Below are 56,106 nucleotides of genomic sequence, written 5' to 3'. Positions count from 1 at the left end.
TGACCACCCAGGTGAGGTCCGTGGTGCTGAACTGAAGAGCGTTCTGGATATGCGGCAGCGCGATATTCACAATCGTCACGTCGAGTACCACCATGAGTTGGCAGGCCGCGATGACGGTGAGCGCGATACCGGGCCGGCCCTGTCGGCGGGCCGCCCCCGGCTTCTGGTCGTGGATCAACGGAGAGGTTGTCACTATGGGTCCCCCAGCAAGTGTGTCAGTGAACGCTCGCGTTCACTGTTGCGCCAACGGTAGGAGTCCTTGACAGTGAACGCAAGCGTTCACTTAAAGCGGGTCGTCCGGTGTGTCCCCCTCAGTCACCGCCCGGCGCGTGATTCATCCCCGAATGCCCATTTCCGCTGCTCGTTGGAGAGTTCAGATGGTTACTTCGAGCTGGGAGGCCCCTGGCGCACAGACGGCCCCGCAGGCCCAGACGGCCGCTTCCCGTCGCCGCGGCGCCGTGCTGGAGCGCGCGATCCTCGACGCCGCCCTGAAGGAGCTCAGCACGGTCGGCTGGAACGGCCTGACGATGGAGGGCGTCGCCGCTGCCGCCCAGACCGGCAAGGCGGCTGTCTACCGGCGCTGGCCGTCCAAGGAGGACCTGGTCGCCGACGCCCTGTGGGCAGGGCTGCCGCAGTTCGACGGGGTACCGGATCTGGGCAGCGTGCGCGAGGATCTGCTGGACCTGTGCAGGCGGGCGCGGGACGCGATGTTCTCCCCCTCCGGGTTCGCGGTGCGCTCGGTGATTTTCGAATGTGACAGCACACAGGCCGAACGCTTCCATGCCGTCATCTTCAAGGGGGTGGTGGAGCCGGTCATCGGGATGCTGCGTGAGGTGATCGAGCGCGGAATCGAGCGCGGAGAGGTGCGGGCCGACGCCACGAACGGCTATGTCTTCGACGCCATCCCGGCGATGATGATGTACCGGTCGAAGATGTGCGGCAGCGAACTGGCGGACATCGATCTGGAGGAGATGATCGACCAGCTGATGGTTCCGCTGCTCGGGCGCGGCGGCTCCTGACGCGGGCGCCGGCCGGGCGCCGTCGCCACTCGGGGACCAGGGTGTCGCGCGCCGTCGAGGGCGGCGTACGCTAGGGGCGCCATGCCGTACGAACCACCTACACACACCGTCGAGCGCTCACTGCGTGCCACGACCGGGGCGAAGATCATCGCGGGTGTCGACGAGGTGGGGCGCGGTGCCTGGGCCGGCCCTGTCACCGTCTGCGCGGCGATCACCGGACTGCGCCGGCCCCCACAGGGTCTCACCGACTCCAAGCTCCTCACCGTCAAGCGGCGCACCGCGCTCGCCGAGACGCTGCGGACCTGGGTGACGTCACACGCCCTGGGCCACGCGTCGCCCGAGGAGATCGACGAACTGGGGATGACGGCCGCTCTGCGGCTGGCGGCGGTGCGTGCGCTGGAGGCGCTGCCGGTCCGGCCCGACGCGGTGATTCTCGACGGCAAGCACGACTACCTCGGGTCCCCCTGGCAGGTTCGTACGGTCATCAAGGGTGACCAGTCGTGCGTGGCGGTCGCGGCGGCCTCGGTGATCGCCAAGGTCCAGCGCGACAAAATGATGGCCGAACTGGGCGTCGACCATGCAGACTTCGCTTTCGCGGACAACGCCGGGTACCCGTCGCCCGTGCACAGGGCCGCGCTGGAGGTCCGGGGGCCCACCCCGTACCACCGGTTGTCGTGGGCGTATCTTGATGCGCTGCCCCAGTGGCGGCATCTCAAGAAGGTCCGCAGCTGGACCGACGCGCGTGTTCCGGAGATCGAAGGCCAGCTCGGCTTCGATTTCTGACGGGCCGGTCGCGCTGATGTGCCACCCGGTGGCGCGAGCCGCACCAATGTTTGATAAAAATCAGCCTATGCCTCTCCCTCCCGAGGAGCCTCAGATTCACGAGAGTGCCCAGGGTCCCCGCGCCACGCCGGCCAGCGGCCGCACCGCGCCGACCCCCCGCCCCGTACCCGGTCCCCGCCCCGCGGCTTCGTCGCGTCCCGGTCGTCCCGGCCCGCCGCGGCCCGCGCCGCCGACGCCGCGTGCGTCGCGCGATGCGGCTGCCGCGCCCAAGCCCGCCCCGGCGTCCGTGCCCGCTCCGGCGGGCCGGCCCGAACCCGCTGCGGCCACCCCGCAGATCCAGTTGATCCCGGCCTCGGCCGAGGGGGCGCTCGACGCCGCCGAGGAGGCCGTGGACCTGCTGCTCGACTCGGGCCGGGCCCCCGGTGAGCTCCTGGTGGTCACCACCGGCGAGCCCCACCCGTGGGCCACCCACGAACTGTCCTTCGGTGAAGCCTCCTACTGGGCCCAGCACGACGCCGGTGACGACGTCTTCTACGCGGACGCCCGTGTGGCGGCCCGTGCCGGTGCGCGGCCCGTGGTCGTGGTCGCCGTCAACGGCGGTCCGGAGTCCGCGGCCGCCTCCGCGCTGTCGGCGGCCCATGCCCGGGCCGGCGCCCTGCTGATCGTCTGCGGAGACCCGCAGCGGATCAACTCGGTGCTGGGCGCGGCGGTCTGAGCCGGCGCCACGGCGCCTTGGCGGACGCCGGGGAGTGATGTGAACGCCGCGACCGCGGCGCCCGCACGGCGGGCGTCCCGGTCGTGCCCGTGATGGAGCGTGAATACGCGCAGGCCTCCGCTGTCACCGCGCCCCGGCCATGACCGGGGCCGGTGACGCGGTCCGAGGCCGGGTCCGGCGCCGCTCCAGGACACGCCGTACCGTCTTTCGCGCCCTCGGACCGACGGCCGCCTGGCCCAACGGCCGTGTGGCCCAACGGCCGTGTGGGCCCGGGGATCCGCGTGCGGTCGAGGGCCTGCCTGACGCCATGCGGACGTGCCGCACGGTTTCGTGCTCCTCCTGAGCCCTAACAGCCGCATTGGGCCCGGGTCCTGCGGATCCGGGTGGGACCCGTTCCGGACGGGAACGGGTCTTCGCCCGCTGGCGCTGTCCGCGGGCCGGAGCCTCGAGCCCCCGCGGAACGTCAGCGTGCCGCCGCGCGGCGCAGCACGTCCGACGCTGCGCCGCCGGTGCGCGGAATCCGGGGCGGTGCCTCGGACAGGGCGAACGGCTCCGGCGCCGATCCGGCGCTGGGGTGGCGGCCACCACGCCCTTCCCCGAGAACCTGCCAGCCGTCACGGGTAAGCGTGATGTACGCCCCGCAGCGCAGCCCGTGCAGCGTGCAGGCGTCCCGCAGGCCCCACATCCACGCGCCGTCCTCCTCCGTCCAACGGGCGTCGCCGTCACGGCAGTAGAGCAGCACGGCGGTGCGCACCGGTGTGCGGCGCCGCAGATCGTGCGGGATGACCCGGCGCAGTTGGGCCAACAGCACGTTGCGCAGCATCCAGCCGTCCGCGGCGGAGGTGCGGGGGGTGAACGAGGCACTCGCCCGAAGCCGTTCGTCCGGGTCGAGTACGGCGACGACCGCGGTCGCCGGACCGGGACGGTGCCGGGCGTGCAGACCGCTGACGACCTCGCGCGGACTGCGCAGCAGCGGGATTCCCGCGGCGGTCCACTCCGCGGGCTCGAGTACACGGGTGGCGGAAGCGGCGGACGTCGACAGCGATGCCGCCGAGGACGGAGCGAATCCGAAGGTCACGGTCCTCCCTTCGGCTACACCCGCACTGCGGGCGGGGTCGGATGCGGGGAGCGCGCACGCAACAGAGCCCTACCTGATCGGCGGGCGAGCCGTGCGGGTGCGTACGTCAATTCTTCCTGGCGAACTGGGATGCGGCAACGAGCAATCGGAGCAGCGGACCGGTATCGGACGTTCCACGGCTAATATCCCCACCCGGGGGGCGGGGCGAACCATCAGCCCTGTACGGCCAGCACCAGCGGCAGTACGCCCTGTGCACCATTGCGCCGCAGCAGGCGTGCCGTGACCGCGAGGGTCCAGCCCGTCTCCATGTAGTCGTCGACGAGGAGAACCGGTCCCTGTGCCCGCGCGAGCGCGGCCGCGAGGTCGGGCGGCACGGTGAGCGCCCCGTCGAGGGCCTTGAGACGCTGGGCACTGTTGCTCCGCGGAGCGGGACGGGCCTCCGCCGTGTAAGCCACCGATCCCAGCAGCGGCAGCCGGCCGATGTCCGCGATGCGCTCCCCCAGGGAGCGGATCAGCCGGGGCCGGGTGCGGGAGGCGAGGGTCACCACCCCCACCGGCCTGGGCTGAGCGTCCGCCGCCCCCGAGGCCCACCCGCCGGGGCCCTTGGCCCAGTCTGCCAGCACACCCACCACGGCCCGCGCGACATCGGCCGGTACCGGTCCGTCCGGCGCCTGGGGCGCGAGCATCGGCCGCAGCCGGTTGCCCCAGCCGATGTCCGACAGCCGTCCCAGAGCTCTCCCCTGAGCTGCCTGTTCACCGGCTGGAATCCGGCCCTTGAGCTCCATGCCGATCGCCGGGAGGCCGGTGGGCCACATCCGCCGGGGCTCCACCTCGACGCCCGCCCGGTCCAGATCCACCCGGGCCGCCTCGAGGGCGACCGCCGAGGCCTCCACGGTGTAGCGCGCGCCGGCGCAGTTGTCGCAGCGGCCGCAGGGTTTGGCACCCTCGTCGTCCAACTGGCGTTGCAGGAACTCCATCCGGCAGTCCGTGGTCGACGCGTACTCGCGCATCGCCTGCTGCTCGGCCTTGCGCTGGCGCGCCACCCACGCGTACCGCTCGCCGTCGTACGTCCACGGCTGCCCGGTGGCGATCCAGCCGCCCTTGACCCGCTTCACCGCCCCGTCCACGTCGAGCACCTTGAGCATGGTCTCCAGCCGGGAGCGGCGCAGCTCCACCAGTGGCTCGAGGGCCGGCAGCGACATGGGCCGCTCCGCGCGAGAGAGAACGTCGAGTGTGCGGCGCACCAGTTCTTCCGAGGGGAAGGCGAGCGACGCGAAGTACTCCCAGATCGCCTCGTCCTCCTTCCCGGGGAGGAGCAGCACCTCGGCGTGCCGGACGCCGCGGCCGGCGCGGCCCACCTGCTGGTAGTAGGAGATCGGAGAGGACGGTGAGCCGAGATGGACGACGAAGCCCAGGTCGGGCTTGTCGAAGCCCATCCCGAGAGCGGAGGTGGAGACCAGCGCCTTCACCTTGTTGGCCAGCAGGTCCTCCTCGGCCTGCTGCCGGTCCGCGTTCTCCGTCCGGCCGGTGTACGAGGCGACGGTGTGACCGCGGTGCCGGAGGAAGGCGGTGACCTCCTCGGCGGCGGCCACGGTCAGTGTGTAGATGATCCCCGAGCCCGGAAGCTCGTCCAGACGGTCGGCGAGCCAGGCCATCCGGTGCGCGGCGTCCGGCAGGGCCAGCACGCTCAGGCTCAGACTTTCCCGGTTCAGCGGCCCCCGCAGCACCAGCGCGTCCGAGGAGCCGCCCGTGCCGAGCTGCTCCGCGACGTCGGCGGTGACACGCGCGTTGGCGGTGGCGGTGGTGGCCAGCACGGGCACGCCGTCGGGGAGGTCGGTCAGCATGGTGCGCAGCCGGCGGTAGTCCGGGCGGAAGTCATGGCCCCAGTCGGAGATGCAGTGCGCCTCGTCGACCACGAGGAGCCCGGTCGCGGCGGAGAGCCGGGGCAGGACCTGGTCACGGAAGTCCGGGTTGTTCAGCCGTTCGGGACTCACCAGCAGCACATCCACATCACCCGAGGCGATTTCCTCCTGGACGGAGTCCCACTCCTCGGTGTTGGAGGAGTTGATGGTCCGGGCGCGGATGCCGGCTCTGGCCGCTGCCTCCACCTGGTTGCGCATGAGCGCCAGGAGGGGGGAGACGATCACGGTGGGGCCGCTGCCCCGGGCCCGCAGCAGTGACGTGGCCACGAAGTAGACGGCGGACTTGCCCCAGCCGGTGCGCTGGACGACCAGGGCCCGGCGCTTGTCGGCGACCAGCGCCTCGATCGCCCGCCACTGGTCCTCGCGAAGCCGGGCCTCGCCCGAGCCGTCCCCGACGAGACGGGCGAGGACCGCGTCGGCGGCCGTCCGGAGATCCGTGTTGTTCGTGTGCTCCATGGGTTCCATACAACAGGACGGCGCCGACATCCGGCCGGGGCGCTGTGGATCCGCGCGGGACACACCGTTCCTGCCGTGTGGGTGGCATGTTCCTGATGCAACTTATCCACAGGCGAACCGGAACCTCGCGATCCGCGAGATCGTCTTGGCATGACGAACCCCAACGAGACCACCGGAACTCCGGAAAACAGTGATATTCCGGGGCGTGGTGAGAGTGAGTCCACCGGCCTTCCGCCGCGTTCCCGGTCCGCGGGCCGCGCCGGACCCGCCGGCATCCGGGCGGGCGGCCGCGAGGAGGAAGGCGGGGAGGAGAAAGGCGGGGAGGAGAAAGGCGGGGAGGACCGCACCCCGCCCCCGGGCGGCATCGGCCGCACCGCCTACGACAGCCATGCCGACGCACAGCAGGTCACCCTGCGCACCCCCGCCGAGCTCGCCGACGCCCTGCCCTACCTCCTCGGCTATCGCCCCGAGGACAGCATCGTGCTGGTCTCCCTGTACGACAGGGAGGGTCGCGGCCGGTTCGGCGGCCGGGCCCGGCTCGGCATCCCCGGCAACGCGGACGACTGGCCCTCTGCCGCCCGTCAGCTGACGCACGGCCTGGTGACGGGCAGTGAGCGCCGGGGCACCCGGCCCGAGCAGATGGTCGTCTTCCTCTGCAGCGAGCCGGGCCGGGGCGAAACCGGCCGGCAGGTCAAGGAGCGGCTGGAGCCGCTCGCCCGCACCCTGCGCCTGGAGTGCGGTGCCCTGGACATCCCGGTCGTCGAGGCACTGTGCGTCTCCGGCGGCCGCTTCTGGTCGTACTGCTGTGACGACGAGCACTGCTGTCCGGCCGAGGGGACACCGCTCGGCCTGCCCGGCACCTCGGTGCTGGCCGCCGCCGCGACCTACGCCGGGCTCCAGGTCCGCGGCACCCTGAGCGAACTGCGCACCAGGTTCCTGCCCTGGGAGAACCCCACGGCCCTCGAACAGGTGAGGGCCCTGGACGCCGCCGGCATGGCGCTGGTACCCAGGATCCTCGACGCGGCGAGCCGCCACGAGGTGGCCACGGAGACACTGAACCTGGCCGAAAGGGTCATGGGGCGCCTCGCCGGCGCCCCTCCCGCGTCCGGCATGCTCCCGGCGGACCTGCGGGACGACGACCTGCTCGGCCACGACGAGGCCGCGACGCTGATCCTCGGCCTTCAGGACCGAACGACCCGCGATCGCGCGGCGGAGTGGATGGAGGGAGCCGAGGCGAGTGCCGCCCTGCGTCTGTGGCGCGCGCTGGCACGCCGCTGCGTCGGACCGTACGGCGAACACGCCGCGGCGCCGCTCACCCTCGCCGGGTGGGTCGCCTGGTCCACCGGTGACGAACTGGAGGCCCGGGAGGCATTCGCCATGGCCCTGGGGGCCGACCCCGACTACCTCTTCGCCCGTCTGCTGCACCAGGCGTGCAACGAGGGCCTCGACCCGGAGTCGGTCCGCCGCTGTCTGCGCACCGAACGCGAGGACCGCGGGCCCACGGACCCGGTCGAGCTGCCCATGGAGAGGGGACCGGGCGAGCTGCCCATGGAGACGGAACCGGGTGACCTGCCCATGGGGACGGATCCGGACGATGTGTCCACGGGCACGGAACCGAGCGAGCCGGAGGCCCGCCGGCTCCCGTCGGCCCGCCTGGATCCGGGCCGGCCGGCAGACGGGATGGACCACCACCGGGTGCGGGCGCCCGCCACGGGGACCGGGGGCCGTGTTCCGGACGCACCAGCCCCGCCCCGCAGGCACCGCGCACGCGTGTCCGGTCAGAGCGGTGCTGTACGCCGGAGGGTGTGCGCGGAGGGCAGCGGGCCGCCGTCCGGGCGGCTGCCGCGTCCACGGACGCCGGCGGGAAGCGTGTACCCCCGAGCAGGCGCGGCGGACGGCGCGCGCCCGGGCGGCGGGGACCGGCGAGGAAGCCGGCCCGGTGGTGCCCCTCCAGGTCCGGGTGGTCCGGGCGCCGCAGGGCGGAGCGGTGGTCCGCGAGGAGGTGCGAAGACCGCTTCCCAGGCCGGTGACGAGGAGGAATGAGCCGGGGTGACCGTTCCCGGAGGGGAGGAGCGCCGGGTGGGGGACGGGACGCGTGGCCGCGGGCGTGACCAGGACCCGGCCGGCGCCGTTCACCTGAGTGGCGGTACGCCCGGAAGGAGCGTGACGCCACACCGCACCCGCCCGGCCGGACCCTCCTCGGGTCAGGCCCCGCCCGAAGCACAACCGAGCGCAGAGAAGGCCGTCCTCCCATGTACCAGCCGGCTCCGCCCGCCACCGTCCCCGGCGACGCCGGGGCCCTGGCGGAAGCCCTCCGTGCTCCGCACCCCACCCCGGCGCCTCCGACGCCGCCCCGGCAGCGGGAGGGTACTCCGGCCCTCCACCGGCCCGCTGAACTGCCGCCCGCGCACACGGCCCTGATCTGCGTAGCCCTGCCCGGCCTCGCGATCTCCGGCGAACGGGGGCAGCAGACCGGCAGCGGGCTGGAGGGGTTCTACCACGCGGGACGGCGGCTGCTGTCCCGGTGCCAGGTCCGGGTGGCCGGGCGGGAGCCGCTCCCAGTGACGGCCCGGATGGTCGCCGCCGACCGTGCCCGGTTCGTGGGGACACTGCGGGTTTCCCCGCGGGGGAGCGCCCCGGACCCGGATGTGATCGTCGAGCGGACCCGCCGGGCGGACGGCACCGAACGGATAACGCTGCACAGCGCGGCCACACATCCGCTGCGCCTGCCGGTCGAGGTGGCCCTCGCCACGGACCTCGCCACACTCGGGGCGATAGCGGCGGGCCGCGCCGGGCCCGAACTGCCCGCCGCCGTCCACGCCTGGGGCCTGCGCTGGTCCTGTGCCCGGGCGGGCGCCTGCGTGACGGCCGAACCGCAACCCGCCGAGGTCCTCGCCTCGGGCGGACTGCTGCGGTGGGACATCCACCTGCCCCCGGGCGGCAGCGCGAGCCTCGAACTGCGGGTACGGCCGGACGGGGCAGTACCCCCGCGTTCCGCCGGGCGCGCCGCCACCAACCCTCTCGCCCCGGCATGTGCGGCGGGAGACGACCCCAGGGTTCCTGCTCTGCTGCGGGCAAGTATCGACGACCTCCGTGCCCTCCTGCTGCGCGACGCGGGGAACCCGGCCGACCTGCACGTCGCGGCAGGCGTCCCCTGGCGCTGCGGGCTCGCGCCGGCCGAGGCTCTCGCGGCCGCCCGGATGGCGCTCCCCCTCGGCACCGGTCTCGCCGCGGGCACCCTGCGGACCCTCGCCCGTTCGCAACTCGCCGGGCCCGGACCGAGATCCGGCATGGTCCCCGGCCTCCGCCGGGACGCCGGACCGCATCTGCCTCCCGGCTGCTCGGGGACGGAGGCCACACTGCTCTTCCCTGTGCTGCTGGCCGAGGCCCGCCGGTGGGGGCTGCCCGAACGGGAGAGCGAGGAACTGCTGCCGGCCGCCGAACGCTGTCTGGACTGGCTGCGCCGTGCGGTGGGCGACGGCGTCCACCTGCCGGATCCGGGGCCCGGCGGGACGGTCCGCTGCGAGATCCAGGCCCACGCCCACCGGGCGGCGCTGCTCGGAGCCGACCTGCTCGACGCCTACGGCAGACCGGGCGGCGACGGGCTGCGCCAGTGGGCCGGCGCGCTGCGCGGGGCGTTCCGCGACGACTTCTGGCTCGACGGGCCCGGGGGTGAGCGGCCGGCGGCGGCCCTTGCCGCGGACGGCCGCCAGGTCCCGCACCTGGGCGCGCCGGTGGCGCACCTCCTCGACACCGGACTGCTGGGCGGCGGCCGGCTCGCGGAAGGGCTCCTGGACCCGGCGAGAACCGAGCGGCTCGCCCGCCTGCTGGGCGGTCCCGGCCTGGACTCGGGCTGGGGCCTGCGCGGACTGGGCGTGATGGAGGCCGGACACAACCCGTTCGGTCATCGCACAGGCGCGGTGCGGGTCCATGAGACGGCGACCGCCGTGGCCGGCCTCGCGAACGCCGGTTACGACAGGGAGGCGGCATCGCTGCTGCAGGGGGTTCTCGGCGCGGCCGAGGCGTTCGGGTACCGGCTGCCCGAGATGTACGCGGGGGAGCAGCGGACCGAGGGGAGCACTCCGCTTCCCCACCCGGCCGCCTGCCGTCCGGCGGCCACCTCGGCGGCCGCCGCGGTTCTGCTGCTGACCACCCTGGCCGGCATCCGCCCCGACGTCCCGGGAGGGACGGTCACGCTGAGACCGGTGCGCAGCGCTCCGCTGGGCGAGATCGTCCTCACGGGGCTGCGTGTCGCGGGCGCCCCCTTCGCCGTGCGGGTCGGGCGGCTCGGTATCGCCGTGGTCGAAGAAGCCGCGGAAGGGCTGCAGTTGGGGGTGTGACCTGCCCGGACGCGGCAGCGCGGGGCGGACGGCATGCCTGCGGGCGCCGGGGCCCCCCCCCCCCCCCCCCCCCCCCCCCCCCCCCCCCCCCCCCCCCCGGCTGTCCCGTTCCTGCCGGAAGGGGCTCAGAGGAACGAGTTGATCTCGATCGTCTCGGTACGGCCCGGACCCACGCCGATCGCGGAGATCGGGGCGTCGGACATCTCCTCCAGGGCCTTGACGTAGGCCTGGGCGTTCTTCGGCAGGTCGGAGAAGGACTTCGCCTTGCTGATGTCCTCGCTCCAGCCGGGGAGCATCTCGTAGACCGGCTTCGCGTGGTGGAAGTCGGTCTGCGAGTAGGGCAGCTCCTCGACGCGCTTGCCGTCGATCTCGTACGCCACGCAGACCGGGATCTGTTCCCAGCCGGTGAGGACGTCGAGCTTGGTGAGGAAGAAGTCGGTGAGGCCGTTGACGCGGGTGGCGTAGCGGGCGATCACCGCGTCGAACCAGCCGCAGCGGCGGTCGCGGCCGGTGGTGACACCGCGCTCACCGCCGATACGGCGCAGGGCCTCACCGTCCTCGTCGAACAGCTCGGTCGGGAACGGGCCGGCGCCGACGCGGGTCGTGTACGCCTTCAGGATGCCGATGACCCGGCTGATCTTCGTCGGACCCACGCCCGCGCCCGTGCAGGCGCCGCCCGCGGTCGGGTTGGACGAGGTGACGAAGGGGTACGTGCCGTGGTCGATGTCGAGCAGGGTGCCCTGGCCGCCCTCGAAGAGGACCACCTTGTCCTGCTCCAGCGCCTGGTTCAGCACCAGCACCGTGTCGGAGACGTACGGGGCGAGCTTGTCCGCGTAGCCCAGCAGTTCCCCGACCACCTGCTCCACGGCGATCGCGCGCCGGTTGTAGAGCTTGGTGAGCATCTGGTTCTTGGCGTCGAGGGCCGCTTCGACCTTCTGGGTCAGGATCGACTCGTCGTACAGGTCCTGGACGCGGATACCGACGCGGTTGATCTTGTCGGCGTAGGTCGGGCCGATGCCCCGGCCGGTGGTGCCGATCTTGCGCTTGCCGAGGAAGCGCTCGGTCACCTTGTCCACCGTCACGTTGTACGGCGTGATGATGTGAGCGTTTCCGCTGATCAGGAGCTTCGACGTGTCGACGCCGCGCTCGTTCAGACCGCTCAGCTCGGAGAGCAGGACCGACGGGTCCACGACGACGCCGTTGCCGATGACCGGCGTGCAGTCTGGGGACAGGATTCCGGAAGGGAGCAGGTGGAGGGCGTACTTCTGGTCGCCCACGACTACCGTGTGGCCGGCGTTGTTGCCACCCTGGTAGCGGACCACATAGTCGACGGAGCCACCGAGCAGGTCCGTCGCCTTTCCCTTGCCTTCGTCACCCCACTGAGCACCGAGCAGCACAAGTGCGGGCACGCGCGTACACCCCTTCCGGGCGGGGCATGTCCAAGGTCAGGGGCGCACACGGAGGTTCACCGCCGCGTGCACCGCGCGACCACCGTTGGCCGCCAACCGTCGGACCGGATGCCCCGGAATAGACGAAGCCCCTGGCGCAACAGCGCAAGGGGCTCTTGCACAAAGATGCTACCCGAGGAAGCGAGGCAAGGCCGAGGTGGCGACTTCCAGGACCTTCTCCGCGACGTCCGATCAGCTCCTGGTAGTCGTCGATCCGGTCGCCCGGCGGGCGGACGGCGAGTCCGTCCGGATCGCCAAGGACGTGATCGGCGCCGGCGCCGCGGGCACGAAGGTGTGCCTGCCGGACGGTCCGGAGGAGTTCGCGCGGGCGCTGTCCCGGCGCGGATCGCGGCGGCCGGTGGTGGTCGGTGACGACCGGGCCCTGGTGCGGGCGGTGGAGCTGCTGTACCGGCAGCGGGAGCTGGCCGCGTGCACGCTGTCCCTGGTGCCGGTGGGGGGCGCCGTCGGCCTCGCCCGGTCGCTGGGGGTGCCCACGGGGGCGGTGGCCGCGGCGCGGGCCGTGCTGGAGGGGGCGGAGCGGCGGATGGACCTGCTGGCCGACGACAGCGACGGCGTGGTGCTCGGCTCGCTGCGGATCCCACCGGCCGGGGGTGTGACCCGGGTGCGGGAGACCGACGGCGGGGCGGGCGCTCCGTGGCTTCGGACGTGCCGGTCGCTGGTACGGACACTGGTGCCGGCCGCCAGGCCGTCCGGGATCGTCTCCGTGCCCGAGGCGGGGCCGGCACGGCTGCGGGTGGAGGTCGACGGGGAGATGCTCGTCGACCTGGGACAGCCGGTGGAGGGCGTCTCGGTCGAGCCCGGTGTCGCGGGAAGGGCGCGTATCGAGGTGCGTCCGGTGTCGGTGGGGGCCGAGAAGTCCCCGCTGCTGGCGGAGGGCCGGGCGGTGACCGTGTCGGGCGCGCACTTCCGGTACCGGGCGGACGGGGTGGTGTCGGGGCCGGTACGGACGCGGACGTGGGAGGTGCGGGAGGGGGCGTGGGGGCTCGTGCTGCCGGCGGGGTAGGAGCGCGCCGGCTCAGGGGTCCTCCCGCCCGAACCGCTCCTCCCGCTGCGCCCGCCAGCGTTCCATCATCGCCTCGAGCTCCTTCTCCACGAACTCGAAGAAGGCCAGCGTCTCCGCCAGCCGCCGGCCCGCCGGGGTGTCCGCGCCCAGGCTGGTGATGCCCTCCCGGAGGGCGCCCTCCCAGCGCCTGATGACGGCCTCGCGGTTGGTGAGGGCCTCGTACCACTGGTCGCCGTGCACCCGGTACCGCTCCCGGCGGGAGCCGGGCTCGCGCTCACGGGAGACCATGTGCTGCCGCGCCAGGTAGCGCACCGCGCCGGACACCGCGGCCGGTGAGATCCTGAGCCGCTCACCCAGTTCGGCAGAGGTCATGACGCCCTTGTCGGACGCGAGCAGGGCCCCGAAGACGCGGGCGGGCATCCTGGGCAGTCCGGCTTCCACCAGCTGCGCCGCGAACTGCTCCACGAACCGTGAGACCGCCTCCGGGTCCCGGGCCGCCCCGCTCGGTTCCGCCATGCTGCGACCGTCTCCCCTGCTCGGACTGCTCGGACTGCTCGGCCATCCCGGATCAGTCTAACGAGCGTTTATACGCTTCCTTAACTTCACAATCTTGTGAAGGGAGCGTACGTTCCGACACATGACCAAGGCCATCACCGTGTCCGGACTGCGCAAGTCGTTCGGCCGGACCCACGCACTGGACGGACTCGACCTGAGTGTCGAGGCCGGGGAGGTCCACGGCTTCCTCGGGCCCAACGGCTCCGGCAAGTCGACCACCATCCGCGTGCTGCTCGGACTGCTGCGCGCCGACTCCGGGACCGCCCGGGTGCTCGGCCGGGACCCGTGGACGGACTCCGTGGAGCTCCACCGGCACCTCGCCTACGTACCCGGCGACGTGGAGCTCTGGCCGGGCCTCACCGGCGGCGAGGCCATCGACCTGCTGGCGCGGCTGCGCGGCGGGCTGGACAGGAAGCGGCGCGCCGAACTCGTCGAGCGCTTCGACCTGGACCCGACCAAGAAGGGCCGCGCCTACTCCAAGGGCAACCGGCAGAAGGTCGCCATCGTCGCCGCCCTCGCCTCCGACGCCGAGCTGCTGCTCCTCGACGAACCGACCTCGGGACTGGACCCGCTCATGGAGGTCGTCTTCCAGGACGTCATCGGTGAGGCCAAGGCCGCCGGCAAGACCGTCCTGCTCTCCAGCCACATCCTGGCCCAGGTGGAGAAGCTCGCCGACCGCGTGAGCATCATCCGGCTGGGACGCGCCGTCCAGTCCGGCACCCTCGGCGAACTGCGCCATCTGACCCGCACCACCATCGAGGCGGAGACCGAGCAGCCGGCCACCGGTCTGGCCGGCCTGCCCGGCGTCCACGACCTGGTGACCGTCGACGAGGCCACCGGCCGGGTCCGCTTCACCGTCGACGGCGCACAGGTCGGCGCCGCGGTCCGCGCGCTCACCGACTCCGGCGTCCGCAGCCTGGTCAGCCATCCGCCCACGCTGGAGGAACTGATGCTGCGCCACTACGGCGACGAGCTCACCGCCAACGGGCACGGCGCCGGTCAGGGCGCCGGACAGGGCGCCGGACAGGGCACGGACGGAGCGCCGCGATGACCTCCGTGACCGCCGCTCCCGACACCCGGGCACCCGCCGCGCCGGTCGCGGGCGGCAACGCGCTGGCCGGCACCCGGACCCTGATCCGCTTCGCGCTGCGCCGGGACCGGATCCGGCTCCCGGTCTGGATCCTGGCCCTGTTCCTGAGCACCCTGATGACGGCGAACAGCTTCCGCACCCTCTACAGCGACCCGCAGGACCGGGCGAACGCCGTCGAGAGCGTGGACAGCCCGGCGGGCCTGGCCCTGTCCGGCCCCCGCCACTACCTCGTCGACGACGGCTTCGGCTCCATCCTGAGCCACCAGATGATCGGCTTCACGGCCGTCCTCGTCGGCCTCATGAGCGTGCTGGTCATCACCCGGCACACCCGCGCGGAGGAGGAGACCGGCCGCGCCGAGCTGGTGCGCTCGACCGTCGTCGGCCGGCACGCCCAGCTCGCCGCCGCCCTCTCCGTCGCGGTCCTGGCCAACCTCGCCCTCGCCCTGCTGCTGGCCCTCGGCCTGACCGGCCTGGGCATGGAGGGCATCGACACGGCCGGCTCACTGGTCTACGGCTTCGCCCACGCCGCCGCCGGCCTCGTCTTCGCCGCCGTCGCCGCGATCACCGTCCAGGTCACCGCGCACACCCGCGGGGCGTCCGGCATGGCGCTCGCGGTCATCGGCGTCGCCTACGTACTGCGCGCCGCCGGCGACAGCGGCACGAGCGACACCCTGTCCTGGCTCTCCCCGATCGGCTGGGTGCAGCGCAGCTACCCCTACGTCGACAACCGCTGGTGGCCACTGCTGCTGTGCCTGCTGTTCGCGGTGGCGTGCGCGGCGGCGGGGTTCCGGCTGTCCACCCTGCGCGACGTGGGCGCGGGCCTGCGCCCGGAGAAGCTGGGCAGCCCGACGGCCTCCGCCGCGCTCACCACACCGGTCGGCTTCGCCCTGCGCCTGCACCGCGGCATGCTGACCGGCTTCGGCGCCGGCCTGTTCCTGATGGGCGCGATGTACGGGTCGATCCTCGGGGACGCCGAGGAGATGCTGGCGGGCATCGACGAGATCGAGGAGGCCCTGGAACGCCTCGGCGGGGCGAGCGTCGTCGAGTCCTTCGCCTCGATGGTCATGGTCGTCCTGACGGTCGTGGCGGCGGTGTACGTCGTGATGGCGGCCCTGCGGCCCCGTTCCGAGGAGACGGCGGGCCGCGCCGAAGCGCTGCTCGCCACCGGCCTCTCGCGCTCCCGCTGGGTCGGCGGCCACCTGGCCGTGGCCCTGGGCGGCGGCACGGTCGTGCTGCTGCTGGCGGGGCTCGGCTTCGGCATCGCCGGCGCGGCCTCGACCGGTGACGCCGGGCTGGTACCGGACCTGACGGGTGCGGCCCTCGCCTACGCACCGGCCCTGTGGGTCACCGTCGGGGTGACCGTGGTCCTCTTCGGCTGGTTCCCCGGGGCGAGCCAGGCGGCCTGGCTGGTGCCCGTGTACGCCTTCGTGGTCGGCTACCTCGGCCAGATCCTCCAGTTCCCGGACTGGATGAACAACATCTCCCCCTTCGGCCACATCCCCCGGCTTCCCGCCGCGGACATGAACTGGACCCCGCTGTTCCTGCTCACCCTCGTCGCCGCGGCCCTGGTGTGGCTGGGCCTGACGGGCTTTGGACGGCGGGACCTCGAGACGAAGTAGGCCGCGGCCGGTCGTGCTTCTCCTCCCCGACGAAACGCGCCCGGCAACACGGGCCATCAGTCCATGTACGGCTTGAGCCCCTCGGTATCGAATGCGATACCGACGGGGTCGGGAAGCACGACCCTCTTGCCCACCTGGCGCTTCTGGACGTTCCGGTAGCCGACCACCGGGTCCGGGTCACTGTGTACGAGGACCGAGCGACGGTCGCGGTCGATCAGCAGGTAGACGGGGATCCCGGATTCGGCGTACGCCTGGGGCTTCTCCACACGGTCGCGCTCGTGCGTGTCCGAGTCGAAGGAGGTGACCTCCACCGTCATCAGCACGCCTTTGGTGTCTGCCCAGTCCCCCTGCCCCGCGAAGTGGGCGACAGGGGCGAGCACCGCGTCCGGCAGAGCACGGCCCTTGCGGTAGGACTCCACCTTCAGCCCCTGCACGGGACTGAGATCGAGTTCGGGCCTGGCCTGCATGCACTGACGGACCAGCCACATAATGATCGCGCCGTGATTGCCGTTGGTCACTTTCCTGAGCCCGATCCGTCCGTTGATGAACTCGAACCTGACGGTCTCGTCCTCACGCTCGGCAAATTCGGCAATCCGCTCGAACATGTCCACCGACAACTGAGATGACGCGCGCTCTGCCATAACCGTCATGGTGCCTCCCTCCGCAGGCAGACACCAGCTTGACGAGCCATCCACGTCCCTCACCCGAGATCGACCGGTGATCATCCGTACGGGTGATCACCCCACCTCCACGGCCAGCCCTTCCAGGCCCCTGATCACGAAGTTCGGTTTCCGCTTCGGTTCCGCCGCGAGCCGCAGTGCCGGGGCCTGCTCCAGCAGGGCCGTCATGGAGGCGGCGAGTTCGATACGGGCCAGGGGGGCGCCGATGCAGTAGTGGAGGCCGGCGCTGAAGGAGATGTGCGGGTTGTCGGCGCGGGCCAGGTCCAGCCGGGACGGGTCGGTGAAGACCGCCGGATCGTGGTTGGCGGAGCCGAAGAGCAGCGCGATCTCCGCACCCCTGGGGATCACCTGCCCGTCGATCTCGATCTCGTCCAGGACCCAGCGCTCGAACAGCTGGAGCGGGGTGTCGTAACGCAGCAGCTCCTCCACGGCCGAGGGGACGAGGGAGTGGTCGGCGCGCAGGGCGGCCAGCTGGCCGGGGTGGCGGAACAGCGCCCACCAGCCGTTGACCGTGGAGTTCACGGTCGCCTCGTGGCCTGCGTTCAGCAGCAGCACGCAGGTGGAGATCATCTCCTGCTCGGTGAGCCGGTCGTCCTCGTCGTGGGCGGCGATCAGGCCCGAGATCAGGTCGTCGCCGGGGTTCTTGCGGCGCTCGGCGATGATCGCGCGCAGGTAGTCCGAGAACTCGGCCGACGCGCGGACCGCCCTCGCCGCCGCGTCCCCGGACGGCTTCAGCTCGTACATTCCGCAGATGTCCGCCGACCAGGGGCGCAAAGGGGCCCGGTCCGCCTCGGGGATGCCCAGCATCTCGGCGATCACCGCGACCGGGAGGGGTTCGGCGACGTCCGTGAGCAGATCGCCGCCGCCCGCCTCGACCAGCGCGGCCACCAGGTCCCTGGCGAGCTTGTGGACGTAGGGCCCCAGGCGCTCCACCGTGCGCGGGGTGAACGCCTTCGACACCAGGCGCCGGATGCGGGTGTGGTCCGGCGGTTCGAGGTCGAGCATGCCGTGGTCGTTGAGGGTGTGGAACGGCTCGTGCTCCGGCGGGGGCGGTGTGCGGCCGAACTCCTCGTGGGTGAAGCGGTGCAGATACGTCCGGCCCAGGCGCCGGTCGCGCAGCAGGGCCGAGACGTCCGCGTGGTGAGGCACCAGCCACTGGTTCGTCGGCTCGAAGTACCGGACCCTGCCCCGTTCGCGCAGCTCGGCGTAGGCGGGGTAGGGGTCGGTGACGAACGCCGGGTCCCACGGGTCGAAGGCGAGGTCGTCAAGGGCTGCCATGAGCGGACGGTAGCCCGGAAACCGGCCGCTGACCAGGGGGTCAGCCCGGCGTGACCAGCCGTGCCTCGTACGCGAACACCGCCGCCTGGGTGCGGTCGCGCAGACCCAGTTTCACCAGGATGCGGCTCACGTGTGTCTTGATCGTCGACTCGGCGACCACCAGCCGCTCGGCGATCTCCGAGTTGGACAGGCCCTGGGCGATCAGCACCAGCACCTCCGTCTCGCGCTCGGTCAGGTCCCCGTACGCCGCCTGCGCGGACGGCATCAGCCGCGGCGCCTCGGACAGCTTGGAGAACTCGGTGATCAGCCGCCTGGTCACCGTGGGGGCCAGCAGCGCCTCACCGGACGCGACGACCCGTACCCCGTCGGCGAGCTGACGGGCGGAGGCGTCCTTGAGGAGGAAGCCGGAGGCGCCCGCGCGCAGCGCCTGGTAGACGTACTCGTCGAGGTCGAAGGTGGTCAGCACGAGCACCTTCGCCGCGCCGTCCGAGGCGACGATCTCCCGGGTCGCCTCGATTCCGTTCATCTCCGGCATGCGGATGTCCATCAGGACGACATCGGGGGCGAGCTCACGGACCCGCTCGACCGCCTCCCGGCCGTTGACCGCCTCACCGACGACCTCGATGTCGGGCATCGCGCCCAGCAGGACCGAGAAGCCCTCGCGCACCATCATCTGATCGTCCGCGATCAGAACCCGGATGGTCATGCGTCACCTTCGTTCACCGTGGCGACCGGCAGGAACACGGCGACCTCGTAGCCGCCGTCCTCCGCCGGGCCGGCCGTCATCTCGCCGTTCAGCATCGTGACCCGCTCGCGCATGCCGGTGAGGCCGTGACCGGCGCCCGTCGGAGAGGGCGGGCGCAGCCCTCCTTCGGCGGCGGTGGCCGGGTGACGGACGGGCTTCACCAGGTTCGGTGCGGGAGCCGGGCCGTTGACGACGCGCACGCCCAGCCCCCCGAGTACGTACCCGATCTCGACCCGGGCGCTCGCGCCGGGCGCGTGCCGCAGGCTGTTGCTCAGCGCCTCCTGCACGATCCGGTACGCCGACAGCTCCACCCCCTGCGGCAGCTCCCGCACCGCGCCGGTCACCACCTTCTCCACCTCGAGGCCGGCGCCGCGCACGTTGACGAGCAGGGCCTCCAGGGCGGCGAGGGTGGGCTGCGGGGCGTCCGGGGCCTCATAGTCCTCCGCGCGGACCACGCCGAGGATCCGGCGCAGCTCGGTGAGGGCGGCGACCGCGTTCTCCCGGATGGTGGCGAAGGCGCGCTCCAGCTCCGGCGGCGGGTTCTCCACCCGGTACGGCGCGGCCTCGGCCTGGATGGCGACCACCGACATGTGGTGGGCCACCACATCGTGCAGCTCACGGGCGATGGTGGTGCGCTCCTCCAGCGCCGTGCGCCGGGACCGCTCGTGCGCGGTGACCGTCTGCTGGGCGGTCACCTCCTGCTGGGCCGTGTGACGGACGTGCCACAGACAGACCACGAGCAGGGCGAAGGCGGACGTCACCATCATGGGTGCGCCGTTGGTGTAGTAGTACGAACCGCCGAAGAAGACGTCGGAGAAGAAGGCGTACCCGGCGGTCAGGACCCACATCCAGGCGGCGGTGCGCGGCCGGGTGCGCAGGGCCACGATCACCACCACCGCCAGGTGGCAGATGAACGCGCCGGGCATCCACGGCCAGTCGCTGCCGCTGCCGCCCAGGACCGCGGCCACCGGGGTCACGGCGAGGGACAGCCAGAACGCGCCGACCGGCCGGACCAGCGTGGCGAGCACGGGCAGCGCGCACAGGATGCCGACCAGCAGGGCCGGTACATCCCCGCCGGGCAGGCCGCTCGACAGGGCGCCGGCCGTCATGGCGAGCAGCGCCACCGCTCCGACGACCGCGTGCGGGAGGTGCTGCGCGGCGGAGCGCAGCCGTGCGGGCAGCCGTCGGACGAACGGGCCGTCCGTGCGCCGGGGCGGCAGCGGCCGGTAGGCGAAGGCGTCGTGGAACAGGTCCTGGCGCAGTCCCCGCAGGGAGTTCTGGGCCAGCCGGTACTCCGGGCTGCGGGCCCCGGTTCCGTCCCCGTCGCCGCGCGGGGCGCCCGGGTGCTGCTGGTGCGTCGTCTCGGTCACGCTCACACGGTAGGCCGACCGGGTGGTCGCGGTCGTCCCCGCTGAGACGGGTTCCCGGCCGTCCGTCTCAGGTACTACGCGGGTCACGGCGGGTTACGCGTCAGTACGCCGAGACCGGCACCCGGGGCCGGGGGCCGGGGGCAGCACCGGGGCGTCGGGACCCGGGGGCCAGTGCCCCAGGGCCGACACCCGACATCGGCCACCCGGGGGCGGCACCCCGAGGATCGACACCCGGACGTCGCCACCCGGACGTCGGCACCCGGAGGGTCAGTACCCGGAGGGTCAGTACCCCGAGGGGCGGACCGCCCGGACTCCTAAGCGAACACCGCCGCCTGGGTGCGGTCCCGCGGGCCGAGCCTCACCAGGCGAGCTGGGCGATCTCCTCCGCCACCACCGCGCACGCGCCCGCCGCCGGGTCGATCAGCGGGAAGTGCCCGACGTCCTCCAGCAGCGTCACCCCCACCAGCTCCCCCGCCTTCGCCGCCGCCTCCGCATACGACTCGGCGACCGCCTGCGGGACATCGGTGTCGGCGCGGCCCTGCACCAGGGTGGTGGCAATCCCGGTGGGCAACAGCAGCACCGGGTCGGCGTAGGGGCGGCGCTCGGTGAACCCGTCGTCCCCGCCGAGGAGCTGCCGCACCGCGTCCCCGCACACGCCGAGCTTGTCGGCGACCGCGAGATCGGCGATCGGCGCGAGCGCCACGATGCCACGCAGCGGCGGGGGCCCGTCGGTGCGCCATACGGCGTCGGCCGGAAGCAGATGCCGGGCGGCGGCCCACAGCGCCAGATGGCCCCCGGCCGAGTGCCCGGTGAGGACGACCCGCCGGGCGTCCGCCTGCGGCAGATGGCGCCGCACCAGCGCCGGCAGCGCGTCCAGCGCGGCGGCGACATCGTCGAACGTGTCGGGCCACCGTCCGGCGACCGGGTCCCCGCCGCCCTGCTCCGCCGCACCGCGCCGGTATTCGACACTGGCCACGGCAAAGCCCCGCCCGGCCAGGAAGGCCGCGAACGGACTGATGTGCCGCCGGTCGTAGGGCGCCCGCCAGGCACCGCCGTGCAGGACCACGACGACGGGCGCGGGCCCCGGCCCGCCCGTCCCGCGCGGCGCGTAGAAGTCGATCAGCTGATCCGGGCCGTCGCCGTAGGCCGCCGTGGCGTCGGGGTCCACGGGCCGGTGGGACAGGGCCGACTCCTCCTCGGCTGCGGCCCGTGCGGCTGCGACGTCGTCCGTCATGCTCAACCTCTCAGCGATACACCGTAGTTCGACGGACCGGGCGAGAACACGGCCGTTTGGCCGGGACGGTATCAGCACGCCCACGTGCCCCGACATGCGGATGTCACGCTCGGTCAGCGGGATCGGGGGCGGCTCCCCGAGGTGCCGCCCCGACCGCGGCCTACGCCGGCGTCTCCGCCAGCGTCTCCGCCAGCACCCGCGCCGCCCGCTCCACCTCCGCGAAGCCGACGTACAGCGGCGTGAACCCGAAGCGCAGCACGTCCGGTTGCCGGAAGTCGCCGACCACGCCCCGCTCGATCAGCCGCCGCATCACCTCACCGGCGTCCGGGCAGCGCAGCGCGATCTGGCTGCCCCGCTCCGCGTGCGCACGCGGTGTCACGCACTCGACCCGGCCCTCGGGGACGTACTCCCCGACGCACTCCAGGAAGAAGTCCGTCAGCGCCAGCGACTTGGCACGGACCGCGTCGACGCTCACCCCGTCCCAGACTCCCAGCGCCGCCTCCAGGGCGAGCATGGAGAGGATGTCCGGCGTGCCGACCCGCCCGCGCACCGCGCCCTCCGCCGGCGCGTAGTCCGCGCGCATGCCGAAGGGCTCCGCGTGGGAGTTCCAGCCGGGCAGCGGCGAGTCGAAACGGTCCTGCAGACCGGCGCGCACATACAGGAACGCCGGCGAACCCGGCCCGCCGTTCAGGTACTTGTAGGTACAGCCGACCGCCAGATCCACGCCGTGCTCGTCCAGCCCCACCGGCAGCGCGCCCGCGCTGTGGCACAGGTCCCACACCACCAGCGCCCCCGCCGCGTGCACCGCCGCCGTCAGTGACGGCAGGTCGTGCAGCCGGCCGGTGCGGTAGTCGACGTGGTTGAGCAGCACGGCGGCCGTACGCTCCCCCAGCGCGCCCGGGACGTCGGACGGGGCCACCGGACGGAGCGTGCAGCCGGTCATCCGGGCGGCCGACGCGGCGAGGTAGCCGTCGGTGGGGAAGGTGGTCGCGTCGACCACGATCTCGTCCCGCTCCCGCCCGGGACCCCCGCGGTCCGTCAGCCGTGCCAGCCGCACCGCGCCCACCAGCGCCTTGAACACATTGACGCTCGTCGAGTCGCCGACCACGATCTGTCCGGCCGCCGCGCCGACCAGCGGCGCGATCCGGTCGCCGATCCGCTCCGGCGCCGTCCACCAGCCGCCTTCGGTCCAGGACCGGATACGCAGTTCGCCCCACTGCCGGCGCACCACGTCCTCGACCTGTCCGGGGACGGCCGCCGGCAGCGCGCCCAGCGAGTTGCCGTCCAGGTAGACGACGTCGTCGAGCACGAACTCGGCGCGCTTGCCCGCCAGTTCGTCGGAGGCGTCGAGCTTCTGCGCTTTCTCCGCCTTCGCTGCCTTCGCTGCCTTCGCTGCCTTCTCCGCCGGCTCAGACATAGGACCGTGCCGTCCACAGCTCGGGGAACACGTTGTTCCGCGCCCGCTTCTCCAGCCAGGCCACCCCGGCGGAGCCGCCCGTGCCGGTCTTCGAGCCCATCGCGCGGCGGGTGGCGACCAGATGGTCGTTGCGCCAGCGCCACACCAGCTCGGCGACATCGGTCAGCGCCTCACCGAGGCGGGCCACCTCGCCGCGCTCGTCACCGGAGTAGACGGCCGTCCAGACCGCCTCCACCTGCGCCGACGGCTCGTACTTCTTCGACACGTCGCGCCGCAGCACGTCCTGCGGGACGGGGTGCCCGCGCCGCGCGAGGAACCGCAGCACCTCGTCGTACAGGCTCGGCTCGTGCAGCGCCTTCTCCAGTTCGGCGTGCACCCGCGGCGCGCCCCGGTGCGGGACCAGCATGGACGCGGACTTGTCGCCGAGCAGGAACTCCATGCGCCGGTACATCGCCGACTGGAAGCCGGAGCCCTCGCCGAGGGCGCCGCGGTAGGAGTTGAACTGCGCCGGGGTGAGCCCGCTCAGCGGCGTCCAGGAGGCGTTCAGCGCCTCCAGCTCCCGCACGGACCGCTTCAGCGCGTCGGTCGCGGTCGGCACGTCGTCCTCGCGCAGCGCCTTCGCCGCGGTCTCCCACTCGTGGACGATGACGGTGAACCACAGCTCCATCACCTGGGTGGTGACCAGGAAGACCATCTCTCCGGGATCGTCGGAGAGGGTGTGCTGGAGGTGGGCGAGGACATCGGCCTTGACGTAGTCCTCGTAGGGGGTCGTTCCCTGGAAGTCGAGATGCGGGGTCTCCGGCTCATGAGCCTGGTGGGACATCGCTGTCTCCTGTACGTGTACTCCGGGTAGCGGTCCGCCCCTGCCGTTACCGGCACGGGGGCCCCGGTCCCCACGGTGCATCCTGCGCAATCGTCCCCCGAAACCGCAAGGCCCGCCTGCTCACAGGCGGGCCACGGTGGTGTGACGGCTCAGCCCAGGACCTGCGCCGCCGTCGGCGAGGAGTCCTTCAGGAACTGCGAGCAGCGCTCGTACTCCTCCTGCTCGCCGATCGTCCGCGCGGCACGGGCGAGGGCGTGCAGGGCGCGCAGGAAGCCGCGGTTGGGCTCGTGCTCCCACGGCACGGGCCCGTGGCCCTTCCAGCCGCTGCGGCGCAGCGCGTCGAGCCCGCGGTGGTAGCCCGTACGGGCGTACGCGTACGACTCGACGACGCTGCTGCGCTCGAACGCCTCGTCGGCCAGCCGGGCCCAGGCCAGCGAGGAGGTGGGGTGCTGGGCGGCGACGTCGGCGGGCGAGGTGCCCGAGGCGAGCAGTTCGCGCGGGCCGGGGTCGTCGGGAAGGTGGGTCGGGGGCGGGCCCCCGAGGAGGTTCTCGTGAATCGACATGGGTCCAGTCTCGTACATCAGCGTGCCTCGCCGTCGCGCCGCTCCCCCGCCTCCAGCGGAGGCACCGCCACACTGCCGTGCGTGCGGCACTCCGGCCGGGGGCAGTCCGGGGTGGGACGGCGTACGGTCCAGAAGGCGAGGGCGGAGCCCGCCACCAGGACTCCCGCGCACAGCACCATCGCCCGCCGGAACGCGTCGTCGAAGGCGTCGGGGAGCCGGTACGCGTCCGGGCCCATCCCGGCGAGCAGCGGCAGCGCCGCCACCGCGACCAGGCCGGCCGCGCGGGCGGCTGCGTTGTTGATGCCGCTGGCCAGGCCCGCCCGCTCGGTCTCCACGGAGGCGAGGACGGTCGCGGTCAGCGGGGCGACCAGGGTGACCATGCCGAGGCCGAGCACCAGCAGCGCGGGCAGCACCTCGGCCGGGTACGAGGCGCCCGGCCCGACCCGCAGCATCAGCAGCATCCCGGCCGCGCACAGCAGCGGTCCGACGGTGAGGGGGATGCGCGGGCCGATCCGGTCGCCCAGCTCCCCCGAACGGGCGGAGAGCAGCAGCATCAGCGCGGTCGTGGGTAGCAGCGCCGTGCCGGCGGCGAGGGCGGACCAGCCGACGACGACCTGGAGCTGGAGCGCGGCGAGGAAGAAGAAGCCGCCGAAGGCCGCGTACACGCACAGGGTGACGATGTTGACCGCCGAGAACTGGCGGGAGGCGAAGATGTCCAGCGGCATCATCGGGGCCGAACGGCGCTTCTCGACGAGGACGAAGGCGACCGCGGCGGCCAGACCCGCGACGGCCGAGAAGGCCACCAGCACGGACCCCGACTCGGCCTCGATCAGCGCGTACGTCACCAGCGCGAGGGCGATCGCGCCGAGCGCCGCGCCGAGGACGTCGAACCGGCCCTCGGCCTTCCGGCCGGACGACTCCGGCACATGGCGTACGGCGACGGGCGCGCACAGCAGGGCGAGCGGCACGTTGAGGAGGAACACCCAGCGCCAGCCGGGACCGTCGACCAGCCAGCCGCCGACGAACGGGCCGACCGCCGCGCCGATCCCGCCGAACCCGGACCACAGCCCGACCGCGCGGCCCCGGTCGTCGGGGTGGAAGGATGCCTGGATGAGGGCGAGCGAGCCGGGGACGAGCAGCGCCCCGCCGACGCCCTGGAGCGCGCGGGCCACGACGAGCAGAGCGGCGTTCGGGGCGAGCCCGCACAGCAGTGAGGCCGCGGCGAACCACAGCACGCCCACCACGAACACCCTGCGCCGGCCGAACCGGTCGCCCAGCGCCCCGCCGAGCAGGATCAGCCCGGCCAGCGTGACCATGTACGCGTTGACGGTCCACTGCAGCGCGGCGAGGTCGGCGTCGAGGTCGCGGCCGATGCGCGGGAGGGCCACGCTGACCACGGTGGAGTCGAGCAGGGCCATGCTGGAACCGAGCACCGTGGTGAGGAGGATCCACTTGCCCTGCGGTGTGGCCAGCCGGACGTCGGGCATGCGGCGAGCATACGGAAGAACCCGGCACCGCGAGCGGTACCGGGTTTCCGTGGTGCGGGCGTGGTGCGGGCGGATTACTTGATCCGGGTGCCCGTCGAACGCAGGTTCTGGCAGGCCTGAAGGACGCGGGCCGACATGGACGCCTCGGCCAGCTTGCCCCAGGTGCGCGGGTCGTAGATCTTCTTGTTGCCGACCTCGCCGTCGACCTTCAGGACGCCGTCGTAGTTGCGGAACATGTGGTCGGCGACCGGGCGCGTGAAGGCGTACTGGGTGTCGGTGTCGATGTTCATCTTCACGACGCCGTTCTCCAGCGCGGTGAGGATCTCCTCCGGGGTGGAGCCGGAGCCGCCGTGGAAGACGAAGTCGAACGGCTGGGCGCCGGCCGGCTTGCCGTACTTGGCGGCGACGCCCGCGTTGAGCTCCTTCAGCAGCTCGGGGCGGAGGACGACGTTGCCCGGCTTGTACACGCCGTGCACATTGCCGAAGGACGCGGCGAGCAGGTAGCGGCCCTTGTCACCGAGGCCGAGGGCCTCCGCGGTGCGCAGCGCGTCGTCGACCGTGGTGTAGAGGGAGTCGTTGATCTCGTGCGTGACGCCGTCCTCCTCACCGCCGGTCGGGGTGATCTCGACCTCGAGGACGATCTTCGCGGCGCGGGCGCGCTCGAGGAGCTCCCGGGCGATGGACAGGTTGTCCGCGAGGGTCTCCGCGGAGCCGTCCCACATGTGGGACTGGAACAGCGGGTTGCGGCCGGCCTTGACGCGCTCCTCGGACACCGCGAGCAGCGGGCGTACGTACCCGTCGAGCTTGTCCTTCGGGCAGTGGTCGGTGTGCAGGGCGATGTTGACGTCGTACTTCTCGGCGACGATGTGCGCGAACTCGGCCAGGGCGACCGCGCCGGTCACCATGTCCTTGCTGTGCTGGCCGCCCAGGAACTCGGCGCCGCCCGTGGAGATCTGGACGATGCCGTCGCTCTCCGCCTCGGCGAAGCCGCGCAGTGCCGCGTGCAGGGTCTGCGACGACGTGACGTTGATGGCCGGGTAGGCGAACTTCTCCGCCTTCGCCCGGTCCAGCATCTCGTTGTAGACCTCGGGAGTTGCGATGGGCATCTGTCCGCTCCTTAAGCGTGCGGTATGGCGTACTGCGTACTGTCGGCCCTGACCTGGAACCTTGGAAGCGACGTCATTGTCGCGCCCATCCTTCCAGACTCGGCCGGAAGGTCCATCCCGCCGTCCGCCCACTGGTCGGCGGACGGCCGTCAGTCGAGGCCCAGCTCGTCCTTGGCGTAGGCGAAGAGGTACGGGACCCCGGCGCCCTCCCGGATCTTCTCGGCGGCACCGGTCGCCCGGTCCACGATGGTCGCGACGCCCACGACCTCCGCGCCGGCCTCGCGCACGGCCTCGACGGCGGTCAGCGGGGAGCCGCCGGTGGTGGAGGTGTCCTCGACGACGAGCACCCGGCGCCCCGCGATGTCCGGGCCCTCGACGCGCCGCTGCAGCCCGTGCGCCTTGGCGGCCTTGCGCACGACGAACGCGTCCAGCTTCCGGCCCCGCGCGGCGGCGGCGTGCAGCATGGCGGCCGCGACCGGGTCGGCGCCCATGGTCAGCCCGCCCACCGCGTCGAACTCCAGCTCCGCGGTCAGGTCCAGCAGCACCTGCCCGACCAGCGGGGCGGCCTCGCCGTCGAGCGTGATGCGGCGCAGGTCGACGTAGTAGTCGGCCTCCAGACCGGAGGAGAGGGTCACCTTGCCGTGCACCACGGCCTTGTCCTTGATCTGCTGCAGCAGCGCGCCGCGTGTGTCCGTCATGCCGGTCAGCTTAGAGGCGGGTCCACGTCCAGGTCGTCGAGGCCTCCAGCGGCTCCAGGGGGGTGACCAGGCGCGGGTGGGTGTTCAGCCCGTCGGGCGGCCCGGTCTGCGGCTCCACGCAGACCGCCTCGCGCTGCTCGTCGTACACGACGACCCACTGCTCCGGACTGGTCACCTCCAGCCGCAGCTGCCCCGGCCAGGTGAGGGTGACGTCCACGCCCGCGGGCATGCCGAAGCAGTCGTCCCAGGGCCCCGGCCGCGGATCGATCCGCCGCCCGGTCGGCAGATGGTCCTCCCCGCGCTCCTCCTGCCAGGCGGGCTCGAAGCCGATCCGCACGTCCTCGCCGCCGAGGCTGCGGCGGAACCAGGGGTGCCAGCCGATCTGCGCCGGGAAGGACGACTCGTACGTCTCCACGCCCATCGTCAGGGTCAGGGACCCCTCGCCGAGCGTGATCTGCTGCGTCACCCGGCCCGCGTACGGCCACGGTTCCGCGAGGTCGTACGTGAGGACGGCCTCCTCGGCACCGGTACGGGCGGTGCGCCAGGCGGCGTCGCGGGCGGTGCCGTGGATCGCGTGCGGCGGGGCGTTGAGCGGCATCTGCCGCACGACGGCGCCGTCGCGGAACCGTCCCTCACGGATCCGTCCACACCAGGGCACCATCGGGAAACACCCGAACCGCTCTCCCTGCCGCAGCAGCTCCACGCCCCCGACCCGCAGCCCACCGACCCGCCCGCCGTTCCCCGGCAGCACGTCCACTTCCGCGTCGCCCGCGGTCAGCGTGATGTGTTCGTTACTCACACGACGACCCTACTGGGACGATCAAGGGGGCACGCCGGTGCCGGTGCCCGGTCCGCCAACGGTGCCGGTGCGCGGACCCACCGGTGCCGCTGCGCGATCCCACCGTGCCGGCAGACGGAGGCGGTGTGCCGCCGTCGTCGTCCCCCGCCCGCCCGGCTGGGCTCAGCGGCGCCGGCGCAGGGCCCGGACCGCCACGACGGCCGAGGCGACCGCCAGGGCCGCCGCCGGGGCGGCCCAGCGCAGCGAGGTGGCGGTGGAGACGGTCTGCGGGGCGGGGACGGGGGCGTAGCGGCCGCGGGGCGGGGCGTGGTCCACCTCCTCGGCGCTGCGGCCGATCATCGTCCGCCGGGCGTGGGCCGCCTCCGCGACGGAGTCGTCGCCGTCCTCGCCGTCCTCGAGGGCGTCGAGTGAGGGCGGCGGGATCTCCGTGTCGAAGACGGAGGCGCTGTCCGCGTCCGGGGCGGGCTCGTCCGGTCCGGGCGGGGGAGGCGGGGTGTCGTCCGCGTCCGGGGTGGTCTCGAAGTCGGTGGTGGCCTGTGGCTCGAAGTCCCCCGTGGACAGGAGTTCCGGGGACTCGGGCTCGGCGTCGGCGGCGGGTTCCGGGGCCGCCGGGGGTGGGACCGGCGGTTCCGCCGCCGCCGCGCCCAGGTTCTCCGCGAAACGGGTCAGCAGCCTGGCCACCGCCGCCGCCACCGCCTCCCGGGGGAACTCCGTGACACGCCCGTCGGCCGTGGCCGTGCCGGTGATGGTGAGGGTCGTGCCGGAGGAGTCGGCGGGTGCCAGGCGCAGCCGGAGCGCGGGCTTCACCGTGCCGCTGCCCCGGGTCTCCGACGCCTCGCCCTCGACGGTGTACGTACCGTCGTCCCGCGCGGACACCCGTACGGCCCCCCGGTAGGTGACGGAGTGGCTGCCGACGCGGACCTTCAGACGGCCGGCGACGGGATCCGCGCCCGCGTCGTGCTGGAGCCCGGGCACCGCCCGGGCGACCCGCGCGGGGTCGTCCAGCACCTTCCTGAGCCGCTCCTCGCCGACCGGAACGAACACCTCGTGCTCCATGAGTGCGGAGCCTACCCAGCCGACGCGGGGCTGCACCCCCGTCGGCGGGAAGTCACGGCGCGTCGGTACGGAACGCGGTAGGGGCTCAGCCGGTGTACCGCGGGTGGATCAGCGTGGACGCCGGCAGACCTCGTACCCGGGTCTCCTCGGCGGCACGGGCGTCCGCCGCGAGGGAGGCGTCGGTGAGCGTGCGGGGGCGCGGCCCGGACGGGTCCAGGCTCGGCTGGTCCGGCGGGGGGCGGGTTGCCGCGAGCACGAACCCCCAGTCGCGGTGCGTGCGGGCGGCGCCCGGGGGACTGCGGTCGGGCCCGGCGGCGTATCCGGCCTGCCGGCCGCGCACGCGGTACGCGGTGGTGTGGAAGCCCGCCGCGCGGACCGTGGAGTCCACCGTCCAGAAGTCGCGGGTCCGGTGCTCCACCGCGCCCCCGTGCACCACGAGCCGCCCGCCGGGCGCCAGTACGCGCCGGGCCAGCCCGTAGAACTCCTGCGAGTACAGCTTGGTGCTCGCGGTGATCCCGGGGTGCGGCAGGTCCGAGACCACCACGTCGTACGCCGCCGGGGGCGCCCCCCGCAGCCAGTCGAAAGCGTCCGCGGTGGTCACGCGCACGCGGGGGTCGTCGAGGGCACCCGCGTTCAGCGCGGACAGCGCCGGGTCCCGGCGGGCCAGCCGCACCACACCCGCGTCGAGTTCGACGACGTCGACCCGGCGCGCACCGGTGTGGCGCAGCACCTCGCGCACGGCCAGTCCGTCGCCTCCGCCGAGGACGAGCACCCGCGCGTGCGGCCCGTTCATCGCGGGGTGCACCAGCGCCTCGTGGTAGCGGAGCTCGTCCCGGCCGCTGACCCGCAGCCGCCCGTCGAGGAACAGGTTCAGCGGCCGCCCGTCCCGCCCGCCGGTGAGCAGTACCTCCTGGACGTCGGTGTGCAGGGCCACCCGTACGTCCGGGCCGTACATGGCGTGCCGGGCCGCCCGTTCGAAGTCGTCGACCAGGACGGCGGCGGAGCCGAGGACCACCAGCACGCACACGTTGCCCGCCACCAGCAGCCGGCGGGCCCGGCGCGTGAGGTCCCGACGGAACAGCCCGAGCACCAGCGCCCCGCCGACGACCGCGTTCACCGCCCCGGTGATCAGCGCACCGGTCAACTGGCCGAGCAGCGGCAGGAGAAGAAAGGGGAAGGCGAGCCCACCCACCAGGGCGCCGACATAGTCCGCGGCGGACAGATCGGCCACCGCGCCGCCCGCGTCCTGCCGGCGGATCCGCTGGATCAGCTCCATCAGCAGCGGCACCTCCGCCCCGATCAGCAGGCCGGTGGCCAGGGAGAAGGCGACCAGCAGGGTGCGCGGGCCGTGCGCCCAGACGCCGCCCCAGTCACCCGTCCAGGCGAAGACGGCGTACAGGGCCATCGCGCTGCATCCGCCGACCAGCGCGAGGACCGCCTCGACGGCACCGAAGCCGGCCGCCGCGTGCCGCCGCAGCCGCTTCGCGGCGAGGGAGCCGATGCCCATCGCGAAGACCATCACGGACAGCACGACGGAGGTCTGGGCGACCGAGTCACCCATCAAGTACGTGGCGAGCGCGACCAGTTCCAGCTCGTACACCAGTCCGCAGGCCGCACAGACGAACACGCCCGCGAGGACCAGGAACCGCCCGGTGTCCTGCCGCACCGGCAGCCGCAGCGGGCTCTCCGCCTCACCTCCGGGCCGGTCCCAGGGCTGCGTGTCGCCGGGTGGCGCGGGGGCGTGCGGTTCGATCACCCCAGCGACGTTACGTCACCGTCCCATCGCGCAACGTCACCCACACGCGTGAATTTTGTTTAGGCCCGGCCCGCGACCGAAGGGGCCATCGCCCGCACCCCGACCCTGGTCCGCGTGGCAACGAGCTGACCGTCCTGCGGGTAGGCGTGCCAGGTCCGCCAGTGGATCCGGCCCCCGCACCGCTGGGCGAGCATCGCCGTGAACGCGTGCGGATCGCCCGGGAACACTCCGGCGAGACCCTGCGGGTGGTCGGCGACCAGCGCCAGCAGCTCCTGCGCCCGGCCCGCGAAGGAACCCGGAGCCAGCACCTCCACCCGGGCGGCGAACTCGTACTCCCAGTCACCCACCCGCTTGGCCACCCCCAGCGGAAGCGGCGTACTGCTGCCCGGAATGCACGCCACCGTCTCCGAACAGAGGCCCTGCTCCTCCTCCACCAGCACCTGATGGGACGCGCCCAGCAGGCGCAACTGGAGTTTCGCCCCGGTCAGTTCGAGGTCCAGCGTGGCCAGCGCCGGGAGCGGCTCGCGCCCCAGGGCCCAGGCGAGGTCGGCCGCGCGGGTGTCGGAATAGGCGGTGTTCAGGGTCGTGAGCATGGATCGGCTCCGCTAGCACACAAGGAGAGGGAGGAAGGGTTTCGCGCGCCCCGGGCGTACCGGGGAACTCGGCCCGTCAGCCCGGTCGCCCGGCCGGAAGAAAGGTCCGCGGGCAGTCCGAGGGCTGCGCTGGTGATTTATAGGGAATCATGAACTGTGGTGCCACCACAGCGTTTTTACCCAACTTCGTGAGCTTTCCATCCCTTGGGGGGCTCCTCAGTTCACCTGTTCAACCTCTGAGTACGCCTCCGGGTGCCGGCGTACGCCATCGCGCGGCCGGCGCACCGCGGCCGACCGGAGCCGGAGTCCCCCGCCCCCGTGCACACCACGGCGGGGCCCGCCCCAGATGCGGACCCCGCCGGCGCGGACGCGCCTTCCCCCGAAGCGGAGGCGAGCTGCCCCGTGTCAGCCCCCTCCGCCGCCGCATCCGCCGCCGCCCCCGCAGGACGACCCGCCTCCGCAGGACGAGCCCCCGCCGGAGGACGAACCACAGCCGGCGCCCCCACTGCCCCCGCCGCTCCCGCCGCTCCCGTTGTCGGCCCACCAACTGCCCTTGTTCCTGCCCCGGCGGCCGCCGGCCGGCCGGGCGGCCCTGCGCCTGCCGACGACACCGGAACTGACGAACAGCAGGACGATCACCGCCAGGATGATGCCGAAGGTCATGGCGTCACCCTCCTCTCGAGTCCCCCGTGATCCCCCGAAGCAGCCCCCCGTGGGCGCCTCGCTCACGTGCGTGACCGGGAGATGCCCCCGCCCACGCGGCCCAAAGCAGAGTTGAGGAAGTCCAGAGGTTGGGCTCAGGATGGCGGCCATGACCTCCAGCGCGCGCCCCCTCCTGAACCGCCGCCTCGCCGAGTTCGGCACGACGGTCTTCGCCGAGATGTCCGCCCTGGCGCTGCGGACCGGAGCGATCAACCTGGGCCAGGGTTTCCCCGACACCGACGGCCCCGAGGAGGTCAGGGAGGCCGCCGTACGGGCCCTGCGCGACGGCCGCGGCAACCAGTACCCGCCGGGCCCCGGCATCCCCGAACTGCGCACCGCCGTCGCCGCGCACCAACTGCGCCGCTACGGCCTCTCCTACGACCCGGACACCGAGGTCCTGGTCACCGCGGGTGCCACCGAGGCCATCGCGGCCGCCCTGCTCGCCCTGGTGGAACCCGGCGACGAGGTGATCGCCCTCGAGCCGTACTACGACTCCTACGCGGCCTGCATCGCCATGGCCGGCGGCACCCGTGTCCCCGTCACCCTCCGCCCCCGCGAGGGCCGTTTCCACCTGGACCTCGACGAGCTGCGCGACGCCGTCACGGACCGCACCCGCCTGCTCCTGCTCAACACCCCGCACAACCCGACCGGCACCGTCCTCACCCGCGGGGAACTGACCGCCATCGCCGAACTGGCCGTCGAACGCGACCTCCTGGTGGTCACCGACGAGGTCTACGAGCACCTGGTCTTCGACGACGCCGAACACATCCCCCTGGCCACCCTCCCCGGCATGCGGGACCGCACGGTCACCATCTCCAGCGCGGGCAAGACCTTCTCCTTCACCGGCTGGAAGGTCGGCTGGATCACCGCCGCCCCGCCCCTGGTGACGGCGGTCCGCTCGGCCAAGCAGTACCTGACCTACGTCTCCGCCGGCCCCTTCCAGTACGCGGTCGCCGAGGCCCTCGCCCTGCCCGGGTCGTACTTCACCGGCTTCCGGGACGACCTGTGGGCCAAGCGCGACCTCCTCGCGTCCGGCCTGGAGGAAGCGGGCCTCACGGTCTACCGCCCCATGGGCACCTACTTCATCACCGCCGACATCCGCCCCCTGGGCGAGACCGACGGCATCGCCTTCTGCCGCGCCCTGCCCGAACGCGCGGGCGTCGTCGCCGTCCCCACGGCCGTCTTCTACGACCACCGCGAGATGGGCGCCCCCTTCGTCCGATTCGCCTTCTGCAAGAAGACGTCCGTGCTGGAGGAGGCAGTCGCCCGCTTCAAGCGGCTCGCACCCTGACGGGTGGCGGGACGCTGACCCGTTCTCCCTTCTTCGGACTCACCCACCCACCTCGACCGGGCCGAGAGCGTCGCCGTCGAGCGGGCGCAGCGCGTCCCTCAGCTGGTCGGGGTCCGCGTTGATACGGGCGGTTGCCCGCCACGAGACGATCGCTCGATGCACAGCCTCCCTGGCGTCCAGGTCTGCGGCGTCGGACAGCGCGTCCAGGAACTCGCCGGTGAACTCCTGACCTCTTCATCGTCCAGGTGACGCACCCACGGGAACACCTCGGGCGCTTGGGCCACGATCCTCTTCACGGCCAGGTGCGTTCGATTCGATCGCGCCGTACCGCGTAAGCCGCAGGGCCGCCCCTGGCCACGGCCCGGTGAATGGCCTCGCGGTGTGTGTCGAACCGCCCGACCATCTCGGCGCTGGGCAGTTGCTGGTTGTCGAGGTAGAAAAGCACCGCTCCCCTTTCAAGCACCGGCTGGATCTCGCGATCACGGCTCTTGATGCGTCCGTCCTTCGAGATCGGCACCCATGACTGGCCGAGGCCGTGAGCGATCCAATCCTCGTCAGCGATGTCCTGTGCGTCGTTGGGAAAGACATCCCCGATGCGGTGAACGGTCCAACCGCACGCCCTCAGCCCTTCCGCGACGCGGCGCCCGAGGTTGCGGTCGAGGAAGAACTCAGGCGGCAAGGCGCACCACTGCCCGGCACAACGCGTCCACCTGCTCAGGTGTCATGTCGAAGTCGTAGGCGATGTCCTCGACACTTTCCCCGGCCTCCCAGAGGTCGGTGATGGCCTTGACTGCGACGCGATTGGCGGCCACGACGGGTCTCCCCTGCCCGAACCTCGGATCGATCACGACGGGGACGGACTCCGGGTACTGCCTGAGCCGCAGGCTGGAGGGAAAGTCGTCGTCGGGCTCCCAGTTCAGGTAGCGGAGGTAGTCGGAGACCACCTCGTGAATGGGCGCCTGACCGTCCCGGGCCCTGCGAAGGTCCCCCAGCCCGTGCTCGACGAAGATGTCCACGCCGTCTGTCGCGATCCGCTTCGATACAAGGCCGTAGGGCGTGTCGAAGGCGGCCCGTACTGCGGCGGCCGCTTCTCTGATCTCGCTCATCCGCAGCCCCAGGGTACGGAGGGAGCGGAGAACGTGCGCCTCGGCCACCGCGATGAACGGCACCGAGGGCTGCCCCTTGCGCGGAAGTGGATCCACCTGGTGGACCAGCGGCGCCCCAGCGGCCCTGCCCTTCAACCACGAGGCGAGCGTCGTCTGCGGGATCTCCAGGTAGGAGGCTGTTTCCGTTGGAGTCAGAAGTCCGTCCCTGAACCGGTCGGTCATGCCCCACCTCCACCGTCTGTCGGGTCCTCTCCCGGGTTTCGCATAGTCCCACATCAAGTTTCCCGTCCGGTGGCCGATCGCGCACCGGCCCGTCGGCTCAGGCGGCGGCATGGAGACGGCTCTCCGACCGACAGCCTCGGCACCGTCCGGGTTCCGGGGCGCGGAAGGCACGCTCGCAGCCGTCACAGGTCTGGAAGGGGAGGACGGCGGGGCGTTCGTCGCGGTGCGGGGGTGAGAGGGGCGGGGCGGGCAGTGGCGTCTCGCGCAGGCGGTAGGCGAGGATGCCCGCCGGGCGGGTCAGGAAACGGTCGGGGAGGCCTTCGGTCAGCAGCTTGACGATCTGCACCGTCCCCAGGCCCGCCGTGAGCCACTGGGAGACGGCCGGTGCCAGCCGTGCGGCTTCCCGTACGGACAGCAGCAGCCGGGGATCGACCCGGTGGAGCGCGGCGAGCACGGCGACGGCGCGGGGATCGGCATCGGCGAGCGTCGGAGACGGCTCCGGTTCCGCCGTGGCCGGTGCCGTGGTCGGCCGCTGGTCGGGCTCCCGCGGGGGCGGCGGCCCGGATGGCCCCTCCGGGTCCGGGTCCGGGTCGGGCTCCGGACGCGGAACACGGCCGCCCGGTACGCCGTAGAAGTACGTACGGGTGCGGATCCGGCCGGTGGGCAGCCGGACCCGGCGGCGTTCCAGGTAACCGGCGGCTTCCAGCTCCCGCAGGGCCCGGGAGATCAGGATCTCGCCCTCGGTGAAGTGCGCGCACAGGGCGGTGATGCTCACGGGCGCGCCGTCGGGCAGGGAGGCGATGTAGACGGCGACGCCGATGGTGACCGCGCTGCCGCGCCGCTGGGCGAGGGCGTTGGAGATCACCGTGAAGTCGGCGGTGAGGCGGGTGCGTACGTGGATCACGCCGGACGCCGGAGCTCCGGCGTCGGCGCGCAGGCGCGCGTTAAACTGCGAGTCAGCCATTGGGAAGGTGTTGCTTCCTGATCGGTCAGGCCTTCGGTCAGGATGCCAGTCCTGGCCGGGGGCCGAAATTTTTGGTGATCGTCGAGCTTGTCGCGGCGAACGTAACCGCCCGTGTCCCGCACCCGCAAGCCGGTCACCCGCACGAGTGAAGCGGGCCTTCCGGCCGGGAGGGTGGGCGGGCGGGGAATTCTTTCTCCCGGTTCTTTGGGGAGGTCAGTGGCCCACCGGACCCTCGCGGACAAGGGTCCGGTGGGCCCGGGAGACGGACGGCCGCCGGGGCCCGGCAGACTCAGGAACGGTGGTGTTCCGCCTTCAGCCCCCCTATGAAGGCCGCCCAGGAAGCGCCGTCGAAGCACAGCGCGGGACCGTGCGGGGCCTTGCTGTCACGAACGGGGACGACGCCGGGGATTCCGCCTGCCATCTCCACGCAGTCGCCCCCCTCCTGATTGCTGTAGCTGCTCTTGCGCCACACGGCGACGCTCGGATCGGGACGGGACATTCGCTCCATGAGGGTTGCCTCTCAGAGACTGCGGTGCCCGACCTTCAACTGGCCTATGAAGGAAGCCCAGGTAGTGGCTTCGACGCACAGAGCCGGTCCATGTGGGACCTTGCTGTCACGGACGGGGACGACGCCGGGGAATCCGTCCGCCACCTCCACGCAGTTGCCACCTGCCTGATTGCTGTAGCTGCTCTTGCGCCAGGCGGCGCCGGTCAGATCGGGACGGGACATGTACGCCACGGTAGTTGCCCTCCATCGTGGACCGGATCATGTCGAGTGACATGAGCGGCGGCAGGGCTGCCGCCCGTAGCCGATCGTAAATCAGCTTGTAGCGACTGACATTGACTGGTTCCTCGATAAGTTGGCCGTAGTCCGAACCCTCGGTGTAGGCCACTTCTGAACCGTCCGGCAGGGACAGGACCGTCAGCGAGCCGCCCATGGCCTCATGCCCGCCTTGGTCGAACGGCAGTACCTGCACAGTGATGTGATGCCCTTCAGCAGCGTCGAGCAGTCGTGCCAACTGCTTTCGCATCACGGCATGGCCGCCGATCGGGCGCCTCAGTACCGACTCATCCAGGATCACGCACAGTTCCGGCCGGTTGGGCGGGCCAAACCGGTCCTGCCGTCCCAAGCGGGCCGCTACGCGCTCTTCCAACTGCTCCTCGTCATCCAGCAGAGCGTCTAGACCGAGTACGACCCGCGCATAGTCCTCCGTCTGCAACAAGCCCGGCACCACATGAGCCGCGTACTCGCGGATGACCACCGCCCGCTCCGAGTACTCCATGAACTTCCGCGACCAGTCCGGAAACGCCTCCCGGTACACGTACGGCCACAGCTCGACCAGGAGGTCCTCCGCACCGAGGACGGCATCCAGCGCACGCGCCAGCTCCAGCGTCGGCTTCGCCCCGGACGCCCGCTCGATCTGCGTGATCCGCGTGCTCACCACGTGCGTCTTCGCGCCGAGTTCGGCCTGGGTGAGTCCGGCCGCCGTACGGAGCCTGCGCACCCGCGCACCGAACAGCGCCGCCATCGACGCGCTGGGGTCAATTCCATTGGCCAAAGCGTCACTTCCGTTCCTTATGGCCTGAAAGGTAAGCCTGCGCCTCCTGTCGAGCGTAGGGCGAACCGATGAACCTTGAACACGGAAAGCGATGACTCGTGCACTCCGCGAGACATCTCTCGGGCTCTATCGAGAAGGACGGGCGAAGCCGTGCTCACAGGAACGATCACCTCTGGAGACGGGCCACGGCGGAACTCCGCGCCTCCCGCGTCGGACCTCGTCACGCTCGTCGGCGAGGGGAGTGGGCTGCCCTCGGCCGCCGCGCAGTTCACCTCATCGTCCCGAGGTGCGCAGCTCGCACGGCACTTCGCCGTCCGATGCATGGAGACCTGGGGCCACCCGCCCGCGTCGGACGCGTCGTGCGCGATCGCCCTCGTCGTCGGGGAGCTCGCGGCGAACGCGGTGCGGCACGGCCGGGTGCCGGGACGGGACTTCGGCCTGCGGATCGGTCTCGACGAGCCGGCGGGCCTGGTCCGGGTCGAGGTCGCGGACGCCGCCACCGCGAAGCGGCCGCCCGCGACCGCACCCTCGTCGTGTCCGGAAGGTGAGTCCGGCCGGGGGCTGCTCCTGGTGGAAGCCCTGGCCGTGCGCTGGGGGTCGGCGCCTCGCCTGCCCGTCGGCAAGACGGTGTGGGCGGAGGTGTCCACGGACCCGCCCCAGGCGGGTGACGGGCTACCGCTCGGACACGTCTCCTAGCCCTGTGCCGGCTTGCTGCTCAGCTTGCGGCGCTCCCAGCGGTTGGGGTGGCGGATGACCACGCCCGCGATGCCGCCGGACCCGGTGAGCCGGATCAGCGGGGTGCCCGGAAGCCGGTCGGACGTGGTCTTGTCCTTCAGGCCGCCGATGCCGGGGTCGATGGCGCTGGTGTCCGCGGCCCAGCCGTCGGGGATGACGATCGTGACACCGGCCGCCTCCCCGTACGCCTCCACCCTGACCTCCGCGAGGCGGCACTCGACCCCGGTGAAGTCGAGCTTCACCCCCGCCAGGCCACCCTGAGCGACAACGTGCCCGGGGACCTCCCAGCGTCCGGGGCCCCGGGATGCTCCGTGGAGGCCGCCCCTGAGCACCAGGGGCGGCAGGTCGGCGGCGGGCTGCTGCTGCGGCAGGTCGGCGGTCAGGACGGCCAGCTCGGCGTAGGTCTTGGAGGTCAGTGCCTGCTCCAGGCGCGTGTCCAGCTCGTCGAGGTCGATGCGCCCCTCGGCTGCCGCGTCGCGCAGCTGCTCCACCACCGCTTCGCGGTCGTCGTGGGAGGCGCGGAGTTCGCCCGAGGGCGCGGGGCGCGAGAAGGGCTCCGGAGGCTGGGCTGTCATGGTCACAAGAATAGACAGCCGACGGCCCGAACGGACCGGGGCCGCGGACGGGATCCGGGGCGGGGCTCGCGTCTCCCGGTTCGCGCCGGACGGATTCGCACCCTAGGGGCGCGCGTCCAGGCGGTGCTGAAGGCTTCCGTCCGGTCCGAACACGTCGATCAGATACCCCTCGCTCAGATCCACGCCTTCCTCGCGCCCCAGGTAGTCGGTGAGCGAGACCTTCAGGCGGTCGAAGGGCTCGGCATCGTCGTCCGCGTCGCGCGTCCACACGGTCAGCACCGGCACGCCACCGGGGCCGTCGGCGCGCTGGATGCCGTACACGTCCTCGCTCCCGCCCGCCTTCCGGTAGCGGTCGGCGAGCCGCGCGGCGGAGTCGGGGGCGACCGTGGTGGTGGCGTTCGGCCGCGGGGACCCGGCGGAGCGGTCACCGGCCGTGCCGGAACCCGGAGTGCAGCCCCCCAGCAGGGAAACGGATGCGGTGAACAGGACGGTGGCGAGACCGGCACGTCTTCTCATGACGCGATACTCCCCGGCCGGCGCGGTGCGGCGGCACCCCGGCCGCAGGATCCGGCCGGCCCGGGGGCACCCACGGGGAGAGCCCGGCCCGGATCCGCCGACCGTGGGAGGTCGACAGGTCCGGTCCGGGCTCTCCCCGTGGACTGCCTGCTCGTACGTCGCGGTACCACCGCAAGCGGAGTGGACTACGCGTCGTCCTCGGGCTTGTCCGCCTCGTTGACGTCCTGCTCCAGGCCGAGCTGCTCGACGAGCCACTTGTCGAACTCGATCGCGGCCCGCACCCAGCTGACCGTCGACGAGACGAAGTGCTCCAGGCTGACGCCCATGCCGATCAGCATCTGGGCCTCACCGATGAGACGGACCGTGCCGTCGTCATGGGTGTGGGTGTACACCTTGGGCCACAGGGTGCGGCGGTTCCAGTCGTCGATGGACTCGAGCAGCTGGGGCTTCTCGTCGATCTGGTGCGGCCGGTCGTAGAACGTCCGGACGGAAAAGATCTGCTGGTCTTCCTCACCGCGGAACATGAAGTAGGTGCGGAACTGCTCCCACGGCGCCGCGAGGTCACCCTCGTCGTCGACGACGTACTTCAGCTCCATCTGGTCGAGGAGCTGCTTCACGAGGTCCTGATCCGGGACGACGGGGCCCGCCGGCCCTTGCGGCTGCGGCTCGGGCTGCTTGCCCCCGAAGTTCGGAATCGAGGACGGGTCGATGGTCACCGTGATTTTCCCTTCGTACGGATCTCGCCATCCTCCCTCATGCGGGGAGGGGGGTGGCAAGCCCCGACAGGCCTGTCAGCCGAGGGCTGACTCGATCCGGTCAAGGGCGGGGTACCCGGTGAGGGACGGGCCCAACGTCCCCAGAGGGACATCGGGCCCGAAAAGCGCAGTTCCTCATTCAGAGCGGCTTGCCGGACTCAGAGCGTCTTGCCCGTCGCGGGTCCCACCAGCAGGCCGTCCTCGAAGCGGTCCACGCGGACCGTGTCGCCGTCCTTGATCTCGCCGGAGAGGATCTCCTTGGCGAGGCGGTCGCCGATGGCGGTCTGCACGAGGCGGCGCAGCGGGCGGGCGCCGTAGGCGGGGTCCATGCCCTCCTCGGCCAGCCAGGCCAGTGCCCCGGGGGTGACGTCCAGGGTGAGCCGGCGTTCGGCGAGGCGGCGGGCGAGGGACTCCAGCTGGAGCCTGGCGATGCGTTCCAGTTCGGGCTTGGTGAGGGCGGAGAAGACCACCAGGTCGTCGAGGCGGTTGAGGAACTCGGGCTTGAACGAGGACCGGACCACCTCCAGGACCTGTTCCTTCTTCTCCGCCTCCGTGGTCAGCGGGTCGACCAGGTACTGGCTGCCGAGGTTGGAGGTGAGGACCAGGATGGTGTTGCGGAAGTCGACGGTGCGTCCCTGGCCGTCGGTGAGACGGCCGTCGTCGAGGACCTGGAGCAGGATGTCGAAGACCTCGGGGTGGGCCTTCTCGACCTCGTCGAGGAGCACGACGCTGTAGGGGCGGCGGCGGACCGCCTCGGTGAGCTGGCCGCCCTCCTCGTAGCCGACGTAGCCGGGGGGCGCGCCGACCAGGCGGGCGACGGAGTGTTTCTCGCTGTACTCCGACATGTCGATGCGGATCATCGCCCGCTCGTCGTCGAAGAGGAAGTCGGCGAGGGCCTTCGCCAGCTCGGTCTTGCCGACGCCCGTCGGGCCGAGGAAGAGGAAGGAGCCGGTGGGGCGGTCGGGGTCGGCGATGCCCGCGCGGGAGCGGCGTACGGCGTCGGAGACGGCGCGTACGGCCTCGGCCTGGCCGATGAGACGCTTGCCGAGTTCGTCCTCCATGCGGAGCAGCTTCTGTGTCTCGCCCTCCAGCAGGCGGCCGGCCGGGATGCCGGTCCAGGAGGCGACGACGTCGGCGATGTCGTCGGCGCCGACCTCTTCCTTGACCATGGTGTCCACGGCGGCCGCTTCCTCCTCGGCCTCGGAGGCGGCCTCCAGGTCGCGTTCCACGCCCGGGATCTCGCCGTAGAGGAGTTTGGAGGCGGTGTCGAAGTCGCCGTCGCGCTGGGCGCGTTCGGCCTGGCCGCGCAGTTCGTCGAGCTTCTCCTTCAGCTCGCCGACCCGGTTGAGGGACTGCTTCTCCTTCTCCCAGCGGGCGTTGAGGCCACGCAGTTCCTCCTCCTTGTCGGCGAGGTCGCGGCGCAGGCGCTCCAGGCGTTCCAGCGAGGCCGCGTCGGTCTCCTTGCCGATGGCCAGTTCCTCCATCCGCAACCGGTCGACGGCGCGCTGGAGTTCGTCGATCTCCACGGGTGAGGAGTCGATCTCCATACGGAGGCGGGAGGCGGCCTCGTCGACGAGGTCGATGGCCTTGTCGGGCAGGAAGCGGGAGGTGATGTAGCGGTCGGAGAGGGTGGCGGCGGCGACGAGCGCGCTGTCGGCGATCTGGACCTTGTGGTGGGCCTCGTAGCGGCCCTTGAGTCCGCGCAGGATGGCGATGGAGTCCTCGACGGACGGTTCGGCGACCAGGACCTGCTGGAAGCGGCGCTCCAGCGCCGGGTCCTTCTCGATCCGCTCGCGGTACTCGTCGAGGGTGGTGGCGCCGACCATGCGGAGTTCACCGCGGGCGAGCATGGGCTTGAGCATGTTGCCGGCGTCCATGGCGGAGTCGCCGCCGGCGCCCGCGCCGACGACGGTGTGCAGTTCGTCGATGAAGGTGACGATCTGGCCGTCGGAGTCCTTGATCTCGGCCAGGACGGTCTTCAGGCGTTCCTCGAACTCGCCGCGGTACTTGGCGCCGGCGACCATGGCGCCGAGGTCGAGGGCGACGAGCCGCTTGTTCTTCAGCGACTCGGGGACGTCGCCCTTGACGATGCGCTGGGCGAGTCCCTCGACGACGGCGGTCTTGCCGACGCCGGGCTCGCCGATGAGGACCGGGTTGTTCTTGGTGCGGCGGGACAGCACCTGCACCACGCGCCGGATCTCCTGGTCCCGTCCGATGACGGGGTCCAGCCTGCCCTCGCGGGCGGAGGCGGTGAGGTCGGTGCCGAACTTCTCCAGGGCCTTGTACTGGCCCTCGGGGTCGGCGGTGGTCACCCGGCGGGCTCCCCTCGTCTTCTGGAAGGCGGCCTGCAGCTTCTTCGCGGTGGCGCCCTGCCCGGACAGTATCTCGCCGGAGGCTCCGCCCTTCGCGGCGATGCCGATCAGGAGGTGTTCGGTGGACAGGTACTCGTCGCCGAGTTCGCGGGCGCGGGACTGGGCGTCGGCGATGACGGCGAGCAGTTCCCGGTTGGGCTGGGGCGGCGCCACGGTGGACCCGGTGACGCTCGGCAGGCCGGCGAGGACCCGCTCGGCGCCGGCGCGTACGGCGGCCTGGTCGGCGTCGGCCGCGGCGAGCAGGTCCGTGATGTTCTCGTTCTCCTGCCCGGTGAGCAGGGCAAGCAGCAGATGGGCGGGGGTGAGGTCGGGATGCCCCTCGGTCACGGCCCGGTTCCCGGCAGCGTTGATGGCGTCCCGGCTCCGGTTGGTCAGCTCGGCGTCCACGTGTCCGTTCTCCTCCTTGGCGACCTTCGGCGACCGCAGACGTGGCCCGTCGCGGGCCACGCTGCTGACTCCGTCAGCGTACACAAACTTGAGTCTATTGCACTCAAGGTGGTGGATGGGAGTGTGGCGGGGCTAGGTTCCGGGCCATGGCTCTCACATACTCGGTGGATCCCGGCGATCCGGACGACTCGTACCTCAGCTTCTGGCGCGAGCGGCACCTGTGCACGCTGACCACCCTCCGTCCGGACGGCACCCCGCACCTGGTACCCGTCGGAGTGACCTACGACCCCGGGACGCTCCTGGCCCGGATCATCACGAACAGAACGAGCGCGAAGGCGCGCCATGTGCGGGCGGCGGGCGAGGCGGGGGCACCCGTCGCGGTCTGCCAGGTGGACGGCCGGCGGTGGGCGACGCTGGAGGGGCGCGCGGTGGTCCGCGAGGAGCCGGAGCATGTCGAGGAGGCGGTGCGGCGGTACGCGGAGCGCTACGGGCGGATGCCGGGGCCGAACCCCTCCCGGGTGGCCATCGAGATCACCCTCACCCGTGCGATGGGGCGGGGGTGAGGTAGCGGCGCCGTCCGCACGGCCGAGCGACGGATCCTGGCCATCGGGAGATCGCCCGATACCCGGAAATGTCCCCAGAACTGCAGCGGCGTCACCGTGTTCAGGTCACGGTGACGCCGCTGCGGGGGGAAGCGCCTGCGCGATCTTTTTACGACGGGGGAATCGCGTCAGGCGCTGCGGGGGGTGGCCGAGATGGTCCTGGCGGCGGGGGAGTCGGACTCCACCTGCCGGTGGTCCCGCTGGTCAAGGTTCACAAAGATCATTCCGTACCGGACGGCACACCGTACGGGCTTCGGCGCGCCCCTCGGCCGCCGAAGACACCGGTACGCCCGCACGTCTCCGTCCTCGTCCCGCGTGACGACGACCGGCTCACCGAAGACGGTCACCATCAACGAGTCACCACTGTGCGGAACGGCGGTGACCAGATCGATGAAGTGCCATCCGGATCGGTAGGCGGTCGCCATCTCACGGCGAAAGGAGCGGTCGTCGGGTGGTGTGGTCATCGCCATCAGTCCCAGGTGCTGTCGGCCGGGAAGGCCAGTGGTGCGTCGTCGACGACCACAAGGGTCTGATTACTGCCCACGTGGTGCGCGTCGCTCTCCGCGCCGGAGAGGCCGGCCAGGGTGCCGAAGGCCACAACGGCGGAGAAGGCGGCGACAAGCACCGAGCGAAGCATTCTGTTACGCATAGTCGGCTTCGTCCTCACTTGAAGGTCCCCTCTATCCCCCGTCGGATAAGACGATGGCTCATTCGGGCACGTCATGGCCACACAATCGGTGCATCATGTTCCTGCACGTTCAGGACCCTGGGGGGTGGAGTTTTGGCAACAAACGGGACTAATGCGACACATCCCCATACGGTGACAGCTCTGTGCCCGGAGGGGAGCCGCCTCTACGCGGACGCCCTCCGCGCCGGACGCATACCGCGCACGGAGGCCGAGACCGCCCCCTGCCTGATGGAACTCGCCCTCCTCCATCCCGACCCGGACGACGCGAGCCGGCTGCGGCCGGTACCGCCGTCGGTGGCCCTCGCCCAGCGGCTCAACCCCATCGAACGCGAGATAACCGAGCAGCGGCGGCTGTCCATCACACTCGCCGAGGCTTTCGAGCCGTTCATGGACATCAGCACGCAGGAGACGAGCCCGACCCACTCCATCACCGTGCTCGAAGGCCTCGACCGCATCAACTCCGCACTCGACCTGGCGACCGCCCAGTGCCACTCCGAGATGCTCACCGTGCAGCCGAGCGCCCACCGCCGCCCCGAGAACCGGCTCCTGGAAGCACTGGAACGGGACAGGCCGCTGATCGACCGCGGGGTGCGCATACGGACTCTCTACCAGCACACCGCCCGGTTCAGTCCCGACCGGCTGGCCTACGGCGACCACTTCACCGACGGCAAGGTGGAGTACCGCACCATCGACGAACTCGTCGAACGGCTCATCATCTGCGACGACACCGTCGCCTTCATCCCCATCCGGGAGGACCGGCAGGTGGCCCTGGAACTCCGCCACCCCGGCCTGGTCCGCTACCTGGTCAAGGTCTTCGAGTTCATGTGGAACAGGGCCGTCCCGCTGACCGCCGGCGCCCCCTACGAGACCGCGCCCGACGGCATCACCGAGATCCAGCACTCCATCGCGAAACTGCTCGTCGAGGGCCACGTCGACGAGGCGATCGCACGCCGCCTCGGGATGAACGTCCGTACCTGCCGCGCGCACATAGCCAAGCTCGCCTCCGCCCTCGGCAGCGGCAGCCGCGCGCAACTGGGCTTCCTGATCGCACAGTCGGGAATCCTGCAGCAGGACCGGTGATCCGGGGAGCGCACCGGGGGCAGGACACCGGACGCCCGTGACGACGGGCCGGAGGCCCTGCCCGACCGCGGTGGCCGGATCCGCGCCGCCCGCGAGCACATCGCCGGGCTCGCCGCGGCCCCGGGCAGCGGCAGCCGCACCCGGCGCGGGTTCCTCATCGCGCGCTCGGGGATCCTCGACCGGGCGGAGTGACCGACCCCGCCCGGGATCCGTCCAGGCCCGCCTGGGCGATCCGCACCCCCAGCTGGGTACGGCTCGCCGCGCCCAGCGTCTCCGACAGACGGGCGATGTGCGCCCGGCAGGTACGGACGCTGATGCCCAGCCGTTCCGCGATCACCGCGTCCTGATGGCCCTCCGCCAGCAGCGCGGCGATGGACTGCTCGCGGTGCGAGATGCCCTCGATGCCGGTGTCGGGCAGCGGGACGGTCAGCGGGATGGCGAGCCGCCACAGCCGCTCGAAGACCGTGCCCAGATACTCCACCAGCGCCGGGTGGCGCAGCTCCAGCGCCATGGTCCGCTCGGAGTTGGCGGGGATGAAGGCGACCGTGCGGTCGAACAGGATCAGCCGCTCGATCACCTCGTCCAGCGTGCGCGCCTGCACCGCGTCGCCCATCAGCTCCAGATAGGACAGCAGCCCGTGCCCGTGCCGGGCGACATGCGTGTACAGGTCCCGCATCCGCACGCCCCGGCCGCGCAGCGCCGTCGCCCGGTGCAGGCCCTCCGACAGCTCCGCCTCGCGCCGGATACCGCCGGGCTGGACGGTCAGCACCTCGGTGGTGCAGGCCTGGGTCGCCTCGTCCATCGCGGCCTGAATACGCCCCAGTCCGTCCAGCACCCGGATCGCCGGGCCCTCCGCCGCGGACCGTGACGCGGTCAGCCGGCCCCCCAGGGCGGCGTACCACTCGAAGGCCGACACGGCCGAGCCCACCCGGCGCTGGCTCTCGCTCACCTCGTCGTACATCCCGCGCAGCAGCCGCGTCATGACCTCCTGCGGGGCGGTCGGCACCAGCCAGTCCATGTCGTCGGGATCCGGGTGCAGCAGAGCCAGTTCCAGCAGACAGGGCACCGGTTCCGCGTCCCGGCGCGGCAGCCGTCCGCGCCGTACGGCCCGGGAATACACGCGATCCCCGGCCTCGCACAGTCGGTCAGCACCGTGTGGATGCCCGTCCGTCCCGTGCCCGGCCATCGCCCATCCCACCCCCGGTTCAGCCACTTTCCGCAGCGCAACTATGCGCGGCCGGAACCGGCTGTGCAACACACCCCGGGACCGGCGCCGGCGGGTGGCCGGATACCGACGGGCCGCCGCCTGCCGACGCGGGGCGGCTCCGGCCCGCGGACGGAGGCTACTTCAGCTTGATCGCCGCGCAGGCTTCCTTGAACTCCGCGGTGCAGATGTCGGACACCTGGAAGAACTCGTCGGCGAGGACGGTGTCCTCGATGTTGTCCTTCGTCAGGGCGACCACGGGCACAAGCTGCGCCGGGATGTCCTGGTGGGTGGGGCTGTCCACCCGGTCGCGGGTCAGCGCGTCGAACTGGATGTCCCGGCCCTGGACCCGGGCCACCGCCATCTCCGCGGCGTTCTCCGCCTCCTCCGGGTAGGACTTGTACACGCTCATGTACTGCTCGCCGGTGACGATCCGCTGCACGGCCGCGAGTTCGGCGTCCTGGCCGGTGATCGGGGGCAGATCGGTCACGCCGGCCGCCCGCAGCGCCTTGACGATGCCGCCCGCCATGCCGTCGTTCGCGGAGTAGACCGCGGCGATGTCGTCCGCGCCGATCGCGTTGATCGCCTCGGTCATGTTGGCCTCGGCGTTCTCCGGCTTCCAGTCCTTGGTGTCGAAGGACTTGGCGATCGTCACCTTGCCCTTGAGCTCGGAGAGCGCGGCCGCCTTGAACTGCTTGGCGTTGGGGTCGGTCGACGAGCCGTTCATCATCACGATCTTGTCGGTGATGCTGACGTCCCCGCCGAACGACTCCAGCAGGGTACGGGCCTGCACCTCGCCGACCAGCCCGTTGTCGAAGGAGATGTACGCGTCGATCGGACCCTCGGCCAGCCGGTCGTAGGCGATGACCGGGATGGCCGCGTCCTTGGCCTTCTGCACGCTCGGCGCGATGGCCTTCGAGTCGACCGCGTCCAGCACGATCACGTCGACCTCGTCGTCGATCATCCGCTGCATCTGGCTGGCCTGCCTGTCGGCGTCCGCCTCGGCGTTGGCGTACTCGACCTCACCCTTGTTGTTGGTGAGGGACTCCACCTTGTCCTTGAAGAAGGGGTAGTCGAACTGCTCGTACCGGGTGTTCGCCTTCTCCGGCAGGAGCAGGCCGACGGTGATGTCGTCCCCCTTGGCAGGGCTGGCGTCGTCACTGGTGTCGGTCGCGTTGAGCACTCCGCAGCCGGCGAGCATGACGGACATCGAGGTGACGGCCACGGATATGGCGATACGACGCATGCGAGGGCTCACTTCAGGTGCGTTTTGGACGTGGGCTCAGCTTTGCGGCCCATGTGTCTGAAAAGACAACGCTTCAGCCCCCATCGGAGTCAAGGTCAGCCACTTAACGAGATGGACACAGCACGGTGCGCTGAACTCGTGGAAGACCTGCGAAAACCCGGCGAGGATCATCTGGACACGCAGCCATACCATAATCACAGACGTGTTCGAGCATAAGAGAAGGGGCCCGGGGGTTGGCGACCCCCCGGGCCTCTTACCCCACTTGACCTGTGCTTCAGTCGGACTGCTGCCGCTTCGGCCGCCACACCACCAGCGCGCTGGTCTGCTGCACCTCCTGGTACGGCACCAGATCGCGGCGGTACGAGGCGTGCACCGCGGCCTCGCGCTGACGCATCGCCGTCGCCGCTCCGTCGAGCGCGTCCTCCAGCTCCACCACCCGGGCCTGGAGAGCGGCTACCTGGTTCTCCAGCTCGATGATGCGCTTGATTCCGGCCAGGTTGATGCCCTCGGTCTGGGACAGCTGCTGCACCTGACGGAGCAACTCGATGTCACGGGCCGAGTAGCGCCGTCCCCGGCCGGCCGTACGGTCCGGCGACACGAGCCCCAGCCGGTCGTACTGACGCAGGGTCTGCGGGTGCAGGCCGGAGAGCTGGGCCGCCACCGAAATGACATAGACCGGGGTGTCCTGGGTCAGTTCGTACGGGTTGCGTCGACGGCCGTCCATCTGCAATCAAGCTCCCTTCGCGGCCTGGAACAGCTCCGCCCGCGGATCCTCGTCCGCGGTCGCCTCGCGATACGCCTCCAGCGCTTCACGAGCCTTCCCCGACAGATCCGCCGGAACACTCACCTCGACGGTGACCAGCAGATCCCCGCGGGTGCCGTCCTTGCGGACCGCGCCCTTGCCCCGCGCCCGCATGGTGCGCCCGTTGGGCGTACCCGGCGGGAGCTTCAGGGTGACCGGCGCACCGCCCAGCGTCGGGACCCGCACCTCGCCGCCGAGCGCCGCCTCGGCGTACGTCACCGGGACGGTGACGGTGAGGTTGTCGTCCTTGCGTCCGAACACCGGATGCGCGCCGACATGCACGACGACATACAGGTCGCCGGCCGGTCCGCCGCGTTCCCCCGGAGCGCCCTTGCCGCGCAGCCGGATCCGCTGCCCGTCACTGACGCCCGCGGGGATACGCACCTGCATCGTCCGCGAGGACTTGGCACGGCCGCTGCCCTTGCAGATCTCGCAGGGCTCCTCCGCGATCAGGCCGCGGCCCTTGCAGTCGGGGCACGGGTCGGTGAGCGAGAAGCCGCCGCCGGAGCCCCGCGCGACCTGTCCGGTGCCGACGCAGGTCGGGCACACGCGCGGCGTGCCGTTCTTGTCGCCGGTGCCCGAACACGCCTTGCAGGCCGCCTGTGACGACATCCGCAGCGGGACCGTCGCACCCTCGATCGCCTCGGTGAAGCTGAGCGTCACCTCGGACTCGATGTCCTGGCCGCGTCGCGGCTGGGTCCGCGTGGTCCCTGTGCCGCCGCGGTTGAACAGGCCCCCGAAGACGTCACCCAGGCCGCCGCCGAAGCCGCCGGCCGGCTGGCCGCTGCCGCCGGGCTGTCCCCCGAAGAGGTCACCGAGGTCGAAGTTGAAGGAACCGCCGCCGCCCGCGCCCGGCCCCGGCCGGAAGCCGCCGTTGCCGAAGAGCGCGCGCGCCTCGTCGTACTCCTTGCGCTTCTTGGGGTCGCCGAGGATGTCGTTCGCCTCGGAGATCTCCTTGAACCGCTCCTCCGCCTTGGTGTTGCCCTTGTTGGCGTCCGGGTGGAACTCGCGCGCGAGCTTCCGGTACGCCTTCTTGATCTCGGCCTCGGTGGCGTCCTTGGGGACGCCGAGGACCTTGTAGAAGTCCTTCTCGATGAAGTCCTTGGTGCTCATCCCCGACGTCCCTCCTTCCCTGCGTCAGCTGCCGCGTCAGCCCTCGTCCGGGCCACCGCTCTCCTTGGTCTCCGAGCCGTCCTGCGCCTCGGTGTTCTCCTCGGCCGGCTTGGCCGCCTGCGCGCCGGGCTGCGGCTCGGCGACGGCCACCCGCGCGGGGCGGATGGTGCGCTCGCCGATGCGATACCCCGGCTGAAGAACCGCCACGCACGTCGTCTCGGTGACATCCGGCGCGTAGCTGTGCATCAGCGCCTCGTGGATGGTCGGGTCGAAGGGCTCGCCCTCCTTGCCGAACTGCTGGAGGCCCAGCTTGGCCACCGTGCTCTCCAGCGACTCCGCGACGGACTTGAAGCCGCCGACCAGCTCGCCGTGCTCGCGGGCGCGGCCCACGTCGTCGAGTACGGGCAGCAGCTCGGTCAGGAGGTTCGCCACGGCGACCTCCTTGACCGCGACGCGGTCCCGCTCGACCCGGCGCCGGTAGTTCTGGAACTCGGCCTGGAGGCGCTGGAGGTCGGCCGTGCGCTCACCGAGCGCCGTACGCGCCTGGTCCAACTGTGCCACCAGAGCAGCGCTCTGGCCCGTGTCGTCCCCGGCCGGGGCCGCCGCCTCCTCCTCGGCAGAGGGGGTGGCGGCCTTCGGCTCGGCTTCGTCGGAGGGGACGTCGGGCTGCTGCGACTGCTCGTCGAAGCCCGGGGTCTCCTCGGTCACGCCGCACCGTCCTTGCGGTCCTCGTCGACGATCTCCGCGTCGACGACGTCGTCGTCCACCTTGCTGTCACCGGCGCCCGGACCGGCTCCGTCGGAGGCACCGCCGGCCGCCTGGGCGCCCTGGGCGTCGGCGTACATCGCCTGGCCCAGCTTCTGGGAGACGGCGGCGACCTTCTCCGTGGCGGTGCGGATCTCGGCGCTGTCGTCGCCCTTGAGCTTCTCCTTCAGCTCCGCGACGGCACCCTCGACCTCGGTCTTGATCTCACCGGGGACCTTGTCCGCGTTGTCGCTGAGGAACTTCTCCGTCTGGTAGACGAGCTGCTCGCCCTGGTTGCGGGACTCGGCGGCCTCGCGGCGGGCGTGGTCCTCCTCCGCGTACTTCTCGGCCTCCTGGCGCATCCGGTCGACCTCGTCCTTCGGCAGCGAGGAGCCGCCGGTGACGGTCATCTTCTGCTCCTTGCCGGTGCCGAGGTCCTTCGCCGTGACATGCATGATGCCGTTGGCGTCGATGTCGAAGGAGACCTCGATCTGCGGGACGCCGCGCGGCGCCGGGGGCAGCCCGGTCAGCTCGAACATACCGAGCTTCTTGTTGTACGCGGCGATCTCGCGCTCGCCCTGGTAGACCTGGATCTGCACCGACGGCTGGTTGTCCTCGGCCGTGGTGAAGATCTCGGAGCGCTTCGTCGGGATCGTGGTGTTGCGCTCGATCAGCTTGGTCATGATGCCGCCCTTGGTCTCGATACCGAGGGACAGCGGGGTGACATCGAGCAGCAGGACGTCCTTGACCTCACCCTTGAGCACACCGGCCTGGAGCGCGGCGCCGATCGAGACGACCTCGTCCGGGTTCACACCCTTGTTGGCCTCCTTGCCGCCGGTCAGCTCCCTGACGAGCTCGGCGACGGCGGGCATACGGGTGGAGCCGCCGACCAGGACGACGTGGTCGATCTCGCTGATGGAGATGCCGGCGTCCTTGATGACGTTGTGGAACGGCGTCTTGCAGCGCTCGAGCAGGTCTGCGGTGAGCTGCTGGAACTGGGCGCGGGTCAGCTTCTCGTCGAGGTGCAGGGGGCCCTCGGCGGAGGCGGTGATGTAGGGCAGGTTGATCGTGGTCTCGGTGGACGAGGACAGCTCGATCTTCGCCTTCTCGGCGGCCTCGCGCAGGCGCTGGAGCGCCATCTTGTCCTTGCCCAGGTCCACGCCGTGCCCGGACTGGAACTGCTTGACCAGGTAGTCGACGACGCGCTGGTCCCAGTCGTCGCCACCGAGGCTGTTGTCACCGTTGGTGGCCTTCACCTCGACGACGCCGTCGCCGATCTCCAGCAGCGACACGTCGAACGTACCGCCACCGAGGTCGAAGACCAGGATGACCTGCTCGTCCTTGTCCAGGCCGTACGCCAGGGCGGCGGCCGTGGGCTCGTTGACGATGCGCAGCACGTTCAGACCGGCGATCTCGCCGGCCTCCTTGGTCGCCTGGCGCTCGGCGTCGTTGAAGTACGCCGGGACGGTGATGACCGCGTCCGTGACCTTCTCGCCCAGGTAGGACTCCGCGTCGCGCTTCAGCTTCTGCAGCACGAAGGCGCTCATCTGCTGCGGGTTGAAGGTCTTCCCGTCGAGCTCGATCTTCCAGTCCGTGCCCATGTGACGCTTGACCGACCGGATGGTCCTGTCGACGTTGGTCACCGCCTGGCGCTTGGCCACCTCGCCGACCAGCACCTCGCCGTTCTTGGCGAAGGCGACGACGGACGGCGTGGTCCTGGCGCCCTCGGCGTTGGTGATGACGGTGGGCTCGCCGCCCTCCAGAACGCTGACGACGGAGTTAGTCGTGCCCAGGTCGATGCCGACCGCACGTGCCATTTCGATTCCTCCAGCTGACTTGAGTGGAACAGGCTCAAGCATGCATGACGTCCGCCGTCGGGTCAACAGAGCTGAGTCGGGCGGACTCAACTCTTATCCGTTCCTTACACGCAACTGCTCCCTGACCTGCGTCGACACACTGGAAGATCGCTGACGGGCCCGGAACGCGGGGGTGACGGGAAGGCGTACGAGCGCCAGGACGACCACGGCGGCGGCCGCCGCCACCCACCACAGCGCGCCCCCGGACATCCGCCCGGTGTGCACGGCCACCCCCACCAGTACCCCGCCCAGCGCGGCCACACCGGGCAGGACGGCCACCGCGCGGGGAGCGAGGCCCAGCCGGCGCAGCCGGTGCCCGAGGTGGTCCGGCCGGCCGCGCGTCAGGGGCCACCGGGCCAGCCGCCGCGCGAGCACCACCAGGACGGCGTCCGCGCACACCACGGCGGTGAGCGCGAACAGCACCCCGGCTCCGGCCCCGGCGTCCTGCCCGGCCCGCACGAAGACCGCCGCCGAGGCCAGCACGAACCCGGTGAACAGCGACCCGCCCGCCCCGAGCGCCGCCCGCGCGGGATGCCAGTTGTGCAGCAGGAACCCGGCGAGCGCGGCGGCCAGCACGCTCAGCAGCACCGCGATCCCGTCCATCAGCTCGGCCGCCGCGCAGGCCGCCACACCGAACGCGGTCACCGTCCCCACGGCGCCGGCCAGCCCGTCGGCGTGGTTCAGCCCCCGGAAGGCGGCGGTGACCGCCACGATCCACCCCGCCGCGAGCATCCCGGTCACCGCCCCGGTCTCCCCGTACGGCACGACCCACGCCGCCGCCACCGCCGTACCGGCGAGCGGCACCCACCACCGCAGCCGCCAGACGTCGACGGCCAGCCCCAGCACGCCCACGCACGCGGCGGCGGCCAGCAGCCGGGCGACCCCGCCGCCGAGCGGCGCGACTCCGGCCCGCTCCCCGGCGACCGCGACCAGTCCGGTGACCAGCGCCACGGCCACTCCCCCGGACAGCGGCACCGGGCGACGCCGCCTGCGGTCCAGGATTCCCAGGCGCAGGGCGGGGACCCGCAGCAGCGCCGTGAGAAGGGCGGACAGCAGCAGGGCGGTGGCGGCGGCGGCGATCCCAGAGAGCACGGATATAAGTTAGGGGCGTATCGACCGATTTAGCGTGAATAACACGATCGGATCCCGGACGCCATCCGGGACGGCTCCGGAGCCCGTCTCCGTAGGCAACCCTCAGCGATTCAGATCACCCCGTGCCCGGCTACAGTGCGGCCGGGGATCGGGGTAGTCTCAGACGGACTGCATAAGTTACCGCTTAGTAATCCCGGGGAAGCCGTACGGGAACCCCGGGGAGACCCGGACATCCCTCTCGAAACCCCTCGCAGGCCCGAGGAGCCCCCATGCAACTCGCCGCGATCATCGTGTCGCTGGTTCTGACCGTGGTCGGCGTCGCGCTGCTCGCACGCGCGATCGGCCAGTTCGTCCGGTACTTCAAGCTGGGCCAGCCGGTCCCGGCAGGCACCCGGACCGACAACCCCTACCAGCGCAGTGTGACCCTGGTGAAGGAGTTCCTCGGGCACACCCGCATGAACCGGTGGGGCATCGTCGGCATCGCCCACTGGTTCGTCGCCGTCGGCTTCCTGACGCTGCCGCCGACCCTCGCCCAGGCCTTCGGCCAGCTCTTCCAGGCCGACTGGGTACTGCCGGTCATCGGCGGCTTCCTGCCGTTCGAGATGTACATCGAGTTCATCGGCGTGATGACCGTGCTCGGCATCGCCGTCCTCATCGTCATCCGGCTGCTCAGCCTGCCGACCCGTCCGGGCCGCAAGTCCCGCTTCACCGGCTCCAAGTCCGGCCAGGCGTACTTCGTCGAGGCCGTCATCCTCACCATCGGCCTGGCCATCTACGTGCTGCGCGGCCTGGAGGGCGCCCTGCACCACGTGGACGCCTACGAGCCCGCGTACTTCGCCTCGTACCCGCTGGTCCTCGCCTTCGACGGGCTGTCGGTCGGAACGCTGCAGAACCTGGTCTACCTGACCGCCATGGTCAAGATCGGGACCTCGTTCGTCTGGATGATCGTCGTCTCGCTCACCCTCAACATGGGTGTGGCCTGGCACCGCTTCCTCGCCTTCCCGAACATCTGGTTCAAGCGCGAGGCCGACGGCGGGACCGCCCTGGGCGCGCTCCCCGCGATGACGAGCGGCGGCAAGCCGATCGACTTCACCGACCCCGGCGACGACGACGTCTTCGGCGTCTCCCAGGTCGAGCAGTTCTCCTGGAAGGGCCTGCTGGACTTCTCCACCTGCACCGAGTGCGGCCGCTGCCAGTCGCAGTGCCCCGCCTGGAACACCGGCAAGCCGCTCTCCCCCAAGCTCCTGATCATGTCCCTGCGCGACCACGCGCACGCCAAGGCCCCCTACCTGCTGGCCGGCGGCGGCAAGACCATGGAGGGCGAGGAGAAGGCGTCCGAGGAGCAGCTGGCCGGCGTGCCCGCCGCCGCCCTCGCCGAGGCCGAGCGCCCGCTGATCGGCACCGCCGAGGAGAACGGCGTCATCGACCCCGACGTCCTGTGGTCCTGCACCACCTGCGGCGCCTGCGTCGAGCAGTGCCCGGTGGACATCGAGCACGTCGACCACATCGTCGACATGCGCCGCTACCAGGTGATGATCGAGTCCGCGTTCCCGTCCGAGGCGGGCACGATGCTCAAGAACCTGGAGAAGAAGGGCAACCCCTGGGGCCTGGCGAAGAAGCAGCGCCTGGAGTGGCTCAAGGAGGTCGACTTCGAGGTCCCGGTCGTCGGCAAGGACATCGAGGACCTCTCCGAGGTCGAGTACCTGTACTGGGTCGGCTGCGCCGGTGCCCTGGAGGACCGCGCCAAGAAGACCACCAAGGCCTTCGCGGAGCTGCTGCACATCGCGGGCGTCAAGTTCGCGATCATGGGCGGCGACGAGAAGTGCACCGGTGACTCCGCGCGGCGCCTCGGCAACGAGCCCCTGTTCCAGGAGCTCGGCATGGAGAACGTCTCCGCGCTGAACATGGCCTTCGGCGAGGAGATGGACGACGAGGGCAACTTCACCGAGGAGTCCAGGAAGCCCCGGTCGGCGAAGAAGATCGTCGCCACCTGCCCGCACTGCCTCAACACCCTCGGCAACGAGTACCCGCAGCTCGGCGGCGACTACGAGGTCATCCACCACACCCAGCTGCTCCAGCACCTGGTGGACGAGGGCAAGCTCATCCCGGTCACCCCGGTCGAGGGCCTCATCACGTACCACGACCCGTGCTACCTGGGCCGCCACAACAAGATCTACACGCCGCCGCGCGAGATCATCGGCAAGGTCCCGGGCCTGCGCAACGAGGAGATGCACCGCCACAAGGAGCGCGGCTTCTGCTGCGGCGCGGGCGGCGCCCGGATGTGGATGGAGGAGCGGATCGGCAAGCGCGTCAACAACGAGCGCGTCGACGAGGCCCTCGCCCTGAACCCGGACATCATCTCCACCGCCTGCCCGTTCTGCCTGGTCATGCTGACCGACTCGGTCAACGGCAAGAAGGCTGCGGCTGAAAGCGGCTCCGCCGCGGGCGGTGCCGCCAAGGAGTCCATCCAGGTCGTCGACGTCGCCCAGCTGCTGCTGGAGTCCGTCAAGACGCCGCCGGTCGACCCGGCCGGTGAGGAGGAGAGCGAGCCCGCTCCGGAGCCGGAGCCGGTGAAGTAGCCCGGCACCGCGCCGCATCGCCGAAGGGGGCCGTCCGCGAGGACGGCCCCCTTCGGCGTACTCCCGCCCGCACGACGGCACCGCCCGCCCTGGCCGCCCGCCCCGGGCCGGGGCGGGCCGCACAAGCCACGCACCGCCTCACACCGAGCGGGTCGGCTGCCGGGGGAGGCCCGGTGGACCGGGCTGCCGGGCCGGGACGAGGTACCGGGCCGCCGGGCCGGGACGAGGTACCGGGCCGCCGGGCCGGGACGAGGTACCGGGC

General features: G+C 71.8%; 54 protein-coding genes (1 of these 54 only partly in view). 13 read left to right on the top strand and 41 right to left on the bottom strand.

Annotation, left to right across the window (positions count from 1 at the left end):
• Positions 1-193, bottom strand: partial view of an MFS transporter gene (locus tag HTV45_RS15575; RefSeq protein ID WP_215206373.1) — the start only. 1,355 nt of this gene lie to the left of the window's left edge; 193 of the gene's 1,548 nt are visible here — the first part of the coding sequence; it begins with the start codon at positions 191-193; the stop codon falls past the left edge of the window.
• A gap of 184 nt (positions 194-377) precedes the next feature.
• Between HTV45_RS15575 and HTV45_RS15570 the strand changes: the two genes are divergently transcribed.
• From HTV45_RS15570 to HTV45_RS15560, 3 genes are all read left to right on the top strand, one after another.
• Positions 378-1,019, top strand: a complete 642-nt coding sequence (locus HTV45_RS15570; protein ID WP_215206372.1) for a TetR/AcrR family transcriptional regulator — start codon at positions 378-380, stop codon at positions 1,017-1,019.
• Between the two features lie 81 nt (positions 1,020-1,100).
• Positions 1,101-1,802 (top strand): ribonuclease HII, encoded by a 702-nt coding sequence (locus HTV45_RS15565; RefSeq protein WP_215206371.1) that lies wholly within the window; start codon positions 1,101-1,103, stop codon positions 1,800-1,802.
• Positions 1,803-1,869: 67 nt separating this feature from the next.
• Positions 1,870-2,517, top strand: a complete 648-nt coding sequence (locus HTV45_RS15560) for a hypothetical protein (protein WP_215206370.1) — start codon at positions 1,870-1,872, stop codon at positions 2,515-2,517.
• Positions 2,518-2,980: 463 nt separating this feature from the next.
• Here the strand turns inward: HTV45_RS15560 and HTV45_RS15555 are convergent, their stop codons facing one another.
• On the bottom strand, positions 2,981-3,595 hold the full coding sequence (locus HTV45_RS15555) for a hypothetical protein (RefSeq protein WP_215206369.1): 615 nt from the start codon (positions 3,593-3,595) through the stop codon (positions 2,981-2,983).
• 212 nt (positions 3,596-3,807) lie between these two features.
• Complete coding sequence (locus HTV45_RS15550; RefSeq protein WP_215206368.1) at positions 3,808-5,973, bottom strand: RecQ family ATP-dependent DNA helicase; 2,166 nt, start codon at positions 5,971-5,973, stop codon at positions 3,808-3,810.
• Positions 5,974-6,123: 150 nt separating this feature from the next.
• On the opposite strand from HTV45_RS15550, the gene HTV45_RS15545 reads away from it, so the two are divergent.
• Positions 6,124-8,016 carry a DUF4192 domain-containing protein gene (locus HTV45_RS15545; protein WP_215206367.1) on the top strand — a complete coding sequence of 631 codons (1,893 nt, stop codon included), beginning with the start codon at positions 6,124-6,126 and terminating at the stop codon, positions 8,014-8,016.
• A 209-nt stretch (positions 8,017-8,225) separates the two neighbouring features.
• Positions 8,226-10,313 (top strand): glycogen debranching N-terminal domain-containing protein, encoded by a 2,088-nt coding sequence (locus tag HTV45_RS15540; protein WP_215206366.1) that lies wholly within the window; start codon positions 8,226-8,228, stop codon positions 10,311-10,313.
• A gap of 125 nt (positions 10,314-10,438) precedes the next feature.
• On the opposite strand, the gene HTV45_RS15535 is transcribed toward HTV45_RS15540, so the two are convergent.
• Positions 10,439-11,722, bottom strand: coding sequence for an adenylosuccinate synthase (locus HTV45_RS15535; protein WP_215206365.1), 1,284 nt, complete (start codon positions 11,720-11,722; stop codon positions 10,439-10,441).
• A 196-nt stretch (positions 11,723-11,918) separates the two neighbouring features.
• On the opposite strand from HTV45_RS15535, the gene HTV45_RS15530 reads away from it, so the two are divergent.
• Positions 11,919-12,785: a diacylglycerol kinase family protein gene (locus tag HTV45_RS15530; protein WP_215206364.1), complete on the top strand. Its 867-nt coding sequence runs from the start codon at positions 11,919-11,921 to the stop codon at positions 12,783-12,785.
• 12 nt (positions 12,786-12,797) lie between these two features.
• Here HTV45_RS15530 and HTV45_RS15525 read toward each other — a convergent pair whose 3' ends face one another.
• On the bottom strand, positions 12,798-13,301 hold the full coding sequence (locus HTV45_RS15525) for a GbsR/MarR family transcriptional regulator (RefSeq protein ID WP_215206363.1): 504 nt from the start codon (positions 13,299-13,301) through the stop codon (positions 12,798-12,800).
• A 121-nt stretch (positions 13,302-13,422) separates the two neighbouring features.
• On the opposite strand from HTV45_RS15525, the gene HTV45_RS15520 reads away from it, so the two are divergent.
• Entirely contained in the window at positions 13,423-14,391 is a 969-nt protein-coding gene (locus HTV45_RS15520; RefSeq protein WP_215206362.1) for an ABC transporter ATP-binding protein, read from the top strand.
• On the top strand, positions 14,388-16,049 hold the full coding sequence (locus HTV45_RS15515) for an ABC transporter permease (protein WP_215206361.1): 1,662 nt from the start codon (positions 14,388-14,390) through the stop codon (positions 16,047-16,049). Before HTV45_RS15520 ends, HTV45_RS15515 begins: the two co-directional genes overlap by 4 nt.
• A gap of 56 nt (positions 16,050-16,105) precedes the next feature.
• On the opposite strand, the gene HTV45_RS15510 is transcribed toward HTV45_RS15515, so the two are convergent.
• From HTV45_RS15510 to HTV45_RS15435, 16 genes are all read right to left on the bottom strand, one after another.
• Complete coding sequence (locus HTV45_RS15510; protein ID WP_215206360.1) at positions 16,106-16,699, bottom strand: Uma2 family endonuclease; 594 nt, start codon at positions 16,697-16,699, stop codon at positions 16,106-16,108.
• Positions 16,700-16,786: 87 nt separating this feature from the next.
• On the bottom strand, positions 16,787-18,007 hold the full coding sequence (locus HTV45_RS15505) for a cytochrome P450 (protein WP_215206359.1): 1,221 nt from the start codon (positions 18,005-18,007) through the stop codon (positions 16,787-16,789).
• Positions 18,008-18,047: 40 nt separating this feature from the next.
• A complete protein-coding gene (locus tag HTV45_RS15500) occupies positions 18,048-18,713 on the bottom strand; it encodes a response regulator transcription factor (RefSeq protein ID WP_215206358.1) in 666 nt (221 codons plus the stop codon).
• Positions 18,710-20,209, bottom strand: a complete 1,500-nt coding sequence (locus HTV45_RS15495) for a histidine kinase (protein ID WP_215206357.1) — start codon at positions 20,207-20,209, stop codon at positions 18,710-18,712. The genes HTV45_RS15500 and HTV45_RS15495 overlap by 4 nt, the downstream gene beginning before the upstream one ends.
• Positions 20,210-20,480: 271 nt before the next feature.
• Positions 20,481-21,356 (bottom strand): alpha/beta hydrolase, encoded by an 876-nt coding sequence (locus tag HTV45_RS15490; RefSeq protein WP_215206356.1) that lies wholly within the window; start codon positions 21,354-21,356, stop codon positions 20,481-20,483.
• Between the two features lie 160 nt (positions 21,357-21,516).
• Complete coding sequence (gene kynU, locus HTV45_RS15485; protein WP_215206355.1) at positions 21,517-22,773, bottom strand: kynureninase; 1,257 nt, start codon at positions 22,771-22,773, stop codon at positions 21,517-21,519.
• Positions 22,766-23,596 carry a tryptophan 2,3-dioxygenase family protein gene (locus HTV45_RS15480; RefSeq protein WP_215206354.1) on the bottom strand — a complete coding sequence of 277 codons (831 nt, stop codon included), beginning with the start codon at positions 23,594-23,596 and terminating at the stop codon, positions 22,766-22,768. The genes kynU and HTV45_RS15480 overlap by 8 nt, the downstream gene beginning before the upstream one ends.
• Before the next feature lie 149 nt (positions 23,597-23,745).
• Positions 23,746-24,159 carry a DUF3151 domain-containing protein gene (locus HTV45_RS15475; RefSeq protein WP_215206353.1) on the bottom strand — a complete coding sequence of 138 codons (414 nt, stop codon included), beginning with the start codon at positions 24,157-24,159 and terminating at the stop codon, positions 23,746-23,748.
• Between the two features lie 17 nt (positions 24,160-24,176).
• Positions 24,177-25,646, bottom strand: a complete 1,470-nt coding sequence (locus HTV45_RS15470) for an MFS transporter (protein WP_215206352.1) — start codon at positions 25,644-25,646, stop codon at positions 24,177-24,179.
• A 74-nt stretch (positions 25,647-25,720) separates the two neighbouring features.
• The gene (gene fbaA / locus HTV45_RS15465; RefSeq protein ID WP_215206351.1) at positions 25,721-26,752 is read right to left on the bottom strand and encodes a class II fructose-bisphosphate aldolase; all 1,032 of its coding nucleotides are present in this window, start codon (positions 26,750-26,752) and stop codon (positions 25,721-25,723) included.
• A gap of 149 nt (positions 26,753-26,901) precedes the next feature.
• Positions 26,902-27,450: an orotate phosphoribosyltransferase gene (gene pyrE / locus HTV45_RS15460; RefSeq protein ID WP_215206350.1), complete on the bottom strand. Its 549-nt coding sequence runs from the start codon at positions 27,448-27,450 to the stop codon at positions 26,902-26,904.
• A gap of 10 nt (positions 27,451-27,460) precedes the next feature.
• Positions 27,461-28,249 carry an aldose 1-epimerase gene (locus HTV45_RS15455; RefSeq protein ID WP_215206349.1) on the bottom strand — a complete coding sequence of 263 codons (789 nt, stop codon included), beginning with the start codon at positions 28,247-28,249 and terminating at the stop codon, positions 27,461-27,463.
• 162 nt (positions 28,250-28,411) lie between these two features.
• Positions 28,412-29,305, bottom strand: a complete 894-nt coding sequence (locus tag HTV45_RS15450; protein WP_215206348.1) for an SRPBCC domain-containing protein — start codon at positions 29,303-29,305, stop codon at positions 28,412-28,414.
• An 85-nt stretch (positions 29,306-29,390) separates the two neighbouring features.
• Complete coding sequence (locus HTV45_RS15445; protein ID WP_215206347.1) at positions 29,391-31,061, bottom strand: polyamine aminopropyltransferase; 1,671 nt, start codon at positions 31,059-31,061, stop codon at positions 29,391-29,393.
• Between the two features lie 59 nt (positions 31,062-31,120).
• Positions 31,121-31,654 carry a DUF2617 family protein gene (locus HTV45_RS15440; RefSeq protein WP_215206346.1) on the bottom strand — a complete coding sequence of 178 codons (534 nt, stop codon included), beginning with the start codon at positions 31,652-31,654 and terminating at the stop codon, positions 31,121-31,123.
• A gap of 405 nt (positions 31,655-32,059) precedes the next feature.
• Positions 32,060-32,317, bottom strand: coding sequence for a hypothetical protein (locus HTV45_RS15435; protein WP_215206345.1), 258 nt, complete (start codon positions 32,315-32,317; stop codon positions 32,060-32,062).
• 139 nt (positions 32,318-32,456) lie between these two features.
• Here HTV45_RS15435 and HTV45_RS15430 point away from each other — a divergent pair, with 139 nt between their 5' ends.
• Positions 32,457-33,647 (top strand): pyridoxal phosphate-dependent aminotransferase, encoded by a 1,191-nt coding sequence (locus HTV45_RS15430; RefSeq protein WP_215206344.1) that lies wholly within the window; start codon positions 32,457-32,459, stop codon positions 33,645-33,647.
• Between the two features lie 39 nt (positions 33,648-33,686).
• Here HTV45_RS15430 and HTV45_RS34825 read toward each other — a convergent pair whose 3' ends face one another.
• From HTV45_RS34825 to HTV45_RS15400, 7 genes are all read right to left on the bottom strand, one after another.
• Positions 33,687-33,809 (bottom strand): hypothetical protein, encoded by a 123-nt coding sequence (locus HTV45_RS34825; protein ID WP_285899648.1) that lies wholly within the window; start codon positions 33,807-33,809, stop codon positions 33,687-33,689.
• A gap of 130 nt (positions 33,810-33,939) precedes the next feature.
• A complete protein-coding gene (locus HTV45_RS15420) occupies positions 33,940-34,326 on the bottom strand; it encodes a toxin-antitoxin system, toxin component, PIN family protein (RefSeq protein ID WP_215206343.1) in 387 nt (128 codons plus the stop codon).
• Positions 34,316-34,975, bottom strand: a complete 660-nt coding sequence (locus tag HTV45_RS15415; RefSeq protein WP_215206342.1) for a DUF433 domain-containing protein — start codon at positions 34,973-34,975, stop codon at positions 34,316-34,318. Before HTV45_RS15415 ends, HTV45_RS15420 begins: the two co-directional genes overlap by 11 nt.
• A gap of 97 nt (positions 34,976-35,072) precedes the next feature.
• Positions 35,073-35,939: a hypothetical protein gene (locus HTV45_RS15410; protein WP_215206341.1), complete on the bottom strand. Its 867-nt coding sequence runs from the start codon at positions 35,937-35,939 to the stop codon at positions 35,073-35,075.
• A gap of 289 nt (positions 35,940-36,228) precedes the next feature.
• Entirely contained in the window at positions 36,229-36,447 is a 219-nt protein-coding gene (locus HTV45_RS15405) for a DUF397 domain-containing protein (RefSeq protein ID WP_215206340.1), read from the bottom strand.
• A 12-nt stretch (positions 36,448-36,459) separates the two neighbouring features.
• A complete protein-coding gene (locus HTV45_RS34265; protein ID WP_308309635.1) occupies positions 36,460-36,591 on the bottom strand; it encodes a DUF397 domain-containing protein in 132 nt (43 codons plus the stop codon).
• Complete coding sequence (locus HTV45_RS15400) at positions 36,554-37,468, bottom strand: helix-turn-helix transcriptional regulator (RefSeq protein WP_215206430.1); 915 nt, start codon at positions 37,466-37,468, stop codon at positions 36,554-36,556. The genes HTV45_RS34265 and HTV45_RS15400 overlap by 38 nt, the downstream gene beginning before the upstream one ends.
• A 180-nt stretch (positions 37,469-37,648) precedes the next feature.
• On the opposite strand from HTV45_RS15400, the gene HTV45_RS15395 reads away from it, so the two are divergent.
• Positions 37,649-38,194, top strand: coding sequence for an ATP-binding protein (locus tag HTV45_RS15395; protein ID WP_215206339.1), 546 nt, complete (start codon positions 37,649-37,651; stop codon positions 38,192-38,194).
• Here the strand turns inward: HTV45_RS15395 and HTV45_RS15390 are convergent.
• The 4 genes from HTV45_RS15390 to clpB all read right to left on the bottom strand — a co-directional run bounded on the left by HTV45_RS15390 (position 38,191) and on the right by clpB (position 42,838).
• Positions 38,191-38,808, bottom strand: coding sequence for a DUF1707 domain-containing protein (locus HTV45_RS15390; RefSeq protein WP_215206338.1), 618 nt, complete (start codon positions 38,806-38,808; stop codon positions 38,191-38,193). The genes HTV45_RS15395 and HTV45_RS15390 overlap by 4 nt on opposite strands.
• Positions 38,809-38,910: 102 nt before the next feature.
• Complete coding sequence (locus HTV45_RS15385) at positions 38,911-39,324, bottom strand: hypothetical protein (protein ID WP_215206337.1); 414 nt, start codon at positions 39,322-39,324, stop codon at positions 38,911-38,913.
• Between the two features lie 185 nt (positions 39,325-39,509).
• The gene (locus tag HTV45_RS15380) at positions 39,510-40,040 is read right to left on the bottom strand and encodes a YbjN domain-containing protein (RefSeq protein ID WP_215206336.1); all 531 of its coding nucleotides are present in this window, start codon (positions 40,038-40,040) and stop codon (positions 39,510-39,512) included.
• Positions 40,041-40,237: 197 nt separating this feature from the next.
• Positions 40,238-42,838, bottom strand: a complete 2,601-nt coding sequence (gene clpB, locus HTV45_RS15375; protein ID WP_215206429.1) for an ATP-dependent chaperone ClpB — start codon at positions 42,836-42,838, stop codon at positions 40,238-40,240.
• Between the two features lie 146 nt (positions 42,839-42,984).
• Here clpB and HTV45_RS15370 point away from each other — a divergent pair, with 146 nt between their 5' ends.
• Entirely contained in the window at positions 42,985-43,401 is a 417-nt protein-coding gene (locus tag HTV45_RS15370) for a pyridoxamine 5'-phosphate oxidase family protein (protein WP_215206335.1), read from the top strand.
• A gap of 167 nt (positions 43,402-43,568) precedes the next feature.
• Here HTV45_RS15370 and HTV45_RS15365 read toward each other — a convergent pair whose 3' ends face one another.
• On the bottom strand, positions 43,569-43,904 hold the full coding sequence (locus tag HTV45_RS15365; RefSeq protein ID WP_215206334.1) for a hypothetical protein: 336 nt from the start codon (positions 43,902-43,904) through the stop codon (positions 43,569-43,571).
• 5 nt (positions 43,905-43,909) lie between these two features.
• Complete coding sequence (locus tag HTV45_RS15360; RefSeq protein WP_215206435.1) at positions 43,910-44,089, bottom strand: hypothetical protein; 180 nt, start codon at positions 44,087-44,089, stop codon at positions 43,910-43,912.
• A gap of 132 nt (positions 44,090-44,221) precedes the next feature.
• On the opposite strand from HTV45_RS15360, the gene HTV45_RS15355 reads away from it, so the two are divergent.
• Complete coding sequence (locus tag HTV45_RS15355; RefSeq protein WP_215206333.1) at positions 44,222-45,208, top strand: helix-turn-helix transcriptional regulator; 987 nt, start codon at positions 44,222-44,224, stop codon at positions 45,206-45,208.
• A 154-nt stretch (positions 45,209-45,362) separates the two neighbouring features.
• Here the strand turns inward: HTV45_RS15355 and HTV45_RS15350 are convergent, their stop codons facing one another.
• From HTV45_RS15350 to HTV45_RS15320, 7 genes are all read right to left on the bottom strand, one after another.
• On the bottom strand, positions 45,363-46,394 hold the full coding sequence (locus HTV45_RS15350) for a helix-turn-helix transcriptional regulator (protein ID WP_215206428.1): 1,032 nt from the start codon (positions 46,392-46,394) through the stop codon (positions 45,363-45,365).
• A 157-nt stretch (positions 46,395-46,551) separates the two neighbouring features.
• Positions 46,552-47,658, bottom strand: a complete 1,107-nt coding sequence (locus HTV45_RS15345) for a substrate-binding domain-containing protein (RefSeq protein ID WP_251692143.1) — start codon at positions 47,656-47,658, stop codon at positions 46,552-46,554.
• A 274-nt stretch (positions 47,659-47,932) separates the two neighbouring features.
• A complete protein-coding gene (locus HTV45_RS15340) occupies positions 47,933-48,382 on the bottom strand; it encodes a heat shock protein transcriptional repressor HspR (protein WP_215206331.1) in 450 nt (149 codons plus the stop codon).
• Between the two features lie 6 nt (positions 48,383-48,388).
• A complete protein-coding gene (gene dnaJ, locus HTV45_RS15335; protein WP_215206330.1) occupies positions 48,389-49,573 on the bottom strand; it encodes a molecular chaperone DnaJ in 1,185 nt (394 codons plus the stop codon).
• A gap of 36 nt (positions 49,574-49,609) precedes the next feature.
• Complete coding sequence (grpE, locus tag HTV45_RS15330) at positions 49,610-50,281, bottom strand: nucleotide exchange factor GrpE (RefSeq protein ID WP_215206329.1); 672 nt, start codon at positions 50,279-50,281, stop codon at positions 49,610-49,612.
• Positions 50,278-52,134 (bottom strand): molecular chaperone DnaK, encoded by a 1,857-nt coding sequence (gene dnaK / locus HTV45_RS15325; protein WP_215206328.1) that lies wholly within the window; start codon positions 52,132-52,134, stop codon positions 50,278-50,280. Before dnaK ends, grpE begins: the two co-directional genes overlap by 4 nt.
• Positions 52,135-52,227: 93 nt before the next feature.
• Positions 52,228-53,265 carry an MraY family glycosyltransferase gene (locus HTV45_RS15320; RefSeq protein ID WP_215206327.1) on the bottom strand — a complete coding sequence of 346 codons (1,038 nt, stop codon included), beginning with the start codon at positions 53,263-53,265 and terminating at the stop codon, positions 52,228-52,230.
• A gap of 269 nt (positions 53,266-53,534) precedes the next feature.
• Here HTV45_RS15320 and HTV45_RS15315 point away from each other — a divergent pair, with 269 nt between their 5' ends.
• Complete coding sequence (locus HTV45_RS15315) at positions 53,535-55,844, top strand: (Fe-S)-binding protein (protein WP_215206326.1); 2,310 nt, start codon at positions 53,535-53,537, stop codon at positions 55,842-55,844.
• The last annotated feature ends 262 nt before the right edge of the window (positions 55,845-56,106 follow it).

This window comes from Streptomyces sp. CHD11 (genome assembly GCF_018638295.1).
Classification (GTDB): domain Bacteria; phylum Actinomycetota; class Actinomycetes; order Streptomycetales; family Streptomycetaceae; genus Streptomyces.
This window is presented reverse-complemented; position numbering and strand designations above follow the sequence as displayed.

What these genes read in the sequence shown, in the direction of transcription:
- HTV45_RS15570 (WP_215206372.1), top strand. Translation starts at nt 378, where the DNA reads ATGGTTACTTCGAGCTGGGAGGCCCCTGGCGCACAGACGGCCCCGCAG.
- HTV45_RS15565 (WP_215206371.1), top strand. Translation starts at nt 1,101, where the DNA reads ATGCCGTACGAACCACCTACACACACCGTCGAGCGCTCACTGCGTGCC.
- HTV45_RS15560 (WP_215206370.1), top strand. Translation starts at nt 1,870, where the DNA reads ATGCCTCTCCCTCCCGAGGAGCCTCAGATTCACGAGAGTGCCCAGGGT.
- HTV45_RS15550 (WP_215206368.1), bottom strand. Translation starts at nt 5,973, where the DNA reads ATGGAGCACACGAACAACACGGATCTCCGGACGGCCGCCGACGCGGTC.
- HTV45_RS15545 (WP_215206367.1), top strand. Translation starts at nt 6,124, where the DNA reads ATGACGAACCCCAACGAGACCACCGGAACTCCGGAAAACAGTGATATT.
- HTV45_RS15540 (WP_215206366.1), top strand. Translation starts at nt 8,226, where the DNA reads ATGTACCAGCCGGCTCCGCCCGCCACCGTCCCCGGCGACGCCGGGGCC.
- HTV45_RS15525 (WP_215206363.1), bottom strand. Translation starts at nt 13,301, where the DNA reads ATGGCGGAACCGAGCGGGGCGGCCCGGGACCCGGAGGCGGTCTCACGG.
- HTV45_RS15520 (WP_215206362.1), top strand. Translation starts at nt 13,423, where the DNA reads ATGACCAAGGCCATCACCGTGTCCGGACTGCGCAAGTCGTTCGGCCGG.
- HTV45_RS15515 (WP_215206361.1), top strand. Translation starts at nt 14,388, where the DNA reads ATGACCTCCGTGACCGCCGCTCCCGACACCCGGGCACCCGCCGCGCCG.
- HTV45_RS15510 (WP_215206360.1), bottom strand. Translation starts at nt 16,699, where the DNA reads ATGACGGTTATGGCAGAGCGCGCGTCATCTCAGTTGTCGGTGGACATG.
- HTV45_RS15505 (WP_215206359.1), bottom strand. Translation starts at nt 18,007, where the DNA reads ATGGCAGCCCTTGACGACCTCGCCTTCGACCCGTGGGACCCGGCGTTC.
- HTV45_RS15500 (WP_215206358.1), bottom strand. Translation starts at nt 18,713, where the DNA reads ATGACCATCCGGGTTCTGATCGCGGACGATCAGATGATGGTGCGCGAG.
- HTV45_RS15490 (WP_215206356.1), bottom strand. Translation starts at nt 21,356, where the DNA reads ATGACGGACGACGTCGCAGCCGCACGGGCCGCAGCCGAGGAGGAGTCG.
- kynU (WP_215206355.1), bottom strand. Translation starts at nt 22,773, where the DNA reads ATGTCTGAGCCGGCGGAGAAGGCAGCGAAGGCAGCGAAGGCAGCGAAG.
- HTV45_RS15480 (WP_215206354.1), bottom strand. Translation starts at nt 23,596, where the DNA reads ATGTCCCACCAGGCTCATGAGCCGGAGACCCCGCATCTCGACTTCCAG.
- HTV45_RS15475 (WP_215206353.1), bottom strand. Translation starts at nt 24,159, where the DNA reads ATGTCGATTCACGAGAACCTCCTCGGGGGCCCGCCCCCGACCCACCTT.
- HTV45_RS15470 (WP_215206352.1), bottom strand. Translation starts at nt 25,646, where the DNA reads ATGCCCGACGTCCGGCTGGCCACACCGCAGGGCAAGTGGATCCTCCTC.
- fbaA (WP_215206351.1), bottom strand. Translation starts at nt 26,752, where the DNA reads ATGCCCATCGCAACTCCCGAGGTCTACAACGAGATGCTGGACCGGGCG.
- pyrE (WP_215206350.1), bottom strand. Translation starts at nt 27,450, where the DNA reads ATGACGGACACACGCGGCGCGCTGCTGCAGCAGATCAAGGACAAGGCC.
- HTV45_RS15450 (WP_215206348.1), bottom strand. Translation starts at nt 29,305, where the DNA reads ATGGAGCACGAGGTGTTCGTTCCGGTCGGCGAGGAGCGGCTCAGGAAG.
- HTV45_RS15440 (WP_215206346.1), bottom strand. Translation starts at nt 31,654, where the DNA reads ATGCTCACGACCCTGAACACCGCCTATTCCGACACCCGCGCGGCCGAC.
- HTV45_RS15435 (WP_215206345.1), bottom strand. Translation starts at nt 32,317, where the DNA reads ATGACCTTCGGCATCATCCTGGCGGTGATCGTCCTGCTGTTCGTCAGT.
- HTV45_RS15430 (WP_215206344.1), top strand. Translation starts at nt 32,457, where the DNA reads ATGGCGGCCATGACCTCCAGCGCGCGCCCCCTCCTGAACCGCCGCCTC.
- HTV45_RS15415 (WP_215206342.1), bottom strand. Translation starts at nt 34,975, where the DNA reads ATGACCGACCGGTTCAGGGACGGACTTCTGACTCCAACGGAAACAGCC.
- HTV45_RS15410 (WP_215206341.1), bottom strand. Translation starts at nt 35,939, where the DNA reads ATGGCTGACTCGCAGTTTAACGCGCGCCTGCGCGCCGACGCCGGAGCT.
- HTV45_RS15405 (WP_215206340.1), bottom strand. Translation starts at nt 36,447, where the DNA reads ATGGAGCGAATGTCCCGTCCCGATCCGAGCGTCGCCGTGTGGCGCAAG.
- HTV45_RS15400 (WP_215206430.1), bottom strand. Translation starts at nt 37,468, where the DNA reads ATGGCGGCGCTGTTCGGTGCGCGGGTGCGCAGGCTCCGTACGGCGGCC.
- HTV45_RS15390 (WP_215206338.1), bottom strand. Translation starts at nt 38,808, where the DNA reads ATGACAGCCCAGCCTCCGGAGCCCTTCTCGCGCCCCGCGCCCTCGGGC.
- HTV45_RS15385 (WP_215206337.1), bottom strand. Translation starts at nt 39,324, where the DNA reads ATGAGAAGACGTGCCGGTCTCGCCACCGTCCTGTTCACCGCATCCGTT.
- HTV45_RS15370 (WP_215206335.1), top strand. Translation starts at nt 42,985, where the DNA reads ATGGCTCTCACATACTCGGTGGATCCCGGCGATCCGGACGACTCGTAC.
- HTV45_RS15365 (WP_215206334.1), bottom strand. Translation starts at nt 43,904, where the DNA reads ATGACCACACCACCCGACGACCGCTCCTTTCGCCGTGAGATGGCGACC.
- HTV45_RS15360 (WP_215206435.1), bottom strand. Translation starts at nt 44,089, where the DNA reads ATGCGTAACAGAATGCTTCGCTCGGTGCTTGTCGCCGCCTTCTCCGCC.
- HTV45_RS15350 (WP_215206428.1), bottom strand. Translation starts at nt 46,394, where the DNA reads ATGGCCGGGCACGGGACGGACGGGCATCCACACGGTGCTGACCGACTG.
- HTV45_RS15345 (WP_251692143.1), bottom strand. Translation starts at nt 47,658, where the DNA reads ATGCGTCGTATCGCCATATCCGTGGCCGTCACCTCGATGTCCGTCATG.
- HTV45_RS15340 (WP_215206331.1), bottom strand. Translation starts at nt 48,382, where the DNA reads ATGGACGGCCGTCGACGCAACCCGTACGAACTGACCCAGGACACCCCG.
- dnaJ (WP_215206330.1), bottom strand. Translation starts at nt 49,573, where the DNA reads ATGAGCACCAAGGACTTCATCGAGAAGGACTTCTACAAGGTCCTCGGC.
- dnaK (WP_215206328.1), bottom strand. Translation starts at nt 52,134, where the DNA reads ATGGCACGTGCGGTCGGCATCGACCTGGGCACGACTAACTCCGTCGTC.
- HTV45_RS15315 (WP_215206326.1), top strand. Translation starts at nt 53,535, where the DNA reads ATGCAACTCGCCGCGATCATCGTGTCGCTGGTTCTGACCGTGGTCGGC.